51 protein-coding genes and 1 tRNA gene (1 of these 52 cut by a window edge) are annotated in these 48,273 nt (G+C 69.6%); 32 read left to right on the forward strand and 20 right to left on the reverse strand.

Features of this window, described 5'->3' with window-relative positions; translation table 11 throughout:
* Window positions 1-129 carry the beginning of an oligoribonuclease gene (gene orn, locus AC1DG4_RS16435; RefSeq protein WP_477378974.1) on the reverse strand. Its footprint begins 498 nt before the window's first position, so 129 of the gene's 627 nt are visible here — the first part of the coding sequence; the start codon lies at window positions 127-129; its stop codon lies off the left edge, out of view.
* Window positions 130-174: 45 nt separating this feature from the next.
* Between orn and AC1DG4_RS16440 the strand changes: the two genes are divergently transcribed.
* Window positions 175-246 (forward strand) — tRNA-Arg (locus AC1DG4_RS16440).
* A gap of 17 nt (window positions 247-263) precedes the next feature.
* Here AC1DG4_RS16440 and AC1DG4_RS16445 read toward each other — a convergent pair.
* Window positions 264-959 carry a phosphatase PAP2 family protein gene (locus tag AC1DG4_RS16445; protein ID WP_477378976.1) on the reverse strand — a complete coding sequence of 232 codons (696 nt, stop codon included), beginning with the start codon at window positions 957-959 and terminating at the stop codon, window positions 264-266.
* 149 nt (window positions 960-1,108) lie between these two features.
* Window positions 1,109-1,372 (reverse strand): hypothetical protein, encoded by a 264-nt coding sequence (locus AC1DG4_RS16450; RefSeq protein WP_477378978.1) that lies wholly within the window; start codon window positions 1,370-1,372, stop codon window positions 1,109-1,111.
* A 95-nt stretch (window positions 1,373-1,467) separates the two neighbouring features.
* Between AC1DG4_RS16450 and AC1DG4_RS16455 the strand changes: the two genes are divergently transcribed.
* The 5 genes from AC1DG4_RS16455 to AC1DG4_RS16475 all read left to right on the forward strand — a co-directional run bounded on the left by AC1DG4_RS16455 (window position 1,468) and on the right by AC1DG4_RS16475 (window position 5,731).
* Window positions 1,468-2,094: a LysE family transporter gene (locus AC1DG4_RS16455; RefSeq protein ID WP_477378980.1), complete on the forward strand. Its 627-nt coding sequence runs from the start codon at window positions 1,468-1,470 to the stop codon at window positions 2,092-2,094.
* A gap of 171 nt (window positions 2,095-2,265) precedes the next feature.
* Complete coding sequence (locus AC1DG4_RS16460; RefSeq protein ID WP_477378982.1) at window positions 2,266-2,784, forward strand: single-stranded DNA-binding protein; 519 nt, start codon at window positions 2,266-2,268, stop codon at window positions 2,782-2,784.
* A gap of 62 nt (window positions 2,785-2,846) precedes the next feature.
* Window positions 2,847-3,350 (forward strand): DUF6993 domain-containing protein, encoded by a 504-nt coding sequence (locus tag AC1DG4_RS16465; RefSeq protein ID WP_477421350.1) that lies wholly within the window; start codon window positions 2,847-2,849, stop codon window positions 3,348-3,350.
* Window positions 3,351-3,504: 154 nt separating this feature from the next.
* On the forward strand, window positions 3,505-5,184 hold the full coding sequence (ettA, locus tag AC1DG4_RS16470; RefSeq protein WP_477378985.1) for an energy-dependent translational throttle protein EttA: 1,680 nt from the start codon (window positions 3,505-3,507) through the stop codon (window positions 5,182-5,184).
* Between the two features lie 70 nt (window positions 5,185-5,254).
* The gene (locus tag AC1DG4_RS16475; RefSeq protein WP_477379337.1) at window positions 5,255-5,731 is read left to right on the forward strand and encodes an acyl-CoA thioesterase; all 477 of its coding nucleotides are present in this window, start codon (window positions 5,255-5,257) and stop codon (window positions 5,729-5,731) included.
* A 45-nt stretch (window positions 5,732-5,776) separates the two neighbouring features.
* Here the strand turns inward: AC1DG4_RS16475 and AC1DG4_RS16480 are convergent, their stop codons facing one another.
* Window positions 5,777-6,661 (reverse strand): acyl-CoA thioesterase, encoded by an 885-nt coding sequence (locus AC1DG4_RS16480; RefSeq protein ID WP_477378987.1) that lies wholly within the window; start codon window positions 6,659-6,661, stop codon window positions 5,777-5,779.
* 68 nt (window positions 6,662-6,729) lie between these two features.
* Between AC1DG4_RS16480 and AC1DG4_RS16485 the strand changes: the two genes are divergently transcribed.
* Window positions 6,730-7,395: a DUF8185 domain-containing protein gene (locus AC1DG4_RS16485; RefSeq protein ID WP_477378989.1), complete on the forward strand. Its 666-nt coding sequence runs from the start codon at window positions 6,730-6,732 to the stop codon at window positions 7,393-7,395.
* A gap of 63 nt (window positions 7,396-7,458) precedes the next feature.
* Here the strand turns inward: AC1DG4_RS16485 and AC1DG4_RS16490 are convergent, their stop codons facing one another.
* From AC1DG4_RS16490 to pepN, 5 genes are all read right to left on the reverse strand, one after another.
* On the reverse strand, window positions 7,459-7,962 hold the full coding sequence (locus AC1DG4_RS16490; RefSeq protein ID WP_477378991.1) for an OsmC family protein: 504 nt from the start codon (window positions 7,960-7,962) through the stop codon (window positions 7,459-7,461).
* A gap of 51 nt (window positions 7,963-8,013) precedes the next feature.
* The gene (locus AC1DG4_RS16495; RefSeq protein ID WP_477421351.1) at window positions 8,014-9,519 is read right to left on the reverse strand and encodes an FAD-binding dehydrogenase; all 1,506 of its coding nucleotides are present in this window, start codon (window positions 9,517-9,519) and stop codon (window positions 8,014-8,016) included.
* 38 nt (window positions 9,520-9,557) lie between these two features.
* The gene (locus tag AC1DG4_RS16500; RefSeq protein ID WP_477421352.1) at window positions 9,558-9,995 is read right to left on the reverse strand and encodes a globin; all 438 of its coding nucleotides are present in this window, start codon (window positions 9,993-9,995) and stop codon (window positions 9,558-9,560) included.
* A complete protein-coding gene (locus AC1DG4_RS16505) occupies window positions 9,992-11,230 on the reverse strand; it encodes a mechanosensitive ion channel family protein (protein ID WP_477378996.1) in 1,239 nt (412 codons plus the stop codon). The genes AC1DG4_RS16500 and AC1DG4_RS16505 overlap by 4 nt, the downstream gene beginning before the upstream one ends.
* 152 nt (window positions 11,231-11,382) lie before the next feature.
* The gene (gene pepN / locus AC1DG4_RS16510) at window positions 11,383-13,998 is read right to left on the reverse strand and encodes an aminopeptidase N (RefSeq protein ID WP_477421353.1); all 2,616 of its coding nucleotides are present in this window, start codon (window positions 13,996-13,998) and stop codon (window positions 11,383-11,385) included.
* Window positions 13,999-14,193: 195 nt separating this feature from the next.
* On the opposite strand from pepN, the gene AC1DG4_RS16515 reads away from it, so the two are divergent.
* From AC1DG4_RS16515 to AC1DG4_RS16525, 3 genes are all read left to right on the forward strand, one after another.
* Window positions 14,194-15,369: a ferrochelatase gene (locus AC1DG4_RS16515; RefSeq protein ID WP_477379000.1), complete on the forward strand. Its 1,176-nt coding sequence runs from the start codon at window positions 14,194-14,196 to the stop codon at window positions 15,367-15,369.
* A gap of 62 nt (window positions 15,370-15,431) precedes the next feature.
* Window positions 15,432-15,917 (forward strand): ribose-5-phosphate isomerase, encoded by a 486-nt coding sequence (locus AC1DG4_RS16520; protein WP_477379002.1) that lies wholly within the window; start codon window positions 15,432-15,434, stop codon window positions 15,915-15,917.
* On the forward strand, window positions 15,917-16,918 hold the full coding sequence (locus AC1DG4_RS16525) for an Fpg/Nei family DNA glycosylase (protein ID WP_477379004.1): 1,002 nt from the start codon (window positions 15,917-15,919) through the stop codon (window positions 16,916-16,918). The genes AC1DG4_RS16520 and AC1DG4_RS16525 overlap by 1 nt, the downstream gene beginning before the upstream one ends.
* Window positions 16,919-16,999: 81 nt before the next feature.
* On the opposite strand, the gene AC1DG4_RS16530 is transcribed toward AC1DG4_RS16525, so the two are convergent.
* Together AC1DG4_RS16530 and AC1DG4_RS16535 are read right to left on the reverse strand one after the other, a co-directional pair.
* On the reverse strand, window positions 17,000-18,004 hold the full coding sequence (locus AC1DG4_RS16530; RefSeq protein ID WP_477421357.1) for an HNH endonuclease signature motif containing protein: 1,005 nt from the start codon (window positions 18,002-18,004) through the stop codon (window positions 17,000-17,002).
* Window positions 17,905-18,540, reverse strand: a complete 636-nt coding sequence (locus tag AC1DG4_RS16535) for a hypothetical protein (RefSeq protein WP_477421358.1) — start codon at window positions 18,538-18,540, stop codon at window positions 17,905-17,907. Before AC1DG4_RS16535 ends, AC1DG4_RS16530 begins: the two co-directional genes overlap by 100 nt.
* Window positions 18,541-18,828: 288 nt before the next feature.
* On the opposite strand from AC1DG4_RS16535, the gene AC1DG4_RS16540 reads away from it, so the two are divergent.
* Complete coding sequence (locus AC1DG4_RS16540; RefSeq protein ID WP_477379008.1) at window positions 18,829-19,830, forward strand: TerC/Alx family metal homeostasis membrane protein; 1,002 nt, start codon at window positions 18,829-18,831, stop codon at window positions 19,828-19,830.
* A gap of 81 nt (window positions 19,831-19,911) precedes the next feature.
* Here AC1DG4_RS16540 and AC1DG4_RS16545 read toward each other — a convergent pair whose 3' ends face one another.
* Window positions 19,912-21,081: an MFS transporter gene (locus AC1DG4_RS16545; protein WP_477379010.1), complete on the reverse strand. Its 1,170-nt coding sequence runs from the start codon at window positions 21,079-21,081 to the stop codon at window positions 19,912-19,914.
* Between the two features lie 26 nt (window positions 21,082-21,107).
* Complete coding sequence (locus tag AC1DG4_RS16550; RefSeq protein ID WP_477421354.1) at window positions 21,108-21,647, reverse strand: winged helix-turn-helix domain-containing protein; 540 nt, start codon at window positions 21,645-21,647, stop codon at window positions 21,108-21,110.
* A 304-nt stretch (window positions 21,648-21,951) separates the two neighbouring features.
* On the opposite strand from AC1DG4_RS16550, the gene leuC reads away from it, so the two are divergent.
* From leuC to AC1DG4_RS16580, 6 genes are all read left to right on the forward strand, one after another.
* On the forward strand, window positions 21,952-23,391 hold the full coding sequence (gene leuC, locus AC1DG4_RS16555; RefSeq protein ID WP_477379014.1) for a 3-isopropylmalate dehydratase large subunit: 1,440 nt from the start codon (window positions 21,952-21,954) through the stop codon (window positions 23,389-23,391).
* Window positions 23,392-23,393: 2 nt separating this feature from the next.
* Complete coding sequence (gene leuD, locus AC1DG4_RS16560; RefSeq protein ID WP_477379015.1) at window positions 23,394-24,026, forward strand: 3-isopropylmalate dehydratase small subunit; 633 nt, start codon at window positions 23,394-23,396, stop codon at window positions 24,024-24,026.
* A gap of 75 nt (window positions 24,027-24,101) precedes the next feature.
* Window positions 24,102-25,460 carry a UDP-N-acetylglucosamine 1-carboxyvinyltransferase gene (murA, locus tag AC1DG4_RS16565; RefSeq protein WP_477379017.1) on the forward strand — a complete coding sequence of 453 codons (1,359 nt, stop codon included), beginning with the start codon at window positions 24,102-24,104 and terminating at the stop codon, window positions 25,458-25,460.
* Between the two features lies 1 nt (window position 25,461).
* A complete protein-coding gene (locus AC1DG4_RS16570; protein WP_477379019.1) occupies window positions 25,462-26,214 on the forward strand; it encodes a lysophospholipid acyltransferase family protein in 753 nt (250 codons plus the stop codon).
* Window positions 26,204-27,352 (forward strand): NAD(P)H-dependent glycerol-3-phosphate dehydrogenase, encoded by a 1,149-nt coding sequence (locus tag AC1DG4_RS16575; RefSeq protein ID WP_477379021.1) that lies wholly within the window; start codon window positions 26,204-26,206, stop codon window positions 27,350-27,352. Before AC1DG4_RS16570 ends, AC1DG4_RS16575 begins: the two co-directional genes overlap by 11 nt.
* On the forward strand, window positions 27,258-28,340 hold the full coding sequence (locus tag AC1DG4_RS16580) for a D-alanine--D-alanine ligase family protein (protein WP_477379023.1): 1,083 nt from the start codon (window positions 27,258-27,260) through the stop codon (window positions 28,338-28,340). The genes AC1DG4_RS16575 and AC1DG4_RS16580 overlap by 95 nt, the downstream gene beginning before the upstream one ends.
* Here AC1DG4_RS16580 and AC1DG4_RS16585 read toward each other — a convergent pair.
* Complete coding sequence (locus tag AC1DG4_RS16585) at window positions 28,337-28,861, reverse strand: DUF3515 domain-containing protein (RefSeq protein WP_477379024.1); 525 nt, start codon at window positions 28,859-28,861, stop codon at window positions 28,337-28,339. The genes AC1DG4_RS16580 and AC1DG4_RS16585 overlap by 4 nt on opposite strands.
* Window positions 28,862-28,884: 23 nt before the next feature.
* Here AC1DG4_RS16585 and thiL point away from each other — a divergent pair, with 23 nt between their 5' ends.
* Window positions 28,885-29,919, forward strand: a complete 1,035-nt coding sequence (thiL, locus tag AC1DG4_RS16590; RefSeq protein ID WP_477379026.1) for a thiamine-phosphate kinase — start codon at window positions 28,885-28,887, stop codon at window positions 29,917-29,919.
* Window positions 29,920-29,922: 3 nt separating this feature from the next.
* Here thiL and rsmD read toward each other — a convergent pair whose 3' ends face one another.
* Window positions 29,923-30,498 carry a 16S rRNA (guanine(966)-N(2))-methyltransferase RsmD gene (gene rsmD / locus AC1DG4_RS16595; RefSeq protein ID WP_477379028.1) on the reverse strand — a complete coding sequence of 192 codons (576 nt, stop codon included), beginning with the start codon at window positions 30,496-30,498 and terminating at the stop codon, window positions 29,923-29,925.
* 146 nt (window positions 30,499-30,644) lie between these two features.
* Between rsmD and AC1DG4_RS16600 the strand changes: the two genes are divergently transcribed.
* The 10 genes from AC1DG4_RS16600 (at window position 30,645) to AC1DG4_RS16645 (ending at window position 37,832) form a co-directional block, all read left to right on the forward strand.
* Complete coding sequence (locus AC1DG4_RS16600; protein WP_477379339.1) at window positions 30,645-31,415, forward strand: alpha/beta fold hydrolase; 771 nt, start codon at window positions 30,645-30,647, stop codon at window positions 31,413-31,415.
* Window positions 31,416-31,502: 87 nt separating this feature from the next.
* Window positions 31,503-33,680 carry an ATP-dependent DNA helicase RecG gene (locus tag AC1DG4_RS16605; protein WP_477379030.1) on the forward strand — a complete coding sequence of 726 codons (2,178 nt, stop codon included), beginning with the start codon at window positions 31,503-31,505 and terminating at the stop codon, window positions 33,678-33,680.
* A gap of 90 nt (window positions 33,681-33,770) precedes the next feature.
* Entirely contained in the window at window positions 33,771-34,268 is a 498-nt protein-coding gene (coaD, locus tag AC1DG4_RS16610) for a pantetheine-phosphate adenylyltransferase (protein WP_045273263.1), read from the forward strand.
* Window positions 34,269-34,371: 103 nt separating this feature from the next.
* A complete protein-coding gene (locus AC1DG4_RS16615) occupies window positions 34,372-34,854 on the forward strand; it encodes a YceD family protein (protein ID WP_477379341.1) in 483 nt (160 codons plus the stop codon).
* Window positions 34,855-34,886: 32 nt separating this feature from the next.
* Complete coding sequence (rpmF, locus tag AC1DG4_RS16620) at window positions 34,887-35,096, forward strand: 50S ribosomal protein L32 (RefSeq protein ID WP_013586329.1); 210 nt, start codon at window positions 34,887-34,889, stop codon at window positions 35,094-35,096.
* Between the two features lie 14 nt (window positions 35,097-35,110).
* A complete protein-coding gene (gene rnc / locus AC1DG4_RS16625) occupies window positions 35,111-35,803 on the forward strand; it encodes a ribonuclease III (protein WP_477379034.1) in 693 nt (230 codons plus the stop codon).
* On the forward strand, window positions 35,796-36,701 hold the full coding sequence (mutM, locus tag AC1DG4_RS16630) for a bifunctional DNA-formamidopyrimidine glycosylase/DNA-(apurinic or apyrimidinic site) lyase (RefSeq protein WP_477379036.1): 906 nt from the start codon (window positions 35,796-35,798) through the stop codon (window positions 36,699-36,701). The genes rnc and mutM overlap by 8 nt, the downstream gene beginning before the upstream one ends.
* Window positions 36,702-36,796: 95 nt before the next feature.
* On the forward strand, window positions 36,797-36,937 hold the full coding sequence (locus tag AC1DG4_RS16635) for a hypothetical protein (RefSeq protein ID WP_477379038.1): 141 nt from the start codon (window positions 36,797-36,799) through the stop codon (window positions 36,935-36,937).
* Window positions 36,930-37,301, forward strand: a complete 372-nt coding sequence (locus tag AC1DG4_RS16640) for a hypothetical protein (protein ID WP_477379040.1) — start codon at window positions 36,930-36,932, stop codon at window positions 37,299-37,301. Before AC1DG4_RS16635 ends, AC1DG4_RS16640 begins: the two co-directional genes overlap by 8 nt.
* A 105-nt stretch (window positions 37,302-37,406) precedes the next feature.
* Complete coding sequence (locus AC1DG4_RS16645; protein WP_477379041.1) at window positions 37,407-37,832, forward strand: hypothetical protein; 426 nt, start codon at window positions 37,407-37,409, stop codon at window positions 37,830-37,832.
* 60 nt (window positions 37,833-37,892) lie between these two features.
* Here the strand turns inward: AC1DG4_RS16645 and AC1DG4_RS16650 are convergent, their stop codons facing one another.
* Window positions 37,893-38,354, reverse strand: a complete 462-nt coding sequence (locus AC1DG4_RS16650) for a phage tail protein (protein ID WP_477379043.1) — start codon at window positions 38,352-38,354, stop codon at window positions 37,893-37,895.
* A gap of 117 nt (window positions 38,355-38,471) precedes the next feature.
* On the opposite strand from AC1DG4_RS16650, the gene AC1DG4_RS16655 reads away from it, so the two are divergent.
* Window positions 38,472-39,110: an HAD-IA family hydrolase gene (locus tag AC1DG4_RS16655; protein WP_477379045.1), complete on the forward strand. Its 639-nt coding sequence runs from the start codon at window positions 38,472-38,474 to the stop codon at window positions 39,108-39,110.
* A 20-nt stretch (window positions 39,111-39,130) separates the two neighbouring features.
* On the opposite strand, the gene AC1DG4_RS16660 is transcribed toward AC1DG4_RS16655, so the two are convergent.
* The 4 genes from AC1DG4_RS16660 to AC1DG4_RS16675 all read right to left on the reverse strand — a co-directional run bounded on the left by AC1DG4_RS16660 (window position 39,131) and on the right by AC1DG4_RS16675 (window position 42,620).
* On the reverse strand, window positions 39,131-40,447 hold the full coding sequence (locus AC1DG4_RS16660) for a permease (protein WP_477379047.1): 1,317 nt from the start codon (window positions 40,445-40,447) through the stop codon (window positions 39,131-39,133).
* Window positions 40,444-41,139, reverse strand: a complete 696-nt coding sequence (locus tag AC1DG4_RS16665; protein ID WP_477379049.1) for an ABC transporter ATP-binding protein — start codon at window positions 41,137-41,139, stop codon at window positions 40,444-40,446. Before AC1DG4_RS16665 ends, AC1DG4_RS16660 begins: the two co-directional genes overlap by 4 nt.
* A gap of 96 nt (window positions 41,140-41,235) precedes the next feature.
* Complete coding sequence (locus AC1DG4_RS16670; protein ID WP_477421355.1) at window positions 41,236-42,342, reverse strand: GNAT family N-acetyltransferase; 1,107 nt, start codon at window positions 42,340-42,342, stop codon at window positions 41,236-41,238.
* On the reverse strand, window positions 42,342-42,620 hold the full coding sequence (locus AC1DG4_RS16675; protein WP_477379053.1) for a hypothetical protein: 279 nt from the start codon (window positions 42,618-42,620) through the stop codon (window positions 42,342-42,344). Before AC1DG4_RS16675 ends, AC1DG4_RS16670 begins: the two co-directional genes overlap by 1 nt.
* 514 nt (window positions 42,621-43,134) lie before the next feature.
* Here AC1DG4_RS16675 and smc point away from each other — a divergent pair.
* The 3 genes from smc to AC1DG4_RS16690 all read left to right on the forward strand — a co-directional run bounded on the left by smc (window position 43,135) and on the right by AC1DG4_RS16690 (window position 48,249).
* Window positions 43,135-46,713 carry a chromosome segregation protein SMC gene (smc, locus tag AC1DG4_RS16680; protein ID WP_477379343.1) on the forward strand — a complete coding sequence of 1,193 codons (3,579 nt, stop codon included), beginning with the start codon at window positions 43,135-43,137 and terminating at the stop codon, window positions 46,711-46,713.
* A gap of 79 nt (window positions 46,714-46,792) precedes the next feature.
* Window positions 46,793-47,668 (forward strand): signal recognition particle-docking protein FtsY, encoded by an 876-nt coding sequence (ftsY, locus tag AC1DG4_RS16685; RefSeq protein ID WP_477379054.1) that lies wholly within the window; start codon window positions 46,793-46,795, stop codon window positions 47,666-47,668.
* 80 nt (window positions 47,669-47,748) lie between these two features.
* Window positions 47,749-48,249 (forward strand): DUF2004 domain-containing protein, encoded by a 501-nt coding sequence (locus tag AC1DG4_RS16690; RefSeq protein ID WP_477379056.1) that lies wholly within the window; start codon window positions 47,749-47,751, stop codon window positions 48,247-48,249.
* Window positions 48,250-48,273 lie beyond the last annotated feature (24 nt).

Genomic DNA, 48,273 nt, shown 5'->3' on the forward strand with positions numbered 1-48,273 from the left:
ATCTACTATGCGCAGCTCGAAGTCGGTGATTACGACGGCGATCTCCACGAGTTCATCGATTGCGAGATCGAGCCCCGTCATCTCGCAGTCGATCCAGACCAGACGATCGTTCTCGGACGAAGAAACCATGCGGCCATCCTACTGAGCGCCACCGACGCGCTAGCCTGGAGGGGCGCCTCCGTAGCTCAGCGGAAGAGCAGCGGCCTTCTAATCCGCTGGTCGCAGGTTCGAATCCTGCCGGGGGCACTTGTTCTCTCCGTGGCTCAGGTCGCGGATCGACGCCCCACCCGCGCGGCGATCACGTCGACGATGAGCCAGCGCACGGCGGCGGCCGTGGTCAGCGCCCAGATGACGGATCCGAGCACATCCGTGGGGAAGTGCAGTCCGTCGCTCACCACGGCGAGGCCGATCACCGCGGTGGCGACGACACCGAGCACGATGGGCAGCCAGGCGTACCGGGTGCCACGGAGCAGGAACCAGAATGCGATCGCCAGCGCGACGATGTAGGCGGTGTGACCGCTCGGGAACGAGCCGTCTGTCTGCAGCGGCGAGAACGGGTGGGCGAGCAGGGATGCATCGGGGCGTGGGCGATCGACCAGGATCTTGACGGCCGCGACGGGCAGCCAGGTGAGCGCGACGGTGAGCCCGAACAGCAGCGCGGTGCGCAGCGAGCGTGAGACCGCCCACACGATTCCGGCGATCACGAGGGTGATCACCACCGCGGGGAGCGGCTCGATGCCGCGATAGATCGCGTTGCCGATCGTGCCCCACAGGCCGGTGTGCGTCTTGTTGAGGGCGACGACGAGACTCTGATCGGCCTGCGTCGCCTTCATCGCGAACCCGAGGACGATCACGGCGACGGCGCCGATGACCGCGACGGCCACGGCGACCAGGGGGCGCGGTGAGGGGCGCTCGATGCCGGTGAGTGGCCGGGTGCGGGTGCGTCGCAGCTCAGTCATGGGGGAACCTCATCCTTTGTGTTCCTCGCGATGGCAGCACCGGAGGCGGGCGCCCGCCGGTTCGCGTGCGCCGGATCCATGTTCCGATGCATCGCCTAAGGATTGGCCAAGAAACGCGAGGGCCGCCAGGCTGCGTTGCGCAGACGCGGTCAGTAGCGCAGCGCGGCGACGGCGTCGTCGGCGCTCCAGAAGTCGCCGACGATGCGGAACGTGCCGGAGGAGAGGTGCAGGCGCTCGGCGCGATAGCGCAGGCCGAGGTCGTGCGGCATGATCCGCAGGTGCCCGCGGATCGCTCCGCGGCGGTCCAGCACGCGCCAGAGGCACTCGCCGGCGGGCTGCAGCGTTTCGACGGAGCGGGTGAGAACGGGCGTCGCCCAGCGGATGGTCGGTGCGGGGGTGGTGTTCGTGGTCATGGTTCCTCCTTCTCCTTCGAACATAAGGACGGCCACCGACATTCGCCGGAGACGCCGGCGACCCGGGCGCCCGGACAAGTCCCTACACTGTGCTGGTGACCGTGACTGTATGGCTCTCGCTGGTGGTGGCGTGCCTGGTGATCAGCCTCACGCCGGGCGCGGGCGCGATCAACACCATGACCAACTCCCTGAACGAGGGATGGCGGCGTTCGATCTGGGGGATCGTCGGCCAGCAGCTCGCGCTCGTCGTGCACGTCGCGATCGTGGCCGCGGGCGTCGGGCTGCTCGTGGCGCGCGTCCCCTGGCTGTTCGAGACGGTCAGGTACGTCGGGGCGGCATACCTGGTCTACCTCGGGATCCGGCTGATCATCGCGCGCGTGCCGGAGGCGGTCGAGGAAGCCGAGGCACTGCGCCCCGCCGAAGGCCGATGGCCCATGCTGCGGCGCGGATTCTGGGTCAATCTGCTCAACCCCAAGGCGATCGTGTTCTTCCTGGCGTTCGTGCCGCAGTTCATCCGGTTGGACCGCGATCCCTGGCCGCAGTACCTGATCCTCATCGGGACGACGGTGGTCATCGACGTGATCGTGATGTGGTTCGTGTTCGCCGCGACGGCGCAGGGCTTCCGCCGGCTCACCTCCAGCACGCGAGGTCAGCGCACGCTCAACATCGTCTTCGGCGTACTGTTCATCGCGGTGGCGGCGCTCCTGCTTCTCGTGCACTGACCGGCTGGGCGGGGTTCCGAGCGGGCGCGCTCGATCCTCCTCCACATGCAAGCGCGCGGTCGGTTTCGGCACCGATTGCGCATCGCCGCCTCCACGGCGGTGGCCGGGGCGTGACGCTGTCTGCAGGAACGGAGCCTCCTCGAGCTCCGCACGAGCAGAGATGAGCAGATCATGGCCGACACCATCACCGTCCTGGGCAACGTCGCGTCCGACCCGGATCGCGGCGCCACGGCGACCGGCATCCCCACCCTGAGCTTCCGGATGGCCACCAATCACCGCCGTCCGGACGGTGCGGGCGGCTGGATCGACGCGGGGACGAACTGGTTCGAGATCAGGGCGTACCGCGCCCTGGCCGAGAACGCAGAGGCCTCGCTCGCGAAGGGCGACGCGGTCGTGGTCGTGGGGCGGCTGAAGCTGCGCGAGTGGGACAGCAAGGACGGCAAACGGATGAACGCGGAGATCGAGGCCGAGAGCATCGGGCAGGATCTCCGGCGCGGGCGCAGCGCCTATCAGCGAGTGTCGTATCAGGCACGGCCCCGCGGCGAGGGCGGGGAGGTGGACAGCGGGAGACCGGCATTCGCCGGCGGCGAGGGCGCCGGAGGCAGTGGCGCGGGGGACGGGGGTGCGGGCGAGCCGGAGGCGGCAGGCGATGCGTGGGCCACGCCGGGCAGCGACGCCACGCCGTTCTGAGAGGACGACAGAGGCGCGTCCGCCGAAGGCTCGTCTCAGACGGTGCCGCCTAGACTCGTGGAGTGCGTGGATCCCAGGCTGTGCTCGTCCGAACACCCGTGATCCGATCCCTTGCGCCCTTGGCGCTGGTCGCCGGACTGGTCCTGAGCGGTTGCTCGGCTGGATCGCCGGCGCCGTCGGGGTCGCCCTCGGGCACGGTGAGCAGCGCGACCGCGTCGCCGGCCGCAGCACCGGAACTGCACCCCGATGGCTCCGCCGAGGACAACCTTCCGTTGTTCGCCGCCGTCGTTGCGCGGGTCTGGGCGGGGGAGAGCCGCGCCAAGGGCGGTGCCTACATCGACGCGCTCACCACCGCCGGATTCGCTCGGGCCGATATGCAGGTCACGGCGGACGAGTCGACGGTGGGCAACCCCGCCGAGAGCATCCAGTTCTCCGTGCGGTGGGGGCAGAACCAGTGCCTCGTCGGACAGGTCGGGCCGTCCACGGGGGATCCGGTCACTTCGGTGCTTCCGCAGGTGGATGGCGGCAAGTGCCTCATCGGCAAGACCGTACCCGTCGGTCAGTAGTCGAGCCGTCGTCGGTCCGTAGTCGGGCCACAGTCGTCCCGGGGAGGAAGGGCGCGCGCCCCGGGTAGGCTGGAGTGTCGATCCCGCGGCGTACCGCCGGAGAGCGACCCGCAGCCCTCGCAACCGTCGTCATGACGACAGAAGGAGCGCCCTCGTGGCCGAATACATCTACTCCATGGTCCGTGCCCGCAAGGCCGTGGGCGACAAGCTCATCCTCGACGACGTCACGATGGCCTTCCTGCCCGGCGCGAAGATCGGCATGGTCGGCCCGAACGGCGCCGGAAAGTCCACGATCCTGAAGATCATGGCGGGCCTGGACACCCCCTCCAACGGCGAGGCCAAGCTGAGCCCTGGATTCAGCGTGGGCATCCTCATGCAGGAGCCGGAGCTCGACGAGTCCAAGACCGTCCTGGAGAACATCCAGGAGGGCGTCGCGATCAAGGCCAAGCTCGACCGCTTCAACGAGATCTCCGCTCTGATGGCGGATCCGGACGCCGACTTCGACGCACTGCTCGCTGAGATGGGCGTGCTGCAGGAGGAGATCGACGCCGCCGACGGCTGGGACCTCGACTCCCAGCTGGACCAGGCCATGGACGCGCTGCGCACCCCGCCGGCGGACGCCCCCGTGACCAACCTCTCCGGTGGTGAGATGCGTCGCGTCGCCCTCGCCAAGCTGCTGCTGCAGAAGCCCGACCTGCTCCTGCTCGACGAGCCCACCAACCACCTCGATGCCGAGAGCGTGCTCTGGCTGGAGAAGCACCTGCAGGCCTACAAGGGTGCGGTGATCGCGATCACCCACGACCGGTACTTCCTCGACAACATGGCGGAGTGGATCGCCGAGGTCGACCGCGGCCGCCTCATCGGCTACGAGGGCAACTACTCGACCTACCTCGAGAAGAAGGCCGAGCGGCTCGACGTCCAGGGCAAGAAGGACGCGAAGCTCGCCAAGCGCCTCAAGGACGAGCTGGAGTGGGTGCGATCGAGCGCCAAGGGTCGTCAGACCAAGTCGAAGGCGCGCCTCGCCCGTTACGAGGAGATGGCGTCCGAGGCGGAGCGGACTCGGAAGCTCGACTTCGAAGAGATCACGATCCCCGCGGGTCCGCGCCTGGGCAGTGTCGTGATCGAGGCCAAGAAGCTGCAGAAGGGCTTCGACGGGCGCTCGCTCATCGACGGCCTCAGCTTCAGCCTGCCGCCGAACGGCATCGTCGGCGTGATCGGCCCGAACGGCGTCGGAAAGACGACGCTGTTCAAGACGATCGTGGGACTCGAGCCCCTCGACGGCGGCGACCTCAAGGTCGGCGAGACGGTCAAGATCAGCTACGTCGACCAGTCCCGCGCCAGCATCGACCCCGACAAGACCCTGTGGGAGGTCGTCTCGGACGGCCTCGACATCATGATGGTCGGCAAGATCGAGATCCCGTCCCGCGCCTACGTCTCGAAGTTCGGCTTCAAGGGACCGGACCAGCAGAAGAAGGCCGGCGTGCTGTCCGGTGGTGAGCGCAACCGTCTGAACCTCGCCCTCACGCTCAAGGAGGGCGGCAACCTGCTGCTGCTCGACGAGCCGACCAACGACCTGGACGTCGAGACGCTGAGCTCCCTCGAGAACGCGCTGCTGGAGTTCCCCGGCTGCGCCGTGGTCATCACGCACGACCGGTGGTTCCTGGACCGGATCGCGACCCACATCCTCGCCTACGAGGGCACCGACGAGAACCCCGACCAGTGGTACTGGTTCGAGGGCAACTTCGACGCCTACGAGCGCAACAAGATCGAGCGCCTCGGCGCGGATGCGGCCAACCCGCACCGCTCGACGCACCGCAGGCTCACGCGTGACTGAGATCACCGGCACCGGTACCGGTATCGAGGCCGGTACCGGCGCCCCCGACGCCGCAGCTCCCGACGGGGCCGTGGCGGGGGCGCGCCTGCACATCCCGATCCACCTGCGCTGGGGCGATCTCGACGCCTTCAACCACGTGAACAACACCTCGATGCTGAAACTGCTCGAGGAAGCACGGGTGCGGGCGTTCTGGCGGCCGGGCGAAGGAGAGCACGGCCCGAGCACGGCCGTGCTCAGCTCGGGGCTCAACGCGGGCGTCCTGACGCTCGTCGCGCGACAGGAGATCGAGTACCTCGCGCCCGTGCCGTATCAGCGGCACCCGCTCGAGGTGCAGATGTGGTTCGGCAAGCTCGGCGGATCCAGCATCGAGGTCTGCTACGAGGTTTACAACGACGCGGCGTTCGAGGAGCGCGTGCTGTATGCGCGCTCGACCGCGGTGATCGTGCTGGTGGACGCGGCCACGGGACGTCCCACTCGGATCGGCCCCGAGATGCGCGACGCCTGGTCGCCGTACGCCGGGCCGTCGATCGTCTACGCGCACCGCTGAGCGGCACGCCGCCGGAACAGTGCCCGCCGCTCGGCGAAGGCGGGATCAGGCCTCGGGGACCCGGATCGTGATCTCCTGAGCGACACTCGCCACGAGGGCGCCGCTGCGGTCGTAGATCCGCCCTGTCGCGAGCCCGCGGCCTCCGCGCGCGTTCGGCGACTCCTGCACGTACAGCAGCCAGTCGTCGACGCGGCCGGGGCGGTGCCACCACATGGCATGGTCGAGACTCGCGACCTTCAAGCCAGGCACATTCCAGCTGAGGCCGTGCGCGCGGAGGATCGACTCCTGAATCGACATGTCGCTGAGATACGCCAGCGCCGCGCGGTGCAGGGCGGGGTCGTCGGGGAAAGGAGCGCGCAGGCGCATCCACACCGCCTGGTGCGCGGACTTCTCCGCCCCAGCCTCGCCGAACAGCGGCCCCTCCACGTGCCGCATGTCGACCGGTCTGTCGATGAGCATGCGCTTCGACAGCGGGTGGATCCCTTCGGACAGCTCCTCGTCTGAGGCGAGGTCCTCCGGCGCGGGGATCCTTTCCGGCATCGGCTCTGCGTGGTCGATGCCCGGGTTCTCGTCCTGGAAGGACGCGATCATCGAGAAGATCGGCACGCCGTTCTGATACGCCTGCGCTCGTCGTGTCGAGAAAGAGCGGCCGTCGTGGATCCGGTCCACCGCGAACGTGAGCCCCTGCGAGGCATCTCCGGCGCGGAGGAAGTAGCCGTGCATCGAGTGCGGAACGCGGCCTTCCGGCATCGTCCGCTCCGCGGCGATGATGGACTGGCCGAGCACCTGCCCGCCGTAGATCCGTCCGGTCGGCATCGGATGCGAGACACCCGTGAAGATGTCTTCGGTCGTGCGCGCATCCGAGGAGTCGAGATCGAGGATCCCCCGCAGCATCTCGACCGATCGGCGGGCGTGCTCGTCGTGCGTCATGTGATCCTCTCGGCGGCTGCCGCGACACACCGGGGGACCGGTCGCGACCGGTTGCTAGTTTAGAGGGCGTGCCCACGCCCCTGATCCTCGCTGATGCCGACACCGCGCGTGATGCGCTCACCTTCGTCTCCCGGGCCGGCCGCGCCGGCGATGAAGGCGTCAGGCTGCAAGCGGATGGAGGGGTGCTCGCGATGACGGCCGCGGCGCTCGTGCCGCAGACGCTGTTCGATGCGACGCCGACGATCCTCGCGATGCGGATCGTCCGGGCCGACCCCGAGCTGCGCTGCGACATCGTGATCGACGAGCTCACCACCACCGACGATCCGCGCGCCCTCGCGCTGCCCGACACCGGCCGCAGCCCCTCCTGGGCCGGCGTCGCTCCGCCACGGGGCGGATGGACACCGGTCGGGTCGCTCGGCGCGGACGTCATCGCACAGCGCGCCCAGTGGGGCATCTCGGCGGTCGCGCACGGATCCCCGACGGGCGCGGGAGAGGATGCGGTCCGTGCGCTGCGCGCCGCGATCTGGGGCGAACCCGATGAGGACCTCCTCGGCCTGCCCCGCGGCGTCGCGTTCGCCGCGCACGCCTTCGGCTTCATCTCCGGCACCGAGCAGGTGCCGATCACCGCTTCGGGGCGGTGGACGCGTCTCGCGTTCTCGCGCGGGCATGTGCTCAGCCGGGGCCCTGCCGCCGTGGGGCTGACCCCGGTGCGGGCGACGGGCAGCGCCGGCTGAGGCGCGTGCGGCTCCGAGGCGACGAAAGCGCGCCCGTCGTCGGGCCGACGCGAGCCTGGACCGTCAGCGTCGGACGACCGTGATCGTCGGCGGGGAGGCGAGGCTCTGCCCGACGACGCAGTAGCGCTCGGTCGAGGCGGCGATCCGCTCCAAACGGCCATCGTCGGCGTCGCTGTCGATCGTGATCGTGACGGAGATGTCACCGACCCCGACCGGCGCGTCGCGATCCAGCCCCAGCGTCCCGCGTGCGTCCCAGCGGCACTCCGCGGTGAGGCGGACGTTCTCCACCGTCACGCCCATCGCCGTCGTGACGGCACGAAACGTCACCCCGACGCACCCCAGCAGCGCCTGCATGAGGAGATCCGCCGAGCACGCATCGGATCCGTCTCCGCCGGTCGCCGGATGCTGCCCGGCGCGGACCGGGCCCGCCCATCCGTCGATGGTCGCGGTGATACCCGGATCCCGGTAGTCGCCCGTGGCCTGGGAGACGACGCGCGCAAAGCTCGGATCCTGCCGGTAGCGCTCCTTGAGCGGGGCCTGGCGCGCTCGCAGCTCTTCTGCGTCCATGCTCGCGATCTTGGCACTCCCACCGTGCCGGGTCCAGAGCGGCGACCGACGTCAGACCGCCTGCGCTGCCGCGCGCCCGGCCTGCCGGCCCGAGAACAGGCAGCCGCCGAGGAAGGTGCCCTCCAGGGCACGGTATCCGTGCACCCCGCCGCCGCCGAAGCCGCTCGCCTCGCCCGCGGCGTACAGCCCCGGCACGGCCGTGCCCTCGGCGCCGAGGGCACGCGCGTCCTTGGTGAAGTCGTTGTCGATCTCGCGGTCGCGTGCGACGACCTCCTCACGCACTCGGTCGGGGTCCAGAACGTCGCCGCCCGGGAGCTCCTGCATGCGGGCGATCAGCCGGCCGAGGTCGTCCTCGACGACGAAGTCCTCGCCCTTGTCCAGAAACGCCTGCACCGGGTCCGTGGGCCCCTTCGCGAGCCGGGAGCGCATGAGGAGCGGCACGTCCTTGCCCGTGAGATCGGGGTTCTGCTCGCTGCCGGACAGAGCGAACTCCTTCTCCACGATCTGCCGCGTCGTCACGAACCAGGAGTGATCGTGCCCGGTCGCGCGCAGGTGGGCCAGAGTGCCGAGGGTGTCGAATCCGGGGAACAGCGGCACGGGGAGACGAGCGCCGGTCGCGTCCAGCCACAGCGACGACGGGCCGGGCAGGATCCGGATGCCGTGGCCGGGCCAGACCGGATCCCAGTTGCGGATGCCCTCGACGTAGTGCCACATGCGGTCGCCGTTGATGAGTCGTGCGCCCGCGGTCGCGGACACCGCCTGCATGGAGCCGTCGACGTAGGCCGGCACTCCGGTGAGCAACTCCGCGGGCGGCGTGCCGAGGCGTTCAGGCCATGCGGCGCGCACGAGGTCATGGTTGCCGCCGATGCCGCCCGAGGTCACGACGGTCGCCCCCGCCGTGATCTCGAACGTGCCGACCGGCTCACGGTCGCTCTGCACGCCGCGCGCCGCCGCGGACGAGGCGAGGATCTCGCCCTGCGCACCCGTGACGACGCCGTCCCGGACGGTGAGGGCCGTCACGCGGTGCCGGGGGAGGACCACGAGGTGTCCTGTCTTCTCGGCCTGCTCGAGGGCGGCCTGGAACGGCGCGACAATGCCGGGGCCGGTGCCCCAGGTGATGTGGAAGCGGGGGACGGAATTGCCGGGCCCCAGGGCGCCGTAGCCGCCGCGTTCGGCCCAGCCCACGACGGGGAAGAAGCCCACCCCGCGCTCTCGGAGCCATGCCCGCTTCTCGCCGCTCGCGAACTGGAGGTACGCCTCTGCCCAGCGCCGCGGCCAGGCGTCCTCCTCACGGTCGAAGCCCGCGTTGCCGAACCAGTCCTGCCTGGCCAGCTCGTAGGAGTCCTTGATGCCCATGCGGCGCTGTTCGGGGGAGTCGACGAGGAACAGCCCGCCGAAGGACCACCAGGCCTGCCCGCCCAGGTTCGTGCGCGGTTCCTGATCCAGAACGATCACGCGTCTGCCTGCGGCGGTCGCCTCCGCAGCTGCGACGAGGCCGGACAGGCCCCAGCCGACGACGAGGACGTCGGTGGAGTGGGTGGTCGTGGTCGCGGTCATGAGATCTCCATCGAACTCGGTGTGCGTGCGGTGCGGCCCTAGAGGACGGGGCGCCCGTCAGGGGTCGGTACGCCCGCTGTGCTCGTGCGGCTCGGCTCGAATGTATTCACCATCGCATGCGCGGCGCGCTCGAGATAGTCCCACAGCGTCGCCTCGTGGATCGGAGAGAGCTGCGCGTCGTCGACGGCCGCGCGCATGCAGCGCAGCCAGCGGTCGCGGGCGTCCGGATCGACGTGGAACGGCATGTGCCGCATCCGCAGCCGCGGATGTCCGCGCTGCTCGCCATAGGTGGTGGGCCCGCCCCAGTACTGCTCCAGGAACATCCGCAGGYGATCCGCGGCCGGACCGAGGTCCTCCTCGGGGTACATCGGCTTCAGCACGGGATCCAGGGAGACCTCGCGGTAGAAGACCTCGACGAGACGCTGGAACGTCGCGTGGCCGCCGACCTCGTCGTAGAAGGACACCGGCTCGGTCATCGTTCGTCTCCAGGGGTCTGCGGATCCTGCGGGGCCTGTGGATCCCGCGGGGCCTGCGAATCGGGGAGGGGCGGGAGGGGAAGGCTCTGCGGAGCCGAAGGCGGAGTCTTGGGTTTCTCGGTCTTCTTCGGCGCAGGCGCGGTCGGAGCCGGCTTTGTGCGCGGCGGCGGCGTCACAGGAGCCGGCTTCTCGTCCTCGATCTTCTTCTTGCGCCAGAACCCGCGTTCCGGCACCGTGGGGGCCGTCGCGACCGGGTTCGGGCGCGTGCGCGGCGGGTTCGCACCGTGCACGCGGCGTGCGCCTTCGGGGCCGGCCAACTGCACGGTGGCCATGCTGGGGACGGTCAGCTCCATGCCGAGCATCGTGTCGCGCAGCCGCATCCGCAGTTCCCGGGCGACGTCGTCCATCGCGTTCGTGCGGGTCTTCATCACGACCCGGACCACGAGGGCATCGCCGTCGATCGACTCCAGCCCCCAGATCTCGGGCTTCTCGATGATGCGCGTGCGCCACTTCGGATCCTTCGCGAGCCCTTGTGCGGCGGCGAGCAGCGCGTCCTCGACCGCGGGGACGTCCGCGTCGGCCGGCACTCCGAGGTCGATGATCGCGCGGGCCCAGCCCTGCGACATGTTGCCGATCCGGGTGATCTCGCCGTTGCGCACGTACCAGAGGGTGCCGTTCGCATCCCGCACCTGCGTGATGCGCACGCTGACGTACTCGACGACGCCCGAGGCGAGGCCCAGGTCGACCACGTCGCCGATGCCGACCTGATCCTCGGCGACGAGGAACATCCCGTTCAGGACGTCTTTGACGATGTTCTGGGCGCCGAAGCCGAGACCAGCGCCGACCGCGGCGGTGAGCAGGGTCAGTGATCCCAACAGGGTGGGTTCGATGATGTTCACGATCAGAACGATCGCGACCACCACCAGGATCACGTTGACGATGTTCTGCAGGATGGTGCCGAGGGTCCTCGTGCGCTGCACGAGCCGCATGTCTGCGAGCGGGGAGCGCTCCAGAGCCCTCGTGTCGGTGACCTCCGCCTTCGACTTGGCGCCGGCGACGATCCGACGCACGATGCGGCGGATCACGAATCGGAGCGCAAAGGCGATCAGGACGCAGACGGCGATCGTGACGACGCTCCAGAGCGCCTTCATGCCGATCTTGCCGAGGACATCGAGAGTCTGGGTCCACAGGTCCGCGAGCTTGGCGGCCTGATCCTCGAAGGAGACGATATTCATCGTTCTCGATCCTATGACCGGGCCCCTTGGCAGGCTCTGAACGGGCGACGGTGCTTCGCGGCGAACCGCGCCTCAAGTGGGCCTGACACGGCGAAGGGCCGGAAGGAGATCCCTCTCCGTTCCGGCCCTTCGGCTCGTCGCTATGCGATGCGTCAGCTCTGCGCGTCGGCGGCGGCCACGGCCTCGACGGCCTCGGCGTCGCGGGCCTGGGCGGCGAGAGCGCGCTCGACGTCGGCGAGGTTCTCGAACACGAGGCGGCGCAGCGCGGGCGCGGCGTCCTGGTGCGCAGACAGCCAGGCGCGGGTCGCGTCGCGCAGGGCGGTGCTCGCGAGCGCCTTCGGGTACAGGCCGACGATCAGATAGTTCGCGACCTGGAACGTGCGGCTCTCCCAGAGCGGGAGCAGGGCATCGAAGTACTGGGCGACGAACGGCTCGAGCAGCGCGACCCCTGCGGGGTGCGTGAAGCCGAGCGCGGCGGAGCGGACGATCGTGTTAGACAGATCGTCGTGCTCGACCAGCGACGACCACGCGGCCTGCTTGTCCTCGGGCGTCGGCAGCGCGGCGCGGGCTTGAGCGGCGAACTCCGCTCCCTTGGCAGTGTTGTCGCCCTCCAGCGCGGCGTCGATCGCAGCACCGTCGACGGCGCCGACCGTGGCGAGGCCGACGAGCAGCTGCCACGAGAGGTCGGTGTCGATCGTGAGGCCGTCGAGGGTCAGCTCGCCGTCGCGCAGGCGGCGGAGGACGTCGGCGTGCTCGGGCGTGGTGAGCGAGTTCGCGAACGCGGTGACGAACTGCAACTGGCTGTCGGACGCAGCCTCCGCGCCCTGAGCGAGCGCCCACAGGCCGTCCGCCACACGGGTACGGGCGGCGGCACGGTGCTCGGGCGTGACGTACAGGGCGGCGGCGGTCTGCAGCTGGCTGAGCGTGGTGCGCACCGTGGTCGACTCGGTCTCGCGGCCGATGTTGCCGAGCACGAGGTCGATGTAGTCGCTCGCGGCGCTCTCGGCGTCGCGGGTCTGGTCCCATGCTGCGCCCCACACGAGGGAGCGGGCGAGCGGGTCGCTGATGTCGGCGAGGTGCGCGACGGCGGTCGCCAGGGAGCGCTCGTCGAGACGGATCTTCGCGTAGGCGAGGTCCTCGTCGTTCAGCAGCACGAGGTCGGGGCGCTTCAGGCCCTGCAGCTCGGGGATCTCGGTGCGGTCTCCGTCGACGTCCACCTCGACGTGGTGGGTGCGCACGAGCGCGCCAGAGGCGTCGAGGTTGTAGAACCCGATCCCCAGGCGGTGCGGGCGGATCGTCGGGTAGTCGGCGGGAGCGGTCTGCGTGACCGCGAAGCGTGAGATCGAGCCGTCGCCGGCCTCGGCGATCACCGGTGCGAGCGTGTTCACGCCCGCGGTCTCGAGCCACTTCTTCGACCAGACCGTGAGGTCGCGGCCGCTGGTGCRCTCCAGCTCGACGAGCAGGTCGCTGAGCTCGGTGTTCTGCCAGGAGTGCTTCTTGAAGTACTCGGACACGCCGGCGAAGAACGCCTCGATGCCCACCCAGGCGGCGAGCTGCTTGAGGACGGATCCGCCCTTGGCGTAGGTGATGCCGTCGAAGTTCACCTGCACGTCGTCGAGATCGTTGATCTCGGCGACGACGGGGTGAGTGGAGGGGAGCTGGTCCTGACGGTAGGCCCAGGTCTTCTCCATCGCGTTGAAGGTCGTCCACGCCTCGGTCCACTCGGTGGCCTCGGCGGTCGCGATGGTGGACGCCCACTCGGCGAACGACTCGTTCAGCCAGAGGTCGTTCCACCACTTCATGGTGACGAGGTCGCCGAACCACATGTGCGCGAGCTCGTGCAGGATCGTGACGACGCGACGCTCCTTGACGGCGTCGGTCACCTTGCTGCGGAAGACGTAGGTCTCGGTGAAGGTCACCGCACCCGCGTTCTCCATGGCGCCGGCGTTGAACTCCGGCACGAAGAGCTGGTCGTACTTCGCGAACGGGTACGGGACGCCGAACTTCTCCTCGTAGTAGGCGAAGCCCTCACGGGTCTTGTCGAAGATGTAGTCGGCGTCGAGGTGCTCCCACAGGCTCCTGCGCCCGTAGACGCCGAGCGGGATCACGCGGCCGGATGCGCTCGTCAGCTCCGAGAACGTCTCCTCGTAGGGGCCGGCGATGATCGCGGTGATGTACGACGAGATCCGCGGGGTGGGCTCGAAACCCCAGGTGGCGACCGCGCCGGTCTCCTCTGATGCGGACCCGTTCGAGACGTCGTGCTGGATCGGCTCGGGGGTGGGGGAGTTCGAGACGACCTTCCACGCGGCAGGCGCGGTGATCGTGAACTGGAACGTCGCCTTCAAGTCGGGCTGTTCGAACACGGCGAAGACGCGACGGGAGTCGGGCACCTCGAACTGCGAGTAGAGGTAGACCTCGCCGTCGACGGGGTCGACGAAACGGTGCAGGCCCTCGCCCGTGTTCGTGTACTCGCAGTCGGCGTCGACGACGAGCACGTTCGAGCTCGCCAGGCCGTCGAGTGCGATCCGCGAATCGGCGAACGCCGACGTCGGGTCGATCAGCTCGCCGTTCAAGGTGATTTCGCGCACCTCGCGCGCGATCAGGTCGATGAAGGTCGAGGACCCCTCGGCGGCGGTGAAGCGCACGACGCTGCGGGATCCGAACACCTCCGCGCCCTTTGTGAGGTCGAGCGCGATCTCGTACGACTCGGTGTCGACGATCGCGCGGCGCTCCTGCGCCTCGATGCGGGTGAGGTTCTCTCCAGGCACTGCTCAGACTCCCAGGGGTGAGGGTTTCGGCCGCAAGATCCGCGCTGCTGGCGCCGGCGGCAACCGTCCCAGCCTACGCCAGCGCGGGTCTCGCAAGATTCCGCGGGTTCCCGCAGGCTTCGTCCGGGCGCTGAGCCGGCGCTCGGCGGCGGCAAAGGAACTTCAGGGGAAGATAGAAGAGTGAGTGCTCGAAACGTGACCGCAGCAACCGTTCCCTTCGCCTCCGAGCCTGCCGCGAGCGGGCCCGAGTTCGTCGAGACGCCCGTGGCGTATGACGGCATCCTGCTCGCGGGATTCGGCGGACCCGAGGGGCAGGACGACGTGATCCCCTTCCTGCGCAACGTCACCCGAGGCCGCGGCATCCCGGACGAGCGGCTCGAGGAGGTCGCGCACCACTACCGGCACTTCGGCGGTGTGAGCCCGATCAACGCGCAGAACCGCGCGCTCAAGGCCGCACTCGAGTCCGAGCTCGTGCGTCGCGGGATCGACCTCCCGGTGTACTGGGGCAACCGCAACTGGGCTCCGTACCTGTCCGACGCCGTGACCGAGGCGTCCGAGGGCGGCGACACGACGCTGCTGGCGTTCGCCACGAGCGCGTACAGCTCCTTCTCCAGCTGTCGCCAATACCGCGAGGACTTCGCTCGTGTGCTGGACGAGACCGGTCTCGGTGAGACCGTGACGATCGACAAGATCCGACCGTTCTACGATCACCCCGGATTCGTCACGTCCTTCGTCGAGGGCGTGCGCGACGCGATCGTCGGCTTCACGGCGGATGGCGCGGATGCCGCCGCGATCCAAGTTCTGTTCACCACGCACAGCGTTCCGACCGACGATGCGCTGCGTTCCGGTCCCCGCGACGTCGATTGGGGTTCCGGGGGCGCGTATGCCGCGCAGCACGAGGCCGTCGCGGCGTGGGTCATGAGCCGCGTGGCCGAGCTGCTGCCGGGCGCGGCGGACGTCTCGTGGGAGCTCGTGTACCAGTCCCGTTCGGGCCCGGCCTCGCAGCCCTGGCTCGAGCCCGACATCTGCGACGTGATCGAGGAACTGCCCGGTCGCGGTCGTACCGCGGTGGCCGTGGTCCCGCTCGGCTTCGTGAGCGACCATATGGAGGTGCTCTGGGATCTCGACACCGAGGCGAAGGATGCGGCCGCGGAGGCTGGTCTTGCTTTCGTGCGCACGCCGACACCCGGAGTGTCGGACTCCTTCGTCGCGGGGATCGTCGACCTCATCCAGGAGCGTCTGGAGGGCCGCCCTGCGGCAGACCGCGCGCACGTCACGGCGCTCGGTCCCGCGTTCGACGTGTGCCGTCCCGGGTGCTGCGAGAACATCCGCGCGGGGTTCAAGCCCGCTGCGGCCGGTATCGCACCCTGACCGTTCCGCGGGGCCGCGTCACGCCGCCCCGCGGTGGTGGCAGTGCTCCGTAGGATTGAGCCATGCGCATCCACATCGCCACCGATCACGCCGGTCTCGAGTTCTCCACGCAGCTGCAGCACCATCTCGCCGAGGCGGGGCATGAGGTCGTGGACCACGGGCCCGTCGAGTACGACGCTCTGGACGACTACCCGGCGTTCTGCATCCGCGCCGCGCAGGCGACGATCGACGACCAGCGCGCGGGCGTCGAGGCGCTCGGCGTGGTGTTCGGCGGTTCCGGAAACGGCGAGCAGATCGCGGCGAACAAGGTCGAGGGCGTCCGTGCGGCGCTGGTGTGGAGCATCGCGACCGCAGAGCTCGCGCGGGAGCACAACGACGCGAATGTGATCGCGATCGGCGCGCGCCAGCACACCTTCGACGAGGTCGCGGGCTTCATCGATCGCTTCATCGCCACGCCCTTCTCGAACGAGGAGCGGCACGTGCGGCGGATCGCGCAGATCGCCGACTTCGAGCGCGACGGATCCCTGCTCCCGGACCCGCGCGCCTGATGCCCGAGGGCCATTCCGTCCATCGGATCGCGCGGCAGTTCGCGCGCAACTTCGTCGGCAAGCCCGTCGTCGCGTCGAGTCCTCAGGGCCGATTCGCTGAGGGGGCCGCGCTGCTCGACGGCCGGGCTGTCGAGAGCGTGCAGGCCGTCGGCAAGCAGATGTTCCTCGAGACCGAGGGTGATCTGTGGCTGCGCGTGCATCTGGGGCTCTACGGCGCCTGGGACTTCTCCGGCGAGATCCTCGTGGATCCGACCATCGCTTCGGCGAACGGAAGGATGGGCCAGACGAATCAGCGAGGCACTGATCTCGACGAAACTCCGATCCTGGATGACGCCGGTGAGAATTCGCTCGCTTCCATCGGTGCCCCGAGGAAGACTCGCGTGCACGTGCGCATGTCCGAGGCCACGAAGGGTCTCGCGGACGAGGGGGCCGAGTGGCCGCCGCCCGTGGTCGGGCAGGTGCGTTTGCGGCTCATGACGGATTCGACCTGCGCGGATCTGCGCGGACCGACCGCGTGCGTGCTGCAGACGCCGGACGAGATGCTGGCGACGGTCGCGAAGCTCGGCCCGGATCCGCTCGTGGGCGACGTGGACGCGGGTGAGGAGCGCTTCGTCGCCGCGGTGCGGCGCCGGGCGGTGCCGATCGCGCTCCTGCTCATGGACCAGTCCGTGGTCAGCGGGATCGGCAATGTGTATCGAGCAGAGCTGCTGTTCCGTGCGCAGCTGAACCCGCACACTCCGGGGCGCGATGTGCCGGAGGAGACCGTGCGCGCGCTCTGGCGGGACTGGGTGCGCCTGCTCGCGATCGGCGTCGAGACGGGTCAGATGATGACCATGGACGACCTCACGGCCGACCAGTACCGAGCCGCGATGGCGCACCGCGACGACCGTCACTGGGTGTACCACCGCACAGGCCTGCCGTGCCGCGTGTGCGGCACCGACATCGTGCTCGAGGAGATCGGCGCCCGCAAGTTGTACTGGTGCCCGCGCTGCCAGGCGTGAGTGGGCGCGACAGTCTTTGACTGTTCTGCTCGGTCGGCCGGGCGCTCCGCGACTGCCTGACCCGGCCTTTCGGTGGCGGGTTCAGGCGGCGGGGCGGAAGCGTTTGGGTGGTGGGGCAATGTCTCCCCAGGCGTAGCGGAGGGGGAGCCGTGGGTGGAGCACGGCGTGTTGTCTGTCGGGGTGATGCAGGACGAAGTCGCGTTTCTGGTCGCGGGTGATCTGCCATTGCCCGTGGTGGAGTTGCATGTGGTGGAAGCGGCAGAGCAGGATGCCGCGGTCCATGTTGGTGTGGCCCTCGTCGCGGGTCCATTCGTCGATGTGGTGGGCTTCGCAGTACGAGGCGGGGCGGTCGCAGCCGGTCCATCGGCAGCCGCCGTCGCGGATGGCGAGGGCGATGCGTTGTTTCGGGGTGAAGAGCCGTGATTCTCGGCCGACGTCGAGGGGGTTGCCGCTGGTGTCGACGGTGACGGGGAGGGTTCCGGTGTCGCAGATCCGTCGTTCCGCGACCGTAGCGGGGAGTGCGGTGAGGCCGTCTTCGGTGATGGCGACCGGGGTTGGCGTCCCGTCCGCCCCGATCTGCTGGACGAGGCGAATGCCGGCTTGCCGGGTGCCGAACACGGCGGCGGGGTCGGCGAGCGCTCCGGTGCGGATGAGGTCCAGGAGCAGGTCGTAGGAGAGTTGGTCGTTGGTGCGGGGATCTGCGGCGAGGTCTGAGGCTTTCGTCTTCTCTTTCGGGTCGACGAAGCGGGGTCCGCCGCGGCGGGGGCGGAGTGCGGCGTTGAAGATCGTGTCGAGGTAGGCGCCGCCTTCGTCGTCGAACGCGATCGATGCCCGCCGGATCCCGTCGGGGTCGAACCAGGTCCGAAACGCACGCTTCTCGTATCGCGCCAAGAACCGGGTTTCGGCGCCGTCCGGGTCGAGGAGGTCCCGCACCGTGCGGGCCGCAGCGGCGAGTTCTTCCACAGTCCGCCGCCCCGCTTCGTCGATCAGCTGCACGGCTGCCTGCGCCCACGCATCGTGCGCGGCGCGGTCGGCTTCGGTCCCGCGTTCCGGTATGGCGGGTGGGTTGCCGAGGCCGCGGCGGATCGCGTCGAACTGTGCCGAGGTGACCGTCCCGGACCGCAACCCTCCCGCAACACCTGYCGCCAATCGCCCACGGGCGCACCTCCCGGCGCTGGATCACCGGACGAGCCGACACCAGCACCATTCGACCCGACACCAGCACCATCCGAGCCGACACCAGCATCATCCGACCCGACTCCGGCACCCTCCACCACGGGATCGTCGAGGAGCGCTTCCCCGACCCGCACCTGCCTCGCCGCTTCGCCCTTCGTCATCCCGCCGAGCTCCTGCACCAGCGACGCCGCCGTCCGGTGCCCGCGCGACTGCGCCAACCCGACATGCCCGGCGTCCCTGGTTGAGCGGCGGGCGATCACTCCGGCACAGATCACCTGCACCTGCTCCACCAGCCGGCCAACCTCACCCGCCTCGCGAAGCACCGCCACCGCCTCCGCATCACCCAACCCCTCCACGACCGCCTGCACGTCCGACGCGCCCGCGCCCGCACCGACCCGCCCGGCCAGGGCCGGGATCAGTGCCGCGATCGCATCCCACGTCCTCATACCCCCATCCTGCCCAGGGCCACCGACATTCGAACCCCAGATCAACCCCCATATCCAAACCGGGGACAACTCAACCGAAGACCAGATTGTGGAGGACGATCGGCGAGTTCCCGGCACCGCGCGAACCGTCGATCCACGCTCGTGCCGTAGAATGAACCCTGCGAAGGGGAGTATTCCGACTTCACGCGATCGTCATCACGAGGCCCGTTGCCGGGCCTCCGGGCGCGTGACCGCTGTTCGGCGGGGAAGAGACTTTCGGCCGTTGACCGACCTCTTCGAAAGGCCCCTGTGGACGTTCCCGTCTGGTTCGAAATCGTCTCGCTCGTCGTTCTGCTGTTGATCCTGATCGGCGACCTGCTGATCGTGCGCTGGCGCCCGCACATCCCCTCCACGAAGGAGTCCACCCTCTGGGTCGTGTTCTACGTCGCCCTGGCGCTCGGATTCGCGGGACTCCTGCTCGCGGTCGCGGGCGGCCGGCATGCGGGGGAGTTCCTCACCGGATGGGCGCTGGAGTACAGCCTCTCGATCGACAACCTCTTCGTGTTCGTGCTGATCATGGCGCAGTTCTCGGTGCCGCGGAAGCTGCAGCAGGAAGTGCTGATGGTGGGCATCATCATCGCGCTGGTGCTGCGCGGTGTGTTCATCCTGCTCGGCGTCACGATCATCGAGAACTTCGCCCCGGTGTTCTACCTGTTCGGCGCCTTCCTGATCTGGACCGCGATCCGCCAGGCGATGCCGGAGAAGGAGCAGGAGGACGAGACCGCCGCGAAGGAGGGCTTCGCCGTACGGCTGGTGCGCCGACTCGTCCCGGTCAGCGACGAGTTCGACGGGCCGAAGCTGCGCACGGTCGTGGACGGCAAGCGGATCTGGACTCCCATGATCATCGTGTTCGTCACGATCGGCGTGACGGATCTGATGTTCGCGATCGACTCGATCCCCGCGATCTTCAGCATCACGCAGAACAGCTTCCTCGTGTTCACCGCGAACATCTTCGCGCTGATGGGGCTCCGCCAGCTCTACTTCCTGCTCGGCGACCTGCTCGACCGCCTGCGCTACCTGCACTACGGCATCGCGATCATCCTGGCCTTCATCGGCGTCAAGCTCGTGCTGCACGCGATGCACGAGAACAGCGTGCCGTTCATCAACGGCGGCAAGCCGATCGAGTGGGCTCCTGACGTGCCGATCTGGCTGTCGCTCACCGTGATCGTCGTCGCGATGCTCGGCGCCACGGGCGCGAGCTTGATCGCCTCCGGGCGCGAGAAGCGCCGCGAGCGCGCTCTCGCGGAGTGACTGCCGGGAGCATTCGCTCGCAGCGTGAGCGCTTCCGCGCGGTCGCACGGCGGCGCATGCACGGGCCCGGCCCCGCGGCCTTCACCCCTCCGCAGGGGCGGGCGGCGCGGGAGTCTCGAAGCGCGCCGTGGCGAGCACGACACCCGACGCCGCGACCACCACGGCCGCTGCAGTGAAGAGTGTGGGGACGCCTGCGAGATCGGCGACCAATCCGACGCCCGCGTAGGCGAGTGGGCTCAGCCCGAGAGTGAGCAGGGTCAGCACCGCCGTCACCCGTCCGAGCAGGGCCGGTGGTGTGGCGCGCTGCACCTGCCCCTGGCACAGCACCATGGTCACTCCGCTGGTGATTCCGAGCGTCGCCCCCCAGAGGAAGGCAGCGCCCGGATCGGTCGATGAGCCGAACGCGATCAGCAGGAGTGCGGTCGCTCCGACCGAGGCGAGCGTCATGGTGCGGCCCCCGGCGCGCGTCGTCATGGACAGGAGCACGCTCGTCGCCAGCCCGCCGACACTGAATGCGGCGAGCACGCCGCCGGCGATGCTCGCGGGCCAGCCGCGTCCCTGCACCAGCAGGATGATCGCGGCGGCGATCGGACCCGAGAACGGCAGTTCGGACAGCGCAGTGCCGATCACCAGCGTCGTGATCCTCAGTCGCCTCACTTCACGCCAGCCGGATCCGGACTTCGCCGAAGCGGCCCGCGTCCCTCGGGCGCCGGCGGCAACAGGGCGGATCGTGCGCAGCAGGATCACAGAGGCGACGAACAGCAGCGCCACGGCGCCGAACGCGACTGCGCTGCCGCCGACGAGCAGTAGGGCGCCGAGCACAGGTCCGGCGGCGTTCGCGACCCGCAGGCCCGTGATCCGCCATGCCTGAAGCCGCGTCAACTCCTCAGGCGGGACGAGCCGGGCGGGCATGGCGCCGACCGCAGGGAGGAAGCACGCGTCGACGACGCCGAAGATCACCGCGACGACCGTCAGCCACCAGGGGAGCAGGCCGAGCACGGCGGTGAGGAGCACAGCGACGACCAGTGTCGCCGCACGTGCGGAGTCGGTCCAGATCGCGATGCGGCGCGGGTCCAGACGATCGGCCAGCACGCCGCCCGCCAGGATCAGCAGCAGGCGCGGCAGGGATCCTGCGGCGAGGATGATGCCCGACCAGCGCGCGCCACCCGCCTCTGCGGCCGCCCAGGTGAGGATCAGGTAGTAGGTGACGTCTCCGAGAACGGCGAGGGTGTAGGCCAGCACCCATCGCACGGCGTCTCGTCGCGCCCCGGGCCCCATCAGCGCTGCTCGTAGATCTGCAGCCGCACCTGCGTGAAGGCCGCTGCCGCGTCATCGCGCGGGTCCTCCCGGCAACGGTCGACGACCGCCATGAGCTCCTCGCGCAGCGCTCGACGCCCCTCGCCGTCGAGGGGGACACGCAGATCGATGAAGGCCGCTTCGGACAGCCAGGCGCGGTCGGCGTCGGGAACGGAACCGGCGACCCGACGCAGTTCGTCGGCCGCCATCAGCACGACCGACTGCACATACTGGCGCGCCGCGGCGGCGTCGTCGTGCACCGCGGGATCGAACTGGGACATGTCGTCGATGGCGCACCACCACCGCTCCCGCCTGGTGCCGAGTGTCGGATCCTCTCGGATGAGATGCCCGGCCTCGAGTCGGCGCAGGTGGTAGCTGGCGGCTCCGGAGTCGAGGTCGAATTCGCGTCCGAGGACCCGCGAGGTCGCAGGCCCGTGTTCCCTGAGCCGGCGCAGGAACGCCAGGCGCGCGGGATGCGACAGCACGCGCAGCTGAGCTGTGGTGAGTTCTTCGGCGACCATGCAGCCCACCGTAATGTTGCGAAGAGTTGTTCGCAACATTGAGATCCGAACGACGAGACGCCAATCGTCGACCAGTGGGGAAGTACCGCGGGCGCGCCCCCTCTGCGCCCGCACTGTGCGCCGATACGGACTCAGGGTGGGTGGGAAACACCCACCCTGACCGGGGGTAAGCTCGTGGCCATGCAGGCGGTGCAGCTTCTCCTTAGCAGCCGCGGCGAGACCTCGATCTAGGCCTTTCTCGCCGCGGAGTCGCGCCCTGCTCTTCAGGGGACACGGCCGCACCACTACCCAGGAGAAGCAACGCATGAACGACGCATCCCCCCGCCCCCGGACGCTGGCTGAAAAGGTCTGGGACGACCACCTCGTGGTGAAGGGCGAGAACGGCGAGCCCGACCTCATCTACATCGACCTGCACCTCGTGCACGAGGTCACGAGCCCTCAGGCCTTCGACGGCCTGCGCTCCGAGGGGCGCCCGCTGCGCCGTCTCGACCTCACGATCGCGACCGAGGACCACAACACCCCGACGCTGGCGATCGACAAGCCGATCGCCGACCTCACCAGCCGCACCCAGATCGAGACGCTGCGACGCAACGCCGCGGAGTTCGGGGTGCGCCTGCACTCGCTGGGCGACGCGGAGCAGGGCATCGTGCACGTCGTCGGCCCGCAGCTGGGGCTCACGATGCCCGGCATCACCGTGGTCTGCGGCGACTCGCACACCTCGACGCACGGCGCGTTCGGCGCGATGGCGTTCGGCATCGGCACCAGCGAGGTCGAGCACGTCATGGCCACGCAGACGCTTCCGCTCAAGCCGTTCAAGACCATGGCGATCACGGTCGACGGCACGCTGCGCTCCGGCGTCACGGCGAAGGACATCATCCTCGCCGTGATCGCCAAGATCGGCACCGGCGGCGGTCAGGGATATGTGCTGGAATTCCGTGGCAGCGCGATCCGCGCCCTCTCTATGGAGGGCCGCATGACGATCTGCAACATGTCGATCGAGGCGGGCGCCCGCGCGGGCATGGTCGCCCCCGACGAGACCACCTTCGCGTACGTGCAGGGCAAGCCGCACGCGCCGCAGGGCCAGGACTGGGACGACGCGGTCGCGTACTGGCGCACGCTGCCCACGGACGAGGGCGCGACCTTCGACGCCGAGGTGTTCATCGACGCCGACGAACTCGAGCCGTTCGTGACCTGGGGCACCAACCCCGGTCAGGGCGTCTCGCTGTCGGCGTCGGTGCCGAACCCCGCCGAGATCGCCGACGCGAACGAGCGCAGCGCTGCCGAGCGGGCGCTCGAGTATATGGATCTGACCCCCGGCACCCCGTTGAAGGAGGTGAAGGTCGACGCCGTCTTCATGGGCTCCTGCACGAACAGCCGGATCGAGGATCTGCGCGCCTTCGCGTCCGTCATCGAGGGCAAGAAGAAGGCCGACGGCGTGCGCGTCATGGTGGTCCCGGGATCCGCCCGCGTGCGCTTGGAGGCCGAGGCCGAGGGGCTGGACAAGGTCTTCACCGACTTCGGCGCCGAGTGGAGGTTCGCCGGTTGTTCGATGTGTCTGGGGATGAACCCCGACCAGCTCGCCCCCGGCGAGCGGTGCGCATCGACGAGCAATCGCAACTTCGAGGGTCGGCAGGGCAAGGGAGGGCGCACGCATCTCGTGTCGCCCCTCGTCGCCGCGGCGACGGCCGTGCGCGGCACGCTGTCCAGCCCGAGCGACCTCGTCGAGAACGGGCAGGAGGCCTGAGCATGGAGAAGTTCACCACCCACACCGGCGTCGCAGCCCCGCTGAAGCGCTCCAACGTCGACACCGACCAGATCATCCCTGCGGTGTTCCTGAAGCGCGTCACCAAGACCGGCTTCGAGGACGCCCTCTTCCACGCCTGGCGGCAGGATCCCGAGTTCGTGCTCAATCAGGAACCGTTCCGGAACGCATCCGTCCTCGTGGCGGGCCCCGATTTCGGTACCGGATCCAGTCGTGAGCACGCCGTGTGGGCACTGCGCGACTACGGATTCAAGGTCGTGCTGAGCCCTCGTTTCGCTGACATCTTCCGTGGCAATTCCGGTAAGCAGGGACTGCTCGCGGCGACCGTCGACGAAGCCGACATCGAGCGGATCTGGGCGCTGATCGACGAGGATCCCGGCCGGGAGATCACGGTCGACCTCGCCGCACGCACCGCCACGATCGGCCCTTCGGCCGGCGCGGCGCAGGCGACAGGCGAGCCCGTCTTCCAGACCACCATCGGGATCGACGATTACACTAGATGGCGGCTCCTCGAAGGGCTCGATGACATCGGGCTCACGCTGCGCAACGAAGACAAGATCGCGCAGTTCGAGGCCCGCCGCGAGTCGTGGCGGCCACGTACGCTTCCTGTTCTTTGAATCGGACGCGGCCGTGAGCCTGGGGCATCCGCCCGACGGCTCCGGCCGCGCCCGTTCCACAAGAAGAGGCCCTGAATGACGACACCGCTGCACGAGACCACGCTCGCTTCGAAGCCTTCGGGCGATGTCCTGGCAATCCGCGGCGGACGGCCACTTCACGGCCGGGTGGACGTGAAGGGCGCGAAGAACCTGGCGACCAAGGCCATGGTCGCCACCCTCCTCGGCGAGACCGCGAGCACGCTGCGCGATGTCCCCGATCTGAGCGATGTCGCAGTGGTGCGCTCCCTGCTCGAGGTGCACGGCGTGCGGGTCACCGAGGGCGATGAGGCCGGTGCGCTCATCTTCGACCCGAGCGACGTCGAGTCGGCGCACTTCGAGGAGATCGACGCGCACGCGGGCGCCTCGCGGATCCCGATCCTGTTCTGCGGTCCGCTGCTGCACCGCCTCGGTCAGGCCTTCATCCCGGATCTCGGCGGCTGCCGCATCGGCGACCGCCCCATCGATTTCCACCTCGACGCGCTGCGCAAGTTCGGCGCCGTCGTCGAGAAGCTGCCCAGCGGCATCCGCCTCTCGGCGCCGAACGGGCTGAAGGGCACGAGCATCCACCTGCCGTACCCGAGCGTCGGTGCGACCGAGCAGGTGCTGCTCACGGCCGTGCGCGCGCAGGGGCAGACCGAGCTGCGCAACGCGGCGATCGAGCCCGAGATCATGGATCTCATCGCGGTGCTGCAGAAGATGGGCGCGATCATCTCCTACGAGCCGAACAGGGTCATCCTCATCGAGGGCGTCGAGACGCTGCGCGGCTACGACCACCGGTCGATCTTCGACCGCAACGAGGCCGCCTCCTGGGCGTGCGCAGCCCTCGCCACCGACGGTGAGATCTTCGTCGGCGGCGCGAAGCAGCAGGAGATGCTGACCTTCCTCAACGTCTTCCGCAAGGCGGGCGGCTGGTTCGACGTGCGCGAGGACGGGATCCTGTTCCGCCGCGACGGCGAGCTGAAGCCGGTCACGGTCGAGACCGACGTGCACCCCGGCTTCATGACCGACTGGCAGCAGCCGCTCGTTGTCGCCCTGACGCAGGCTCGCGGCCGCTCGGTCGTGCACGAGACCGTCTACGAGAACCGGATGGGCTTCACCGCCGCGCTCGTGAAGATGGGCGCCGACATCGTCGTGCACCCGCACGGTCTGCAGGATGGTCCCCGCCGCGTCGCGCGTCGCGATCTCGAGCAGGCCGCGGTCATCACCGGTCCGACCCCGCTGCACGGCGCCGACATCGTGGTGCCCGACCTGCGCGGCGGCTACAGCCACGTGATCGCCGCGCTCACGGCGACCGGCGAGTCGAAGGTCTCCGGCGTCGACATCCTCAGCCGCGGCTACGAGAAGTTCCTCGACAAGCTGACCGCGCTGGGTGCCGACTTCGATGTGATCGGCTGATATGCGCGCGACCGCCGAGAAGACCCGCCCGAGCCTGTTCTGGTTCCTGGCGGTCTTCGTGGTCCCGGTCATCTCCTTCCTCGCGAAGATCCGCATCCGCGGTGAGGAGAAGCTGCCCCGCTCCGGGGCCTTCGTGATGGCGCCGAACCACTACTCGGAGTTCGACCCGCTCATCGTCGCCGTTGCTGTCTGGCGGCTCGGACGCGCGCCTCGCTTCATGGCGAAGGAGAGCCTGTTCCGCGTGCCCGTGCTGGGCTGGGCGCTGCGTGGCACCGGCATGATCTCCGTCGCGCGGGCGACGTCCGTCTCCGCGGCGAAGCAGACCATCGCACAGTCGAAGGAACTCGTCGAGCATGGCCGGGGCGTGATCGTCTATCCCGAGGGAACGCTCACGCGCGACCCCGAGCTGTGGCCGATGCGCGGCAAGTCTGGCGCCGTCCGTCTCGCTCTCGCCGGACGGATCCCGCTGATCCCCATGGCGCAGTGGGGCACGCAGAACATCATGGGCCGCTATCAGAAGGGCCTGAGCCTCTGGCCGCCGCGTAAGAAGGTCGACGTCGTGATCGGGGATCCGGTCGACATCTCCGACCTGTACGACCGCGCGGGGGAGAGCGCCGCCCTCGTGGAGGCCACGGACCGGCTGATGACCGCGATCACGGACCTCCTGGAGGAGCTCCGCGGCGAGAAGGCCCCTGCCAAGCGCTGGAACCCGGCCGAGCACGGCCAGAGGGAGACGGGTCGTCTTGACTCCTAGGAACGCACCGCGCACGGCGTCGATCCCACTCGGACCGCGTGTCACGGTGATCGGGGCCGGCAGCTGGGGGACCACCTTCGGCAAGATCCTCGCCGACGGCGGCGCCCAGGTGACGATGTGGGCACGCAGGCAGGAGCTCGCCCACGAGATCGCCGAGGCCAAGCGCAACTCGCAGTACCTGTCCGGGATCAACCTGCCGCGTTCGATGACGGCCACGCACCACCTCGCCGAAGCGATCCAGGGCGCCGAGCAGGTGTACCTGTCGGTGCCGAGCCAGACCTTGCGGGAGAACCTCAAGGCGCTGCGCCCGCTGTTGCGGGACTCCGACATCCCGGTCGTCAGCCTCATGAAGGGCGTCGAGAAGCGCACCGGACTGCGGATGAGCCAGGTGATCGAGCAGGAACTGCGCTGCGATCCCGACCGCATCGCCGTGGCGAGCGGCCCGAACCTGGCCCTCGAGATCGCGCGTGAGCAGCCGACCGCCGCGGTCATCGCCTCCACCAGCCAGGAGACGGCCGACATCGTCGCGCGCACCGCGCGCAACCGCTACTTCCGCAGCTTCGTGAACACCGACGTCATCGGCACGGAGTTCGGCGGCGTGCTGAAGAACCTCATCGCCGTCGCGATCGGCATCGTCGACGGCGTCGGCTACGGCGAGAACACCAAGGCGTCGATCATCACCCGGGGACTGGTCGAGATGACCGACTTCGCGGTGGCGAACGGCGCGCAGCCGGGCACTCTGCAGGGACTCGCCGGCCTCGGCGACCTGATCGCGACGTGCCAGTCGCCGCTCAGCCGCAACAACACGGCCGGGCGCCTGCTCGGCCAGGGATACAGCTTCCAGGACGTGGTCAAGCAGATGCAGCAGACGGCAGAGGGACTCGCGTCCGTCGCGCCGATCCTGCAGCTGGCCCGCGCCGCCGGCGTGGAGATGCCGATCGTCGAGCAGGTGAAGATGGTGCTGGACGGCGCCATGGACCCGCGCGACATCGCCCCCCATCTGACCACCGACGACGACACCCCGCAGGGGGAAGGGACGGGCAATGGACAAGCAGACGGTGGTGGTGCTCTTCGGAGGGCGCTCCAGCGAGCATTCGATCAGTTCCGCAACGGCGGGCGGGGTGCTGCGCGCCCTTGACCGGGAGCGCTACGACGTCATCCCCGTCGGGATCACCCGCGAGGGCGCGTTCGTCCTCGAGGACGACGAGCCCGAGAAGTTCCCGCTCGACGCCGCGCACCTGCCCGAGGTGGCCGACAACGGCACCCGGATCCAGTGGCCGGAGCCCGGCGGGGTCCGCACTCTGCGCGTGACCCGCGCCGACGGCTCCGTGGACGACCTGGGCCCGATCGACGTGGTGCTGCCGCTGCTGCACGGACCGCACGGCGAGGACGGCACGCTGCAGGGCTACTTCGACACGCTCGAGGTGCCGTACGCCGGCGGCGGGGTGCTGGATTCCGCGCTGTGCATGGACAAGCACTTCATGAAGGTCGCGCTGCAGGCCGCCGGCATCGCCGTTGCGCCCTGGATCACCGTGCGCGCACGGCAGTGGGCAGAGGATCCGGCGGGCGTGCGCGCCGCGGCGGAGGCGCTCGGGTCGCCGCTGTTCGTCAAGCCGGCCCGCGCCGGCTCCAGCGTCGGCGTCTCCAAGGTGACCGATCCCGCCGAATTCGACGAGGCGATGCGCATCGCCCTCGCCGAAGACGACAAGGTGCTCGTGGAGACGGGTGTCGTCGGCCGCGAGATCGAGGTCGCGATCCTCGAGGGCGCCGAAGGGCCGCGCGCGTCGGTGCCCGGCGAGATCGTGCTGACCTCGCGGGGCTTCTACGACTTCGAGGGCAAGTACCTCGGTGGTGACGGCGTGGACGTGGTCTGCCCGGCCGATCTCGCCGAAGCCGAGATCGTCGCGATCCAGAACGCCGGCGTCGAGGCGTTCGAGGCGGTCGACGGGCGCGGGCTCGCGCGGGTGGACATGTTCCTCACGGCCGACGGGACCCTCGTCGTGAACGAGCTGAACACGATGCCCGGCTTCACACCGATCTCGATGTTCCCGAAGTGCTGGATCGCTTCGGGGCTCAGCTATCGGGACCTCATCACGGAGTTGATCGAGGCGGGTCTGCGGCGCTAGTTCGACGGGCTCGGGGTGGGCGTCGCGTCCGCCCCTGGTCGCTCGGTGCAGGCGTGGGTGGCGGGGATGGTCGCGATCGCGGCGGCGAGGCTCTTGTTGCCGATCACGTCGTTGGCGCTGACGCCCTTGTTCGGCTCGTCCGGCTTGCTGTTGATGTACAGCTGCACGGCGGGCTTGCGGCCATAGGTCGTGAGCGTCAGGTACGGGCTCTTGGAATCGTCGACGAGCCAGTCGATGCCCTGCAGGGAGATGCACTGCAGAGCGCTCGTCGGCTCCGCCTCGGGCAGCCCGCACGTGAGCAGCACCACGGCCGGATCGCCCCAGGCCGCCGTCGCCTGCGCGTCGGTCCAGCGCCGATCATGCCCATCGATCGCGGGTACGTTCGTGAGCCGCACCGTCACATCGGCGCAGCGCGGGTCGTTGGCATCGTCCGCGGCGTTCAGATGCACGGTCGAGCTGCACCCGGCCAGCAGTCCCGCTGAGAGCACGAGGACGGTGGCGACGGTGAGACGGCGGGGCATCCCTCCAGGCTACCGTTGAGAGCATGGTGGACCTTTCAGCTCCGGGATCCGATGCGACCGTGGGGGACGCGGGATCCGACGATCCGATGATCGGCGAGGTGAGTGAGGGGCGGGTGCTGCGGACGATCCTGACCCGCACGCCCGCGGGGCGCGACGCGCTGCTCGGCCCGGGCGACGACGCCGCCGTCGTCGCGGCGCCGTCCGGGTCCGTGGTCGCGACGACCGACACGCTCGTGGAGGGCCCTGACTTCCGCGCGGCATGGTCGAGCGGCTACGACCTGGGCTGGAAGTCGGCGGCGGTGAACCTCGCCGACATCGCGGCGATGGGTGCCCGTCCCACGGCGCTGCTGGTCGCTCTCGCCGTGCCGAAGGACCGTCGCCTCTCGTTCATCGCCGCGCTGGCCGATGGCTTCCGCGACGCCTGCGCCGCCCTCGCCCCGGGGTGCGCCGTCGTCGGCGGCGACCTCACGGTGTCGGCGACCCTGATGATCGCGGTCACCGCGCTCGGCGACCTCGAGGGCCGCCCGGCCGTCACCCGCTCCGGCGCTCGGGTGGGGGACGATATCGCGATCGCGGGGGAGATGGGGGTCGCGGGCCACGGACTCTCTGTGCTGTTCCGGCGCTTCCACCGCGACGGCGTGGCGGTTTCCGTCGATGCCGGCGCACTGGATGAGGGTGAGGCCGACGCGATCGCCGCGCAGCTGCGCCCTGCGCCGCCGATCGGACTCGGACCGGTCGCCGCGATCTCGGGAGCCACGGCGATGATGGACGTCTCGGACGGGCTCGCGCTCGATGCCGGTCGCATGGCGGAGGCCTCCGGGGTCACGATCGCGCTCGAAGGTGCCGCCCTGGGAAAACACCCGCATCGCGCGCTGGCCGGCGGCGAGGACCACGCCCTGCTCGCCGCATTCCCCGTGGGAATGCTGCCGCCGGGCTTCCGGCGGATCGGATCCGTGATCGAGGCAGTGCCCGACGCTCCGGTGCTGTGCGACGGCGAGCCGGTCGGCCCGCTGGGCTGGGACCCCTACCGGGACGCCGGAGCCGACGCCCGGCGCTGACGGTCAGGGAGCCGCCGGCTCCGCCCACCACAGTGCGGTGTCGCCGTAGGCCTTCTCGCGGAGGAGGCTGAGGCCGGCGGCCGCGAGGTCCGGCGGCGTGGAGCGCTTCGCGCGTTCGATGACGACGACGGCGCCGGGGGAGAGCAGCGGAGCGAGAGCCACCAGGTCGGCCGTCATGTCGGCGTCGGACAGATCGTAGGGCGGGTCGGTGAAGACCAGGTCGAACGGGCCAGCGGCGCGGAGGAGATAGCCGTGCACGGGCGACTCCTGGACGCTCGTCCTCCCGGCCGAGTCGCCACCCAGCGTCTTCGCGACCGCGGCGGCATTGCGGCGGATGGCCGCTGCCGCGGCGCGTCCTCTTTCGACGAGCACCGCACTGCGCGCGCCGCGACTGAGCGCTTCCAGCCCGAGCGCTCCGGATCCGGCGTAGAGGTCGAGCACGCGGGCGTCGGCGATCACGTCCATCGAGGAGAGCGCGCCGAACAGCGACTCGCGCACCCGATCGCTCGTGGGCCGGGTTCCCTGACCCGGTACCTCCAGGCGGATGCCCCCGGCGGATCCGGCGATGATTCTCGTCACCCGTTCACCCTATTCGCCCCGACGAAGCCGGCCCGCCGCGGCCGCCGGCGCGACGCGCCACGTCATACGCGCGGCGGAACAGCCCGCCGTGGGCGGGGCGGGGCCAAGATGGACGAGTGGCCGAACCTCTTGCAGCACTGATCAGCATGCCCCGCCCGCAGATCATCGAGGTGGGTGACGGCGTCGGGCTCGCGACCTACACCTGGGGCGATCCGGACGCGCCCGTGGTGCTGCTCGTGCACGGTTTCGCCTCCAGCACCCGAGACAACTGGGCGCTCACCGGCTGGGCGCGCACCCTGGAGCGCGCGGGATACCGGGTGCTCGGCATCGACCAGCGCGGTCATGGCGCGAGCGAGAAGCCGCACCAGCCCGAGGACTACACGATGCGCACCCTCGCGGGTGACATCGAACAGGTGCTCGACACCTACCTCGTCGACGACGCGCTCTACGTCGGATACTCCCTGGGCGCCCGCGTGGGCTGGGAGGTGCTGCGCGACCTCGGCGATCGGATCCCGCGCGCCGTCCTCGGCGGAATCCCCGACGGCCGTCCGCTGGAGCGACTCGACGTCGCCGAGGTGCGCGCGTACCTGGCCGAGGGGACGCCGGTCACCGACGCTGCCACGCGGGACTACATCGCCCTCACCGAACGCGTGCCGGGCAACGATCTCGACGTGATGCTCGCCCTCGCGCTGGGCATGCGCGGGGAGGCGCGCACGATCGATCCGGATCCGGCGACCGCGCCCGCGCAGCCGATCCTCTTCGCGACCGGTTCCGAGGATCCCATCATCGACGGGTCGCGCCGCCTCGCGGACGCGTCGCCGCACGGATCGTTCTTCGAGATCCCGGGACGGCACCACTTCAACGCCCCGGGGTCCAAGGCGTTCCGCGATGCGGCTCTGGAGTTCCTCGAACGCTGAGCCGTCGCCCGCCGCGGGAGGCGGTGCCGCTGCGTCGCTGTGCACAGGCGGCGCGCGCCGTCCGGGGCCCGTTCTAGACTTCTGAGCATGCCGCTCCGCCTCGATTCGCCGCTCGCCGTCGCGGTCGGCGACGGAAACGCGAAGGCGCTGCAGAAGGCGTTCGGCATGAGCACGGTCTGGGATCTGCTCTCGCACTACCCGCGCCGCTACGCCAACCGCGGCGAGCTCACGCCGATCCTCGACCTCCCGAAGGGCGAGACGGTCACGATCGTCGCCGAGGTGATGAAGGTCGACGTGCGCGACATGAAGAACCGTCGCGGCGCGATGATGACGGTCGACATCGGCGATGGCGTCGGCCGCATGGTGCTGACCTTCTTCGCCAAGTACCGCGGCCAGCTCGAATGGCGCGAGAAGGAGCTGCGGATCGGCCGCCGCGGGGTGTTCACCGGCAAGGTCGGCGACTACCGTGGCGTCACGCAGTTCGCGCACCCCCAGTACGAGATGTTCGACGACGAGCTGCGCGCCCGCACCCAGGCCGACGTGCTCGTGACCACGCCGCTGCCCATCTACCCGGCCACGGCGGCCCTCACCACGTGGCAGATCGAGAAGATGGTCGGTACGGTCCTGGACGATCTCGGTCCGGTGCCGGAGCCGCTTCCCGACCAGGTACGCCGTGAGGAGGGCCTGCTCGACGCCCGCGTCGCGCTCGAACGGATCCACCGGCCGAGCACCAAGGACGAGATCGCGCCCGCGATCCGCACGCTGCGCATGCACGAGGCGCTCACACTGCAGAGCGCCCTCATGCAGCAGCGCTACCTCGTGCGGATGCTCGATGCCACCGCTCGCCCGGCCAAGCCAGGCGGGCTGCTGGAGCGCTTCGACGCCGCGCTGCCGTTCGAGCTCACTCCCGACCAAGAGACGGTGGGCCAGGCGATCGCCGCGGACCTCATCGGCGGGGCGCCCATGAACCGGCTCGTGCAGGGCGAGGTCGGATCCGGCAAGACGCTGGTCGCGCTGCGCGCGATGCTGCAGGTGGCCGAGTCGGGCGGCCAGGCGGTGCTCATCGCACCCACCGAGGTGCTCGCCGGGCAGCATCTGCGCTCGATCACGAAGATGCTCGGACCGAAACTCGCCCCGCTCGTGATGCCGACGCTGCTCACGGGGCAGATGTCCGCTCCCGAGCGCCGCAAGTCCGCTCTGAGGGTCGCGGCAGGGCAGGCCCTCATCGTGGTGGGAACGCATGCGCTGCTGGGCGAGAAGACGACCTTCGCCGACCTCGGACTCGTCGTCGTCGACGAGCAGCACCGGTTCGGCGTGGAGCAGCGCGAAGCCCTGCGCGCCAAGGGCACGAGCCCGCACGCGCTCGTGCTCACCGCCACGCCGATTCCGCGCACGGTCGCGATGACGGTGTTCGGCGACCTCGACACCTCGGTGATCCGCACGATGCCCAGCGGGCGTGCGGGCATCGAGACCTTCGTCGCCCCGCTCGCCGACCATCCCGGATGGTTCGCCCGCGTATGGGAGCGCGCCGCGGAGGAGATCGAGAAGGGCCGTCAGGTGTTCGCCGTGTGTGCGGCGATCGACACCGACGACGGTGCGGAGGAAGCGGATCAGGAGCACTTCGCCGACGAGGAGGAGGAGAGCCGCGGACCGCGCTGGGGCGTGGTGCAGCTGTTGGCCGCGCTCTCGACGCATCCGAAGCTGGGTTCGGCGCGCATCGCCGGGCTGCACGGACGCATGGCGGCGGACGAGAAGGACGCGATCATGCAGTCCTTCGCCCGCGGCGAGATCGACCTGCTGGTCGCGACCACCGTGATCGAGGTCGGCGTCGACGTGCCGAACGCCTCGACCATGATCGTTCTGGAGGCCGACCGTTTCGGCGTGTCCCAGCTGCACCAGCTGCGCGGTCGGATCGGTCGCGGTGGTGTGCCGGGGCTGTGCCTGCTGGTCACCGAAGCCGAGCAGGGGACGCCTGCCCGCGATCGCGTCGACGCCGTGGCGGCGACGCTCGACGGCTTCGTGCTCGCCGAGGTCGATCTGGACCTGCGCGGCGAGGGCGACGTGCTCGGTGCACGCCAGTCGGGGGCGAAGTCGTCGCTGAAGCTGCTGCGGGTCATCAAGGACTCCGATCTGATCGCGCAGGCCCGCGCGATCGCCGAGGAGATCATCGAGGCGGATCCGGCGCTGCAGCAGCACGAAGGACTCCGCGAGGCGATGGCGCAGCGGCTCAGCATTGACGATCGTGCGGCGCTCGCCAAGAACTGAGCGCGCTGGCACGCTGCCGCTCGGCCGACGCAGAGATCCACGCCGCTAGGGTGGATGCATGCGATGCACTGAGCGACGTGAGGAGACGAAGTGAGCGCTCGGATCGCCGTCGTCCCCGGTTCCTTCGACCCGCCGACCCTCGGGCATCTGGATGTCATCCGACGGGCCGCGGCCCTCTACGACGAGCTCCACGTGCTGGTCGTGCACAACCCCGACAAGCAGGCGATGCTGCCGGTCGCCCAGCGCCTCACGCTGCTCGAGGAATCGATCGCCGAAGCAGGGGTCGTGGGAACGGTGATCGTCGGATCCTGGAGCATGGGCCTCCTGGTCGACTACGCCAGGGACGTGAACGCCGGAGTGCTCGTCAAGGGCATCCGCTCGCAGGTCGACGTGGCGTACGAGTCGCCGATGGCGATCGTCAACCGCCACCTCGCCGATATCGAGACCGTGTTCCTGCTGCCGGATCCCGCGCACGCCCTGGTCTCCAGCTCGCTCGTGCGCCAGGTCGCGGCGCTGGGCGGAGACGTGTCCCCGTTCGTGCCTCCGGCGGTCGCCCGCTTCCTCGACACCGGTTCCCGCGGGATCTGACCGGCCCGCGTCCAGGTCCGACCGGTAGACTGTCCCGGTGAAGACCCGACGCAATGGACCCTTCGTGCTGCCCGTGCGCGACATCGTTCGACGGCCGGGGGAGATGCGTGAGCATCGCCTCACGATCCCTCTCAAGGAGCAGTGGGGCGAGGGCCTCGTCTCCGTCGAGAAGGGCGAGGAGCTCGACCTCTACGCCCGGCTGGAGTCGGTGCACGAGGGCATCCTCGTGACCGGTGATGTCGATGCGACCTACCGCGGAGAGTGCGGGCGATGCCTGAATCCGATCGAAGAGCCTGTCGAAGTCGAGTTTCAGGAGCTTTTCGCGTACCCTGGAGAGGAAGCGAACGACTTCGAGGTTCAAGACGACCACGTGGATCTTGAAACTCTGGTCAGGGACGCGGTGGTTTTGGCGCTCCCGTTTCAGCCGGTGTGTCAGCCGGATTGCCCTGGACTCGACCCCGAGACCGGTGAGCGGCTGACCGAAAGCGCCGGGAAAGAGTTGGACGCTCCTGTCGATCCTCGATGGGCCGCGCTCCAGCAGATCACAGACCACGACGTCACCGTCGAAGAGCAAGCAGCAGAATAGCTGCGCGCCCAGAACACAGAAGGTAGCAAACCATGGCCGGTAACCCCCCGAAGCGCAAGGTCTCCCGTTCGAACACCCGCTCGCGTCGCGCGCAGTGGAAGGCGGAGGCTCCTGCCCTCGTCAAGACCATCGAGAACGGCAAGGTCGTCTACAGCCGTCCCCACCAGGCGAAGGTCGTCACCGACTCGCAGGGCACCGAGCTGTTCCTCGAGTACAAGGGCCGCAAGGTCGCCGACGTCTGATCGATCCGTCGATCATGGCAGAAGTCCCCGTAGGGACGCGCCCTCTTTCTGAGCAGCTCGGGGTCGATATCGACCCCGAGCTGCTTCAGCTTGCGCTGACGCATCGTTCGTACGCGTATGAGAACGGCGCCATCCCGCACAACGAGCGTCTCGAGTTCCTCGGCGACTCCGTGCTCGGCCAGGCCGTGACGGTCATGCTCTACACGACGCTTCCCGACCTCGACGAGGGATCGCTGGCCAAGCGGCGTGCGAGCGTGGTGTCGACCATCGCTCTCGCGGAGGTCGCCCGAGGCATCGGCCTGGGCGCGCACATCCTGCTCGGAAAGGGCGAGGAGCGCACCGGAGGTCGTGACAAGGACTCGATCCTGGCCGACACGATGGAGGCCGTGTTCGGGGCCACGTACCTTTCCGCGGGGCCGGAGGCGGCGACCGCCCTGGTTCTGCGGCTCGTGGAGCCGCTCTTCGGCGACCCCGAGCGGTATGGCGCGGCGATGGATCCGAAGACCGCGCTGCAGGAGCTGTCCGCGCGGCTCGGGCTCAGCGCGCCGGCCTACGAGGTGGTCTCGACGGGACCCGATCACGACCGGCGCTTCACCGCGACCGTGACCGCGGGAGAACTCGCGACCACCGGCACCGGCACGAGCAAGAAGACAGCGGAGATGGCTGCGGCACTGGCCGCCTGGCACGTGCTCAGCGAACGTGCCTGAGCTCCCCGAGGTGGAGGTCGTCCGTTCCGGCCTCGCTCCGGCGATGACCGGTGCGCGCATCCTCTCGGTGGCCGTGCACGACGAGCGCGCCCTCACCCGGCATGCCGCGGGTGCCGCCGACTTCGTCGCGCGGCTCGAGGGATCCGAGGTCGCGACCGTGGCGCGTCGCGGCAAGTTCCTCTGGATGCCGCTCGCGACCGCAAGCGCGGACCGCCGTTCCGCGATCGTCGGGCACCTCGGCATGTCTGGACAGTTGCTGCTGCGCCGGCCCGACGCGGAGGCGGAGCGGCACGAGCGGATCCGGCTGTTCATCGAGCACCCGCAGCACGGCGAACTCGCCGTCGTCTTCGCCGATCAGCGCACGTTCGGGTCCCTCGCCGTGGATGCCCTCGTGCCGACCGCCGACGCCCGCGCCGCGGGATGGGGGAGCGACGAGCCGCTGATCCCTTCGCAGGTCTCGCACATCGCGCGCGATCCCATGGACGAGGCGTTCCACGACGGGGCGTTCCGCGCAGCGCTGCGGACGCGATCGAGCGCCATCAAGCGCGTGCTGCTGGATCAGAGCATCATCAGCGGCGTGGGCAACATCTACGCCGACGAGTCGCTCTGGGCGGCTCGTATTCATCCCGAGACCCCGGCGTCTGCGCTGTCGACGGTCGCGGTGAACCATCTGCTGGCAGAGGTGCGGGCCGTGCTGGAGAAGGCGCTGGCCGAGGGCGGCACGAGCTTCGATGCGCAGTACGTCAACGTCAACGGCGAGGCCGGCTACTTCGCGCACTCCCTGAACGCATACGGACGTACGGGGCAGCCCTGCCCGCGCTGCGGCGGACCGATCCGCCGCGACGCGTTCATGAACCGGTCCAGCCACTTCTGCCCGAGGTGCCAGCGGAGGAAGTGACGGTCGGATCGCCCGGCGATCGGCATGAACCGCTCGCGCCTCCGGTCGACGCCGCCGCACCCGATACCCTGTATCGAAATTCGTGAGGGGGCGGCATGGGCTGGTTCGATCAACAGCAGGGCGAGGATCACGCCGGCGGGGTGATCCTCGGCGTCCTGGTGGTGGACACCGACCCCCGCACCCGTTCCCCGGAGGCCGGCAGCTCTGATCGGGACGAGCGGAACGACCGTGGCTGATCCTCAGGACGCGCTCGACGAGCTGCTCGCCTCCGGCGGTGACGAGCTGGCCGCACGGCTGTTCGTCGCGTCGTACCCGCCCGACGATCGCCCGAAGGCGATCCACTTCGGCAGTGTGCGCGAGCGAGTGATCGCCGAGGCAGGCGTGGCGGATCAGGTGCGCTTCTCTTCGCTCGACCAGCTGTCGGAGCCCGGGTATTCCGCAACACTCGACATCGTGCTCGTCTGGGAGAAGGCAGCGCTCGCGGCGCGTCTCGCCGACAGCGGCCGAGGCCAGATCCTCGTGCTTCTGCGCAGGGGCAGGTCCGTGCTCGCCCGGTCGGATCCCTATGCCGCAGCGCTGGCGGCGATCCGGGCGGCATAGCGGCGCTGGTCCAGCGGCCGCTTTCGTTAGGCCACGAACTAGCGCCGTGGCAGGAACGAATGCCGAAGCTACGCTTCAGGACACATCCAGAAGGGCGGCACAACAGTGAACTCGACGATCGACATCCCCGTCGTCGGCATCTTGTCGCACCCCGGGGTCTCACGGCATTGGACGGGAGAGGTCGCCCCGTCGACGGCGGCAGGGGTGCTGGAGCTGAGCATCGACGGCACCCCGGACGGCCCCGCACCCGGACAGGCCGAGTCCCTCCGCAAGACCCTCGGTCGCTGGGATGCGATCCTGGCCGGGGCGGAGACGGGGATGCGCAACCTCTTGCGCGCCAGCGGCCTTCCGTATGACGATCCGCGGGCGGCGTTCGAGGTCGTGGGCATCTCGGTGCCGTCGATCGACTACGACCCGTCAGGAGCCGTGCATGTGCACATCGATCTGGTGCACGCGGAGTATCCGGACGAGTTCTGGCCGGCGATCGACGTCGTCGACGGCGAAGTGCGCGACGTGCTCAGCGGCACCTGACGGCGACCAGCGCCCAGGCGAAAACAGGTATGCGACCGCCGGGACGCGGGTCCGAATCGCTCAGTGCTCGCCCTTGATCACGAAGTAAGAGCCGCGGATCTCGCCCGCGAGCTTGGACCGCTGGCGGGCGAACTTGAAGGCCGACAGCTCCTCCGGGATGTCCATGCCGAGCGACAGCTTGAAGCCGACCGCACGCTTGCCCCCGTCGGCGAGCGTGTACATGACGTTGATCGCGAGGCCCGAGGCATAGAAGACGTAGCCGAATCGGATCCCGTCCGCCTCGAAGCCGCTCACCTCGAGTGCCGGGCTCGCGATCACGATGCCGCGTTCCTCGCGCAGGATCTCGGTCACCCACTGCAGGGTCTCCGGATCCTCGTCCGGTGTGCTCACGGTGAACGGGGAGCCGTACTTGTTGGTGATGTAGCGCGCCTCGTTCGCGCGCAGACCGGCCAGCGCCTCGGCGATGGGTGAGGACTCGAGACCCGCGGTCGAGACGGAGACGAAATCGACGATGCTGCTCATGCGTTGCTCCTCGGGGATGACAGGACGGTCGGATCCATTCTGTGCCATCCGGCGGCAGGACAGGTGGGGGAGCGCTGCCCATCGTCACCCCGGCGTCTCGTCGCATAGCGTCGAGGCATGACGCAGAACAAGCGCTGGATCCTGTTCGACATCGGCGGAGTGCTCGAGCTCGTCGACGACGGCCCCTGGCAGGAGGAGCTCAAGAACCGCTGGGCGGACCGCGCCGGAATGAGCCGCGCGGAGTACGACGCGGCGATCGAGGCCGCGGATCTTCCTCGCATCGACCTCGTGCAGGGGCGCGCCGAGGAGTACTGGGAGGGCCTCGGGCGCGCGCTCGGGTTCTCCTCGGCGCAGGTGAGCGACGCACGGACGGAGCTGTGGGACTCGTACTGCGGCGACGCGAACACGGCCCTGATCGACTACGCCCGCACGCTGCGCGGGCGCGCGGGCGTCGGGATCCTGTCGAACTCTGCCGACGGAGCTCGCGAAGAAGAGGAACGCCGCTACGGCTTCTCCTCTGTCTTCGACCCGATCTGCTACAGCCACGAGATCGGCGCGAACAAGCCGGACTCCGCGGCATACGCCGCTGCCCTCGCTGCGATGGGCGCGCAACCGGGGGACGTCTTCTTCATCGACGACCGCCGGCAGCAGATCGAGGGCGCCGCCCGAGTAGGCATCCGTGGCATCATGCACACGGACAACGCGACGACGATCGCGGCCGTCGAGGAGTTCCTGACGACCGCGATCGGCTCCTGAGCTCTGCCGGGGAGTTGCGCTCAGCCGGCGAACGCGCGCACCAGGAGCGGTCGGGTGAGCCGAGTCGCGATCCACACCAGGGCGATGCCGGCGGTCAGGACCGCGGCGATCGTCGCGACCGACAGCGGCGCCGTGATGAGCGCGATCCCGAGCAGGGGGAAGATGAGCACGGCGGCGCAGAGGGCGGATCCGAGCGCCGTGATCAGGAGCGGTGACATGACCGCGCGACGCCGCGCGGAATCCACGGTGGCCGCCGGAACGCCGAGGTAGTGCAGGCTGCGGTGCAGGTCGCGCTGGTCGAGGATGTCGGAGGCCTGCGTCACGGCCACCGAACAACCGACCATGAGGAACGAAGCGACCAGCGTGATGATGAGGCCGGTGCGCATGTCGGTGAGGAGCCCCAGATTCTGCGCAGAGGGGTCGCCGGATCCCATCACGTCCATGAGGGCGACGCCGGTGCCGGCGAACACCGCCATGAAGCTCGCCATCGCCACGCCGCTCACCTGACGCCAGGCGCCCTTGGCGTCGTCGAGCACGATGCGCGCCGCGAGAAGACGTTCCGGGGTCTTCGCCCGGCGCAGCTGCATCCGCGCGCCGACCTTCAGCACCCAGGGGCCGATGAGGTTCAGCACCAGCAGTCCGACGCCGAAGATCGCGACCAGAGCGGTGATCATGGCGATCGCCCCGCCGATTCCCGGCACCACGAATCCGGCGACGAATCCGGCGGCGACCGCAGCGATCGCGAGGATGGCGCGTACCCAGTGCGGTGTCGGCGGTGTGGTCCTGGTGCGCACGCCGAGCGGCGAGATCACCACGCGGCGCAGCCCGACCACAGCGCTCACGGTCGCGAGCAGCACCGTGCCGACGGCGATGGCGGCCGTCATCACGGGCGGCAGCAGCACCGCCGTCCCCAGGGGCGCGCCGCGGAACGGGATGAGCCCCACGAGCGGCGCGAGACCAAGGGCGAGCACCACGCCGCCGAGAACGCCGACAGCCGCGATCAGCGTCGACTCGACCACGGCGACGACGCCGACTCCGAAGCCAGTGACTCCGAGCAGACGCAGGGTCGACAGCCGCTCGTCACGGCGGCGTGCCGAAAGCCGTGCCGCGGCACCGCCCAGTGCGGCGAGCGGAAGCACCAACAGCACGAGGGCGACCGCCGCCAGGATCTGGTAGACCACGGCGAGCTCGTCGGTCCAGCGCCAGAACGCCTGTGCTCCGCCGACCACCGTCAGCACCAGGGCCGAGACGACGGCGAAGGCGACCATGGGGATCACGACGACCCCGGTGGATCCCGGGGCGGGACGCAGCAGCAGCCGCAGTGTCGCGGCGTTCACGCGTTCACCACCGAGCCCAGCACACGACCGTCGCGCACGGCGATCGTCCGGGAGCAGCGCGCGGCGACCTGCGGGTCGTGCGTCACGACGACGAGCGTGCGGCCCTGACCGGTGGTCGACCACAGCAGCGCATCCATGACCTCGGACGAGGTCGCCGAGTCCAGCGCGCCGGTCGGCTCATCCGCGAACACGATGCTCGCGCCGGTGACCTGCGCGCGGGCGATCGCGACGCGCTGCGCCTGACCGCCGGAGAGCTCGCCGATCCGACGGTCCTCCATGCCCTGAAGCCCCAGCGCGGCGAGCCATCCCGCCGCCCGGTGCGTGGCCTCCGCGCGAGGAACCCCGGTGATCATCGCCGCGAGCGCGACGTTCTCCACCGCGGTCAGCTCGGGCATCAGAAGCCCCTGCTGGAACACGAACCCGAACGACTCACGGCGGAGGCGAGACCGCGCCGATTCGCTGAGCGCGCTCACCTCGACCGGTCCGCCGGCGGGCGGGGCGAACAGCACGCTCCCCGCGTCGGGCCGTGTGATCCCGGCGAGCACGTGCAGCAGGGTCGTCTTGCCGGATCCGGAGGCTCCCATGATCGCGACCGACTCCCCGGGGGAGATCCCGAGGTCGACGCCGGCGAGGGCGCGGGTGGATCCGAACGACTTGATCAGACCGTGTGCTTCGATGACTGCTGTGCTCATGCCTCCAGCCTGCTCGGCGCCGCCCGGAGGATCATCGGTCGCCGGAGTGAGGATCCCGGCCCGGCGTCATCCTCCGGGATGACCTTCGGCGATCGATCAGTCCAGCACCTTCTTCCACGCCCCGCCGTAGGAGATCGGGACGAAGCCGAGTTGTTCGTTGATGGACAGCATCGGTCGGTTCTCCTCGGCGTTGTAGGTGACGACGCGGGTCGAGCGCGGGTAGCGCTCATGCCAGGCGAGCAGGCCCGCGGACTTCACCAGCAGGCCCAGCCGGTGACCGCGGTGCGCGGCGAGCACGAGGGTGTCGTTCTGTTGCGTGACGCTGTCGTCGGCTCCCTTGAGGGAGAGTTCGTTGTACGCGCAGAGCTCGCCGGTCGCGATGTCCTCTGCCGCGGTGACCTGCAGGGTGTGCCCCATGTCCAGCCAGCGCGCATCCTGCTCGCGGACCCGATCCGCGTTCCAGGCCTCTTCCGGCGAGTCCATGGCCGCGTCAGGGGCGTCGGTCGACATGCGGGACTTCATCCACGCGTACCCCTCGAGTCGTTCCTCAGGGGTCGGCAGCAGCCACTGCACGACTCGGTATCCGGTCGCGGCCTCCTCGGCGATGGCTCGCAGCGCCGCCAGATGGTCGTCCTGGCCCCAGCGGTACTCGCTGACGCGGTCCACCTGCTCCAGGGTCCAGCCCTGGGCGAGCAAGAATCGCGCGGTGTGGTCGCGCGGCACGCTGCCGAACCCCGTGGGCGGATTCAGAGCCGGGTCGTCCGACGCAAGATGTTCCGTCCACACCTGCAGGGTGCGCACACCGTCGGCGCGCGCGAGCTGCTCCAGGTGCGTGGCGACGGCGGTGGCGATGCCTCGCCCCTGCTCTTCGGGGAGCACACTGACGGCCATCGTGGCGGTGTCTCCGCCGCCGTCGCGTGAGATGTTTAGGATCGCGACGCCGATCGTGCGCTCCCCGAYGAGGATCCGCCACTGACGTCGGTACGTGTAAGCGTCCGGGGTGAGCAGCGGCAGCAGCTCGTCCGGGGTGAAGCTGTCGTCGTCGCGACCGGATGCTGCTTCGAGGCAGCGATTGCGGACGTCGGCGTAGTCGCGGAAGGGGCCGGGCGCCCCCGCATCCGCCCGTGCGGGGAGCACGAGCGGACGCAGGGTCGCGCCGGCGGGCAGGGCGATGATCGGGTCGTCGATCCGAGCGCCGGTCATCAGAGCACCTGCCGGGTCGGGCTCTGAGCCAGACGGCTCGCCTCGTACTGCTGGAGCAGGCGGAAGCGGCGGGCTTCGGCCAGCGCCGAGCGAGCCTGGTCCTGCGCGACAGGCCGCGACCGCACGATGAGGTGCAGGGCGACGCGCAGGGCCACGCGCTGGGCGAGCGACAGGTTGCGGAGCTCCTCCTCGCGGGGGAGCTGGATGGACAGGTCGCGCTCGCGAAGAGCGCGCTGCTTCGACTCGGTGGGAGGCGAAGCGTGCAATGCGGTATTCACGGTGATTCGCTTTCGTTGGTCGTGCCGGAAAGGCGGTTTCGCTCCACGGCAGGGGTCGTCCGGTGGGACGCCGAGACGTGTCACGGGTGAGGGAACCGATCCGGCGTACGGGCCGGATCGTGCAGGCGATCGGATGATCGGCGCGATCGGAGGATCGAGACGACCTGATGATCGACACGGAGAACCGTGGATCGGATCGCGGACGCCCGAAGGCGTCAGGCCGGCCTCAGGCCGGGACGAGGGAGCGCGTCTGCTCTACGCGTCGAAGCGCGCGCCGACGCCGGCGGAAGTCGCCGAAGACGCGTCGATCCCACGGGACGGGGTGAATGCGATGCGGTTGGTAATCATGTCGGCAACCTCCTTTCTCGGCTCGATCTGTCACGCTAGCCGAGCTTCATAGAAGACGTCAAGCCGACACTCAGAAATCCCTGGACCTCGGGCGTTTCCCGCACGGCCGCCGGGGTCGCCGCGATAGCGTAGACGCCGTGAACTCCGCCGATCGCCGAGCGTGCCCATGCACCTGAAGAGCCTGACCCTCAAAGGGTTCAAGTCCTTCGCGCAGCCGACGACGTTCGCCTTCGAGCCGGGTGTGACCTGCATCGTCGGACCGAACGGATCCGGCAAGTCGAACGTCGTCGACGCACTCGCCTGGGTGATGGGGGAGCAGGGCGCGAAGACCCTGCGCGGCGGCAAGATGGAGGACGTCATCTTCGCGGGCACCTCGACGCGCGGTCCGCTCGGACGCGCGGAGGTGCAGCTCACGATCGACAACAGCGATGGAGCGCTGCCGATCGAATACGCCGAGGTCACGATCAGCCGCACGCTGTTCCGCAACGGGTCCAGCGAGTACGCGATCAACGGCGAGGGCTGCCGACTGCTCGACGTGCAGGAACTGCTCAGCGATTCGGGTCTGGGCCGGGAGATGCACGTCATCGTCGGTCAGGGGCGCCTGGACACCGTGCTGCAGGCCTCGCCGGAGGACCGCCGCGGGTTCATCGAGGAGGCCGCAGGGATCCTCAAGCACCGCCGCCGCAAGGAGAAGACCCTTCGCAAGCTCGACGCGATGGAGACCAACCTGACCCGGCTGAGCGACCTGGCAGGGGAGATCCGCCGCCAGCTGAAGCCGCTCGGGCGCCAGGCCCAGATCGCCCGCGAGGCGCAGACGATCGCCGCCGTCGTGCGGGACGCCAAGGCTCGGATCTTTGCAGACGACGTCGTGACACTGCGCACGGCGCTCGCCGACCACACCCGCAACGAGCACGAGCGCCACGCCGAGCGCGTGGTCCTGAGCGAACAGGGCGACCGCGTCCGTTCCGAGATCACCCGGCTCGAGGTACTGCAGAACTCGGCAGCCGTGGACGAGGCGCGGCGGGTCGCGTTCGGGCTGGAGCAGGTGCAGGAGCGCATGCGCGGACTGTTCACGCTCGCCAACCAGCGGCTCGCGCTGCTCGGATCCGACGAGGACGACGCCGCGGTCACGGCGGTGACCGTGACGCAGGCCACGATCGACGAGGCGAAGGACGAGGTCGAGGAGATCTCGTCGGGGATCGGTCGCGCGCAGGACGCGGCGCACGAGGCGAGCCGCGAGGTTGCGAATGCGCGCGCAGAGCTCGACGCGCTCGACGTCGACATCGCAGAGCAGAGCGCCTTGGTCTCCGCGCACGACATGCGTCTCACGACCCTGCGCGGGCAGGCGGAGGCGGCCGCATCCGCCCTCGCCGCGGTCCGCGGTGCGGTGCTGCGCCAGGAGAACGCACTCGAGGCCGCGCACGGACGCCGCCGCGAGGCAGCGGAAGCGCGCGAGCGGATCGAGGACGGCGAGGCGCCGGAGGGCACCGCTGCGGAGCACGCGGAGGCATACGAACGGGTGCAGTCCAGAGCCGTCTCCGCCGAGACGGCGCTCGGCGAACTGCGTGAGCGGCTGCACGCCGCAGAGCGCGAATCCGAGGCGCTCACGGCGAAGGCCGCGGCCCTGGGCAGTGCGATCGCCGTCACGGGTGGCGCGGCGGAGATCGTCGCGGCAGGTCACGCCGGCGTGCGCGGGCTCGTCGGCGATGCGGTCCAGGTCACGCCGGGTTACGAGGCGGCGATCGCCGCCGTGCTCGGCCCGCTCGCCGAGGGGGTGCTCGTAGACGACGCGGCTGCGGCCTTCGCCCTCGCCGACGACGACGAGACGGCGGGCGCCTATGACATCGTCATCGCCCAGGGTGCGTCCGCCGTCGTCTCCGATGCGGGGATCGCGGGAGCGACTCCTGCGGCGCAGGTCGTGACCGCGCCGGCCGGCGTGCTCGGCATCCTCTCGCACGTCGTGATCGTGGAGGACCTGGGCGCGGCACGTTCCGCGCACGCCGCCGCCGTCGCTGCCGCAGGGGTGCCGCTCACGATCGTGACCCGTACCGGGGAGGTGCTCACCGCGCATACCCTGCACACGGGATCCGGCGGGGAGCGCTCCCGGCTCGAGCTCATCGCGGAGCGCGATGCGGCCGTGGACCGCCTCGAAGAGGTGCGGGTCGTCGTCGACTCGCTGCGCGAGGCGCGCGAGGACGCGACCGAGGCGCTCGAGACCGCCCGGCGCGTGTCCCGCGATGCGCTGCGCACGCTGCGCGAGCACGACGCCGCGCTGGCCACGCACACGGAGCAGGTCAACCGCGTGACCGTGCAGCACGAGTCCGCGATCGCCGAATGCGAACGCCTCGAGTCGGGCCTCGTCCAGGCCCAGTCGACCGTCGCCGACGCGGAAGCGCAGGCGGACACGGCGAAGGCCGTGCTGGCGGAGGCCGAGTCCGCTCCGCGCCCCGTCCTGGACGCCTCAGCGCGCGACGGCCTGCTGGAAGCGCTCGAGGCCGCGCGCGAGGCGGAGATCGAAGCGCGCCTCGGCGTCGAGACGATGCGCGAGCGCGTGCGCGCGGCCCAGGCTCGAGTCGCTTCGCTCGAACGTCAGCGCGAGCGTGAGCGTGAGGCCGCGGCGGAGGCTGCGCGTCGTGCGGTGATCCGGCGCGCACAGCGGGAGACCGCGTCAAGGGTCGCCGCGGAGCTTCCGCGGATCCTGGATTCGATCGACCGCTCAGTGGCGGAGGCCCGTCTGGCGCTGGCCGCCGCCGAGTCGGCGCGCTCCGCGCAGAACGAGGAGCTCGGCGAGCTGCGGCGGCAGGATTCCTCGATCCGCGAGCGCCTCGCGGGCCTCACCGAGAGCGTGCACGGACTCGAGCTGCAGATCCACGAGAAGAAGCTGCACCTGTCCAGCCTGCTTGAGCGGGTGCAGTCCGAGCTCGCCCTGGACGAGGACATCCTGGTCGCAGAATACGGCCCGGATCAGCTGGTTCCCCGAGATGTCCTGGCTATTGCGGCAGATCGGGAGGACGACGTCGAGGAGCTGGATGCCGAGGGGACCGCGGCGGATCGGGAGCCCTCGGGCATCCCCTTCGACCGCCGCATCCAGCAGCGCCGCCTGCAGGAGGCGGAGCGCAAGCTCGCCCAGCTCGGCAGGGTGAACCCGCTCGCGCTCGAGGAGTTCGCGGCACTCGAGCAGCGGCACGCCTTCCTCACCGAGCAGCTCGCGGACCTCACCAAGACCCGGCAAGACCTGCTCACGATCATCACCGAGCTCGATGAGCGGATGCAGACGATCTTCGCTTCGGCGTTCGAGGACACGCGCCAGGCGTTCGGCGAGGTGTTCCCGCTGCTGTTCCCCGGCGGCGCCGGCAGCATCTCGCTCACCAACCCCGACGATCTGCTGAACACCGGCATCGAGGTCGCGGTGCGCCCGGTCGGCAAGAAGATCGAGCGGCTCTCGCTGCTGTCCGGCGGGGAACGGTCGCTCGCGGCGGTCGCCCTGCTCGTCGCGATCTTCAAGGCCCGTCCCAGCCCGTTCTACATCCTGGACGAGGTCGAGGCAGCGCTCGATGACGCCAACCTCGGTCGCCTGCTGACAGTGTTCGAGCAGCTCCGCGCCAGCTCGCAGCTGCTCGTGATCACGCACCAGAAGCGCACCATGGAGATCGCCGATGCGCTCTACGGCGTCTCGATGCGCCAGGACGGCGTGTCCGCGGTCGTCGGGCAGCGGGTCGGGGATCGTGCGGCTGCTGCCGTCTGAGCCGAGACGTCCGAGGTCAGGCCGCGCGCCGTCGGCGAACACACCGGATTCGCCGGGCTGCGCGCCGTAGGCTGGGGGCATGGCGGAGAAGTCCTGGTCCCTCGGTCGCGCGCTGCGCGGCATGTTCGTCAAACCCACGATCGATGAGGAGACCTGGGACGACCTCGAGACCGCGCTGCTCACGGCCGACTTCGGTCCCGACATCACAGAGCGCCTGATCGAAGAGTTGCGCGCCAAGGTCGAGAAGTACCGCACGACGGATCCGAAGGACCTGCAGCGGATGCTCCGGGAGACGCTCGAGGAGCACTTCGCGAAGTTCGACACCACGTTGAAGCTCACGGAGCGCCCGGCCGTGGTGCTCGTCGTCGGCGTGAACGGCGTCGGCAAGACCACCACGATCGGCAAGTTCACGAAGTTCCTGCGCGGCTACCAGCGCTCGGTCGTCGTGGGCGCCGCCGACACGTTCCGCGCCGCCGCCGTCGAGCAGCTGGCCACGTGGGCGCAGCGTGCGGGAGCCGCGATCGTGCGCCCGCAGCAGCACGGGCAGGATCCGGCGTCCGTCGCGTTCCAGACCGTGGACTACGCCAAGCGCGAGGGCACGGAGATCGTGATCATCGATACCGCGGGGCGCCTGCACACCAAGGGCGGGTTGATGGACGAACTGTCCAAGATCCGCCGCGTCGTGGAGAAGCAGGCTCCGATCAGCGAGGTGCTGCTCGTGCTCGACGCGACGACCGGTCAGAACGGCGTCATGCAGGCCGAGGCTTTCCTCGAGCATGCGGGCGTCACCGGGCTCGTGCTCACCAAACTGGACGGTTCCGCGAAGGGCGGGTTCGTGCTCGCCGTCCAGGAGCGCACCGGTATCCCGGTGAAGCTCCTGGGGCAGGGAGAGGGCATCGATGACCTCACCGGGTTCACGCCGCACGTGTTCGTGCAGGCTCTCGTCGGGGCCTGAATCCGTGACGATGACGAACGGGTCCACGGCGCGCGCACGCCGGACTACCGCCTTGCGCGCAAGGCTGGTTTTATAGCCGTATGGCGATCGAACACGACTTCTTCGGACTGTTGTCCTCGGGACCGGACGGATCGATCTTCTGGTCCGAGACGGTGGAGTTCGGTGACCACGCGCTCACCGTGGACTTGACCGCGCCCGACCAGGAGGACGTGTCGGACGAATCGCTCGACATCGCCGCCGCCTTCGTCTCGGGGCTCGAGGCCATCGATGACAAGGCGCGCCGCGGAATGCTCTCCGAGGTCGACGACCGCACGAGCGAAGTCACCGAGTACATCCTGCAGCAGCAGGCGGAGTACGGCGAAGAGCTCAACGAATACCTCGTCGATGTGAGCGGCGACGCCGCCGTCGACATCATTCGCTCGCTGCAGCTGATGAGCATGACTCTGCTCGTGGACGAGCACGGCGGCAGCGAGCCGTTCGCGGTGCTCGAGTACGCTCTCGACGCCGATGGCGCCGACGACGTGCTGCTGGTGAACTTCGGATCCGACGGCTCGGTGCTGTCGGTCATGAGCGCCGACTGAGGGTCCTTCGTCTCGTCGCTGCGC

This window comes from Microbacterium sp. 05N427, assembly GCF_056397105.1.

Coding starts and splice junctions, on each gene's coding strand:
- AC1DG4_RS16445 (WP_477378976.1), bottom strand. CDS start 959: ATGACTGAGCTGCGACGCACCCGCACCCGGCCACTCACCGGCATCGAG.
- AC1DG4_RS16450 (WP_477378978.1), bottom strand. CDS start 1,372: ATGACCACGAACACCACCCCCGCACCGACCATCCGCTGGGCGACGCCC.
- AC1DG4_RS16460 (WP_477378982.1), top strand. CDS start 2,266: ATGGCCGACACCATCACCGTCCTGGGCAACGTCGCGTCCGACCCGGAT.
- AC1DG4_RS16480 (WP_477378987.1), bottom strand. CDS start 6,661: ATGACGCACGACGAGCACGCCCGCCGATCGGTCGAGATGCTGCGGGGG.
- AC1DG4_RS16490 (WP_477378991.1), bottom strand. CDS start 7,962: ATGGACGCAGAAGAGCTGCGAGCGCGCCAGGCCCCGCTCAAGGAGCGC.
- AC1DG4_RS16495 (WP_477421351.1), bottom strand. CDS start 9,519: ATGACCGCGACCACGACCACCCACTCCACCGACGTCCTCGTCGTCGGC.
- AC1DG4_RS16505 (WP_477378996.1), bottom strand. CDS start 11,230: ATGAATATCGTCTCCTTCGAGGATCAGGCCGCCAAGCTCGCGGACCTG.
- AC1DG4_RS16520 (WP_477379002.1), top strand. CDS start 15,432: ATGCGCATCCACATCGCCACCGATCACGCCGGTCTCGAGTTCTCCACG.
- AC1DG4_RS16525 (WP_477379004.1), top strand. CDS start 15,917: ATGCCCGAGGGCCATTCCGTCCATCGGATCGCGCGGCAGTTCGCGCGC.
- AC1DG4_RS16550 (WP_477421354.1), bottom strand. CDS start 21,647: ATGGTCGCCGAAGAACTCACCACAGCTCAGCTGCGCGTGCTGTCGCAT.
- leuC (WP_477379014.1), top strand. CDS start 21,952: ATGAACGACGCATCCCCCCGCCCCCGGACGCTGGCTGAAAAGGTCTGG.
- leuD (WP_477379015.1), top strand. CDS start 23,394: ATGGAGAAGTTCACCACCCACACCGGCGTCGCAGCCCCGCTGAAGCGC.
- murA (WP_477379017.1), top strand. CDS start 24,102: ATGACGACACCGCTGCACGAGACCACGCTCGCTTCGAAGCCTTCGGGC.
- AC1DG4_RS16570 (WP_477379019.1), top strand. CDS start 25,462: ATGCGCGCGACCGCCGAGAAGACCCGCCCGAGCCTGTTCTGGTTCCTG.
- AC1DG4_RS16580 (WP_477379023.1), top strand. CDS start 27,258: ATGGACAAGCAGACGGTGGTGGTGCTCTTCGGAGGGCGCTCCAGCGAG.
- AC1DG4_RS16585 (WP_477379024.1), bottom strand. CDS start 28,861: ATGCCCCGCCGTCTCACCGTCGCCACCGTCCTCGTGCTCTCAGCGGGA.
- thiL (WP_477379026.1), top strand. CDS start 28,885: ATGGTGGACCTTTCAGCTCCGGGATCCGATGCGACCGTGGGGGACGCG.
- AC1DG4_RS16600 (WP_477379339.1), top strand. CDS start 30,645: ATGCCCCGCCCGCAGATCATCGAGGTGGGTGACGGCGTCGGGCTCGCG.
- AC1DG4_RS16605 (WP_477379030.1), top strand. CDS start 31,503: ATGCCGCTCCGCCTCGATTCGCCGCTCGCCGTCGCGGTCGGCGACGGA.
- AC1DG4_RS16615 (WP_477379341.1), top strand. CDS start 34,372: ATGCGTGAGCATCGCCTCACGATCCCTCTCAAGGAGCAGTGGGGCGAG.
- rpmF (WP_013586329.1), top strand. CDS start 34,887: ATGGCCGGTAACCCCCCGAAGCGCAAGGTCTCCCGTTCGAACACCCGC.
- rnc (WP_477379034.1), top strand. CDS start 35,111: ATGGCAGAAGTCCCCGTAGGGACGCGCCCTCTTTCTGAGCAGCTCGGG.
- AC1DG4_RS16635 (WP_477379038.1), top strand. CDS start 36,797: ATGGGCTGGTTCGATCAACAGCAGGGCGAGGATCACGCCGGCGGGGTG.
- AC1DG4_RS16650 (WP_477379043.1), bottom strand. CDS start 38,354: ATGAGCAGCATCGTCGATTTCGTCTCCGTCTCGACCGCGGGTCTCGAG.
- AC1DG4_RS16655 (WP_477379045.1), top strand. CDS start 38,472: ATGACGCAGAACAAGCGCTGGATCCTGTTCGACATCGGCGGAGTGCTC.
- AC1DG4_RS16665 (WP_477379049.1), bottom strand. CDS start 41,139: ATGAGCACAGCAGTCATCGAAGCACACGGTCTGATCAAGTCGTTCGGA.
- smc (WP_477379343.1), top strand. CDS start 43,135: ATGCACCTGAAGAGCCTGACCCTCAAAGGGTTCAAGTCCTTCGCGCAG.
- ftsY (WP_477379054.1), top strand. CDS start 46,793: ATGGCGGAGAAGTCCTGGTCCCTCGGTCGCGCGCTGCGCGGCATGTTC.
- AC1DG4_RS16690 (WP_477379056.1), top strand. CDS start 47,749: ATGGCGATCGAACACGACTTCTTCGGACTGTTGTCCTCGGGACCGGAC.